Source organism: Cedecea sp. P7760, from assembly GCF_013386425.1.
In the GTDB taxonomy this organism is placed as follows: Bacteria; Pseudomonadota; Gammaproteobacteria; order Enterobacterales; family Enterobacteriaceae; genus Cedecea; species Cedecea selenatireducens.
The window spans coordinates 1-54,806 of sequence record NZ_JACARU010000019.1 but is presented as its reverse complement, the minus strand read 5'-3'; the positions used below and the strand labels follow the sequence as shown (position 1 = coordinate 54,806).

Here is a 54,806-nt window from a genome sequence, read left to right as displayed (position 1 = left end):
TGATCAAACGCAAATAATCGACAATAAAATCAAGCATCATGGCGTCCGCTAAAATACGCGGATAGCTGGCAAAAATTTCGCTTTCTTTAGGGTTTTCGATGTCTCTTTCAAGTGAAAACATCCCCTGCTGACGCGACTTAGCCATCAGACGATAAAGCAATGCCATCAAGTCCATATACATGCTTTTGGTATATTTTGAACGTCTGAAGAGCAGCGGCAGCGCTTTTAGGGTGCCCTTAATCGCTTTACCGTTATTCCCTACAATGAACGCCCCAATACCCGCCCCACCAATGATGATAAATTCAGCAGGTTGATAAAGTGCGCCAAGGTGGCCGCCGGTTAACATGTAACCGCCGAACACTGTCCCTAAAACAACCAGGTAACCTATTAAAATCAGCACGAGATCATCCTTACGCCGTTGAGTGTAGCGAGGATGCCCAGGGGGGCAGATGCAGCGTCATGTTTGGGCATAAAAAAAGCAGCGGCAATCACTCACCGCTGCTGGAATACGCAAACACAGAATCTGTTAAACAGCCTGTTCCACCTGGTCATCCAGCAGTTGTGGAATAATATCGGCAGTATTCTGGGAAAGTTTACGTCTTTTTACCGCCCTTGATGGCGGCTGGCACAGACTGCAGGCAAAGCTGCCGACCGGCTGGTGTGCGTGGGTGATAAAATTACCCCCACAGCAGTTACACTGGCTTAACTGGAGCATGCCGCTCTCGACAAAACGCACCAGTGTCCACGCGCGAGTCAGCGCCAGAAGCGGGCCGTCGGCCTGGGAAGGACATTGTTCAAGGTAAAGTCGATAGGCTTTAATGACCGCATCAACGCCGGTGCAAAGCCCACTGCGAAGTAAAAACTGCCAGGCATTACAGAACATGGAAGCGTGAATGTTTTGCTCCCAGGTCATAAACCAATCAGTAGAGAAAGGCAGCATCCCTTTTGGAGGAGGACTTCCACGGAGTTCTTTGTAGAGTTTGATCAGGCGACCACGGCTCAGCTGCGTTTCGCTTTCCAGCATTTGCAGTCGGGCACCGAGGGTTATCAGCTCCATAGCGAGCTGAATGTCGCGAGCTTCCTGGACAATACTTTTCTCGCTCATTTGTTATGCCCTTTTTTTCTTAGGTGCCTCGGCAGGCGTCGACACCTCATTCAATAAACGGGTAGATAACAAAATACCGGTATGAATTTGCTGTAAATCATCCACACGGGAGTCTTGTGTTAAGCGAGTAATCGCCTGACTTTCGTTAAAGCGGAACTGACAAACTAATTGGTTAGTTTCTGCCAATTTTACCATTTGGGGCAACGTGAGTTCCCCTAGAGTATTTGCCATATCCTCAGCGATGCCTAAACGAAACATTGCTGATGCTTTGTCCTGACTAATAAGACGCTGTGCAAGCAATAAATACGATAAATTAATGTCGTAAATATGTTTTAGCAACTCGGAAGTATGCATTTTTTCCATCCCGAATAACCAACTATTATTGTATGCGGCCTAGCCTAAATATTTCGGATGACAGTAACGTGTCAACGTCAGGAAATTCTCCAGAAACTTACAGCTGTAAGAAACCGAAGCGAGCCTTCGCGCCATTACCGTTTTCTGAACTATTAGGGGGTTGTTACCGCACCCCGCGATGTCGCCGGGTCGCCCCGGGTAAATTAAAACAATCGTTACGGCCAAAATGCACGGATAAATCTTACGCTCTGACTAGGCTCCTCCGCCTACCGCGGTAGAAGCTACTTCCCTGACAAAGCCCGAACGCCTGTTGTCGTTCATCATTTTATTACAAAAAACTAAGATTTTTCCTAATTCGGGCAAACTCTACTCGCAGCCCCTGGCACATACAATGCAGCCATCGGCGATTTTGGAATTTATGTGACGCAGATCACATAAATACATCATCCTTCGAAGTGAAAAGCATCAGAATCGCTTTTCATTTGCTTAATTTTTAATCTGATTGAGAATTTTACCGATAACATCAGACGAATAGTGACACTGAAACATCACAACTCCATGAGTTACCATTGCTTTTTATCCGATACCGGCGGTCAGGAATGCTTAGGCGATCACACTTTCCGAAAGCAGTCAGGAGTAACCTGCTGTTATTCAGAGACTTAAGCTAAATCATAGCGGCATTTTAACCGAGCGTTATGATTTCAAAAGCGCCAGTTACTGAAAGTTATCACTCGATCCAGGTTCGCAAATTAATCCATTCGCCTTATGGCAAATTTTTACAAATCGTCTACGAAATAATGTTGCAAATTCGTTTCATAAGAATAACTAAACAATTTCTATGAGTGGCTTCACATTTCGTATGGCGACAAGCGTTGCGCCTGGACAACAAGTGGTGTAAGAAAATGTTAACAATTCACACAATATGTGGAGGGTCCGTATGAGCTATCGTCATGTGCTGGTTGCCGTGGCCATCACGCCTGAGAGCCATCATCTGGTGCAAAAGGCCGTCTGTATCGTCAAACCCGTCAACGGAAAAATTACTCTCGTCACGCTAGCCTCCGATCCCGAACTGTATAACCAGCTTGCCGCCCCGATGCTGGAAAACCTGCGCGATCTGATGCTGGAAGAAACCCACCTTTTTCTCGATGAGCTGAAAGAGAAAGCGCAATATCCTATTGAAAAGGTAATTATTTCCACAGGGGAACTAAGCGAACACATCCTGGATATCTGTGAAAAGCAGGATGTGGACCTGGTGCTTTGCGGCAATCATAATCAGAGTTTCTTCGGTAAGATCACCTGCTCAGCCAAGGCTGTCGTGGCCTCAAGCCAGGTTGATGTGCTGCTGGTCCCTCTTTAGAACGACCTCAACAGGAAGCGGAGCCTGCTCCGCCTTTCCGCCCTCTGCTAAACTACTTTCCGGGTTATTCCATAGCGACTAATTATGCCAGTTTCGGAAAACTCGATTTTTTATCCTGACTTTTCTTTCCTCGCCAATAAGAACAAAAATGTTCAAATAAGCGGCACAAATTTAGAATCCTGCCCGCGTGAATGATAACCCGCTTCCCTCAGCAAATTGCCCTCTGCTTCTCAGCCGGAGCAACGCCAGCACGCCAGGGCCTCAAAATCATCACGTCAGGCCATAAGGATTTGCGATATGCACAAAAAAACAACTCATTAGCCGCGCCCGCGAATCCAGGCCCTGGGATCTCCTCTGATTTGCTCTCTTTTTATACTTTCGATCTTTTATTGCGCAATCCCAGTCCCTCCTCAGCGTCGATTAATTTTCATCTTGCCTGGGATTTTTTTGTTTGGTGCACGGATTTTAGAATCATGAAAATATGCAGCAGGAGGCACAAAGATGATCTCATCCCGTTTAAGTGAAAAATAGTAAAATTAACCAAGAGGCAAAAAATGATTAACACACAAACGCCGAACAGGCACGCCTAACATGCTCTTAACATAAAATGAGAGCGAAACCACAAAAACAAAGTTCAAATATATTCTATATCAAATACAGTGAGTTACACCTAGCCCAGAAAATGAACATCTCGGTGCACTATTATCATGAAAAAAATTAAAGAAATGATAAATAGACTTGCTTAGGACTTTTCTCGAACTTGATAGCAGCGTATGGTTATTTAATACTCCATAAAATTGTCCACGGAAATAAGGATATTAATATGCCCGCTGCCAGCATGATCCAAAAACTTAATGCGCAAATTAATCGTGAATTTTATGCCTCCCATTTGTGTCTGCACCTGAGCGCCTGGTGCACGAAGAACAGCCTGACCGGCAGCGCGAATTTTCTACGCAGCCAGGCTCAAAACAACGTTACGCACATGATGCGGGTATTTAATTTTATGAAGCACTCTGGCGGCATGCCGAGCGTAGGCGCGATGTCTCCACCTGAGTGCCACTGCCTGACGCTTGAAGAGCTGTTTCAGCAAACGCTGGATGATTACCACCTGCGCCACGAAACGCTGGCTACCCTAAAAGAAGAGGCCAAAGCGGCCAATGCCCGTAAGGTCATGAGCTTTCTGATGGCATTAAGCGAAGAACAGGATCGGGACGGTGAACGGCTACAGACGATCCTGGAAGAAGTGCGCAATGCTAAAAAAGCGGGCCTGTGCATGAGCCAGACCGACCGACATCTGCTGAATTTTGTCGAACACGAGTCTCACTGAGCACCTCCTCTATAGATAAAAAAGCACCTGCAGGACGCCGGTGCTTTTTTTATTATCTTGTGGACGCTTTGCCTTCCGGCGTCGAGGAGAAGGAAAGAAGGATTAGTGCGCCTCTTTCTGTTGGGTAAATTTCAGCTCAATCAGGGCTATCGCTTTTTGAATCGCGCGGCGAGTTACCGGGTCAACGGCAGCAGGATGGCTGGTAAAATCGATGGTTTTCAGCTGTTCTGACATCTTTTCACGGACTTCAACCGGCGCAATCACATCAATCACGTCGAGAATTTGTTTGATAACCAGCTGGCACGCCACGACGTCGGAAACCAGTTCCTGATCGGCAGAGAGTTGTTCGGCCATTTTAATCTCCTGTTTTATTTGCGCGACAGTCTACCTGCCCCGCTCCGTGCGAGGCAACAGTCCATTCGGCGTAAAATCCCTAAGGCGGGGACAAAAGCCCCCGTGGATTTACTTTTCAAACTGCCAGCAGGCAACGCGATGCCCCGGCGAGATCTCCTGCATTTGCGGAGGCTGCCGATGGCATTTCTCCATAGCTCGCGGGCAGCGGTCAGCAAATTTACAACGTGTACCTGCACCAATCTCCCCGGCGGTTTCGCCTTTTAGCCCGCCCTGCTCCAGCATTTGTACATGCGGGTCGGCGAGAGGAATAGACGCCAGCAGCGCCCGGGTGTAAGGGTGAGCCGGCTGGTTATACAGCGTTTCTGCCGGAGCCTCCTCCACCAGCGAGCCGAGGTACATCACGCCAATACGGTCAGAAATATGGCGCACCATCGACAGATCGTGAGCGATAAACAGGTAGGTCAGGCCTGATGCCTGCTGCAGATCCTGCAAAAGATTCACCACCTGCGCCTGCACTGACACATCGAGCGCGGACAGCGGTTCATCGCAAAGAATGAACTCGGGGTTCACCGACAGCGCGCGAGCAATACTGATACGCTGGCGCTGCCCGCCGCTGAACTCGTGAGGAAAACGATCGAGGTGCTCACGGCTTAACCCCACCTGCCCCAGCAGCTCCAGCGTTCGACTTTTCCGCCGTTCAGCATCGTAGCCGTGAATACGCATCGGTTCGGCAATCAGCTGCTGCACCGTCATGCCTGGATTCAGTGAGGAATAAGGATCCTGAAAAACGGCCTGCATCCGGCGGCGGACGGGTTTCAGCTGACGTTCGCTTAGCCCGGCAATGTTTTGCCCGTCAAACTCAATCTCACCTTCGGTGATGTCGAACAGCCGTAACAGGCTTCGGCCTAGCGTTGACTTGCCGCAGCCCGACTCTCCGACCAGGCCGTAAGTTTCCCCTGGATAAATATCAAAACTGACGCCGTCCACGGCCTTTACCGTCGTGCGTGGCACGAACCAGCCCCGGTCAGAGGTGAAATGTTTACTCAGGTTGCGGACGCTAATCAGTGGAATAACCTCAGGCATGAGCCACCTCATTTTCCCACAGCCAGCAGCTAACTTCGTGACCATCGGCGAAAGTGTGTTTAGGTGCCGCCTTATCACAAACGGCCATGCGTTGCGGACAGCGAGCGGCAAATGGACAGCCCGCAGGGGGATTCAGCAAGCCGGGCGGGCTCCCTTCTATCGGAGACAAGCGTTCTTCACTGCCGTCAGGACGGGGCAGCGACGCCAGCAGGCCACGCGTGTAGGGATGCGAGGGGCGATAAAAAATAGCCTCTACGCTTCCCTGTTCCATCACCAGCCCGCCGTACATCACAACCACCCGCGAGCACACCTGCGCCACCACGCCTAAATCATGAGTTATCAGCAAAATTGCGGTATCCGTCTGCTGCTGAAGCTGTTTAAGCAGCCGCAGGATCTGCGCCTGGATTGTCACGTCCAGCGCGGTAGTCGGCTCGTCGGCAATCAATAAAGACGGATGGCACGACAGCGCGATGGCAATCATTACCCGCTGGCGCATGCCGCCGCTAAATTCGTGCGGGTATTGGTCGTAGCGTTTTTCCGGCTGGTTAATGCCCACCTGCCCGAGCATAGCAATCGCCTTCTCTTTAGCCGCCTTTTTGCTCAGGCGTTGATGACGAATAAGGATTTCACTCATCTGCCGCCCAATGCTCAGCACCGGGTTCAACGCGGTCATCGGATCCTGAAAAATCATCGCTATCTCACTGCCGCGAAGATGGCGCATTTGCTCCGGCGTTTTGCGGGCCAGATCTTCGCCCTGAAAGCGAATATGGCCGCCCACTATTCTGCCGTGGCTCCCCAGCAAATTGATAACAGATTTGCAGGTGACGCTTTTCCCACAGCCAGACTCGCCGACGATGCCCACGACTTCTCCACGCCGCACGCCGAAGGAGACGCCACGCACCGCCTGAACTTCGCCATCGCGGGTAAAGAAGGATGTTTTCAGATTATCGATTTCAAGCAGGTTACTCATCGCGGTTTGCTCCTGGCTCAAAGGCGCTGCGGAACACATCGCCCAGCACGTTAAAGCTCAGCACCGTCAGCAGGATCAGCACGCCGGGGAACATGGCAAGCCAGGACGCTTCGCCGATGTATGACTGGGCGTTATTCAGCATGCTACCCCAGGAGGCATTTGGCTGCTGCACGCCAAGACCAAGAAAGCTCAATGTAGACTCCATTAAAATAGCGGAGGCGATATTCAGGGTCGCCGCCACGATAATCGTCGGCAAAATATTGGGGATAATATGGCGGGCGATAATCAGCAACGGATGCTCACCGGAGGCACGCGCGTAAACCACGTACTCACGCTCTTTTAGCGTCAAGGTTTCTGCGCGAACCAGGCGCGACATGTTCATCCAGGTCAGCGCGCTGATGATCAGGATAATGTTAGCTATGCCGGGCTTCAGGTAAGCATTGAGCACCAGCAGCAGGAAAAAGGCCGGGATCGACATGAGTATGTCCACCAGCCTCATCAGCAGGTTGTCTATTTTACCCCCGAAGTAGCCGCTGACCGTGCCCACCAGCGTGCCGATAAGCGTGGAGAACAGCATCGCCAGAAACCCAACCATCAGGGAAATCTGCCCGCCGTAAAGCGCACGCGTAAAGTAGTCCCTGCCGTACTCATCCGTGCCAAACCAGTGCCCGGTATCCGGCGGCAGCATGCGCGCCTGGAGCGACATCTGGTTTGGGTCCCAGGGGCTAAAGAATGCCGACAATGACGCCAGGGCAAAAAGCACCAACACCGCCAGCGAACACTGCGCGGGACGGCTGTGTTTCATGCCCTGTTTAACCTGTGTCCATCTTCTGCTCATCATTACCTCAGCGCCTTAATGCGCGGGTCCGCCACGCGATACAGAAGATCGGCCAGTAAATTTCCCGCAATCAGCATCAAAGAAGAAAGCAGGATAATGGCCATGATCAGCGGGTAGTCCAGGGAGGTGATGGACTGGATCCCCAGCAGCCCCATCCCCGGCCAGGAAAAGACGCTTTCCGTGACGTAAGCCCCCACGATCAGCTCGCCAAAGGAAAGACCAAACAGCGTAATCACCGGCAGCAGCACGTTCTTAAGCACGTGACGGAACAGAATGGCACTGCGGGTCGCACCGTAGGCGAGCTGGGTTTGCACGTAGTCGGCGGACAGCTGGCTAATGGTATTAGATCGGATATAGCGCACGTAGCTGGAAAGGTTGTAAAAGGTCAGTGCAATACAGGGCAGAATGCCGTGGCGCACAACATCAAGCCACGAATCTTCCATGCCAATCGTTCTCATCCCCATGCTGGGCAGCCAGTTTAGCTGCACCGAAAACACGGTAATCAGCAGGATGCCAAACCAGAAAATCGGTACCGAAATACCCACGTAGGCAAAGAGATTCAACACGTGATCCAGCCAGCGGTGTTTAAACGCGCCCGCCAGCAGCCCAAGGGGGATCGCCAGCACAATCGCCAGCAGCAGTGACGCGCCCATCAGGCCAAGCGTGGCCGGAATGCGTTCGGCAATCATCGTCAGCACCGGACGGTGATAAATCAGCGAGTAGCCCAGGTCGCCCTGCAGCAGATTTTTCAACCACAGCAAATACTGCACCGGCAGCGGTTTATCCAGGCCCATACTTTGACGAATACGTTCGATATCATCCGGGCTCATGCGCGGCGTGATATACGCCTGAACAGGGTCGCCCGGAGCAAGCTTTACCAGTAAAAAAGAGACCAGCGAGATAAAAAGCAGCATCGGGAACAGCTGCAGCAAACGCCGGAAAAGAAGGTTATTCATATTTTTACCGCCCCCGCCCTGCCGCCGCGCCGTAAGATCACGCCAGGGCGAGGGTCATTCCCTGTTATTGTTGATAAATCTTCGACAGATCCTGGAACATATAAACAGGCTTAGGCTCCGCCTCTTTTGTGCCGCCAAAACGTTTATCCACCGCCACTACCGCGTTGGTGTAGGCAACAGGATACCAGGCCATATCATTGGCTACGGTTTGCTGAATTTGTTTGTAGATGGCCGCACGCTTAACGGCATCCGTTTCGGTAGCCCCCTGCTCCCACAGCGCATCAAACGCCGGGTTCTTATAGTGTGCGTAGTTATAGGCTTCGTTGCTCATGTACAGCGACTTATAGCCGTCCGGCTCTGACCCCATGATGTATCCGCCCAGGCTTAGCTCCCAGGCCGTATTCTTCATGTCCTGGCTACGCTGCGACATCGCGTTAGCGTCCAGGGCCAGCAGCTCTACGTTGATGCCAATCGCCTTGAGCTGCTGCTGAATATAAAGCCCCATACTTTCCTGGGTTTTATTGCTGTTGATGTACGCCAGGCGCAGCTTCAGGCCGTCCGGCTGCCCGGAGGCTTTAAGCAGCGCTTTGGCTTTTTCAATATCGAACTTGTACGGCTCAACGTCGCTGGTCTGGTAGAGGGTATCCGGGGTCAGGATAGAAGCCGCAGGCCTGGCGTAGTCGAGTGAGGTAAATGCCGTTTGTACCAGATCGTCTTTATTCAGGGCGTAAGCAATGGCCTGGCGAAGATCCTTGCTTTTCATGCTGTCGACGTTCTGGTTGAAGGTCATATAGGCCAGACGGCCTTCCGGATAGATAACAAAATCAAACTTGCCGGTGGCCTTCAGGCGAGAGACGTCCTGCGGATCAACCATCTTAAGGTTGATTTCACCGTTCTGTAGCGCAAGGTTGGCCGAGTTCGCATCCTTCGCAAAGCGATAAGTGACCGAGTCCAGCTTCGGTTTACCGTTCCAGTAGTCGTCAAAACGCGTCAGGGCGTAGTACTGCCCGGCGCGGTACTCTTTAAATTTGAACGGGCCGGATCCGACAGGTGCCTCGTTGCGGGCGCTCTTTTCGAGATCGCCTTTTTCACTGTCGAAGATATGCTGCGGGATCGGGAAGATTTGCACCAGCGTACCGGCAAAGGCGGCGCTCACCTGCGGCAGGGTAAATTTCACCGTCAGCGGATCCACCTTGCTCACGCTAAGAGGCTTGTTGCCATAGACAAACATGTTGCGGAAGAAGCTGTGTTGTTTTTCATCCAGCAGCTTATTAAAGGTGAACACCACGTCATCGGCGGTAATGGCCTGGCCGTCCTGCCATTTCAGGCCGGGCTTCAGCTTCAGCGTCCAGGAGAGATTATCCGCAGACGGCGTCAGGCTTTCCGCCAGGCCCCACTCGATTTTGTCCCCGTTGTAGCTGTATAACGGCGAATAAAGCGCCTGCATAATCGTTAACGTAGTACGGTCGCTGGCGTACAGCGGGTTGATGGCCAACGGATCGCCGGACGTGATGCCGATAATCAGGCTGCCGCCCTGCTTTGCTTCTTTTGCCGGGGCAGGTGCGGCCGCGGTTTCTTTTTTGGCGTCATCACAGCCGCTTAATGCCAGGGCCAGCGCGGCGACCAGCGCCGACAATACCAGAGGTTTACGCATTGCTTCAGAAACTCCTTGCTTAATAAGAGCCCGCATAGTGCGACACTCACTATCGCTTGTAAATGTGCCTAAAAAGCATAAGCTTAGCCAAATTTTGACTATCCGCATGTCGCCTGAGCGCAACGCCTGAAGGGAATATTATTTAACCGGCACGCGTCACATAATTTTCGTCACCTCACCGCGTACAGGCGTAAAAAAAGCAGCCATCTGGCTGCTTTATCACTTCATTCGTTTCAGCTTCCGCTGCCGCTCAGGCGGAACATCGCCACCACATCGTGCAGATGGTGCGCCTGTTTCTCCAGCTCGCCGGAGGACAGCACCGACTTCTGCACCAGGTTAACGTTCTGCTGCGTTACGCTGTCCATCTCTCGCACGGCCACGCCCACCTGCCCGATCCCCTGGCTTTGCTCAACCGATGCGCTGGCAATCTCGCCCATAATATCGTTGACCTGCTTCACGGCCTTGAGGATCTCATCCATCGCTTCCCCGGCCTTTTTCACCTGCTGCGAGCCGGTGTGAATATTGCTGACCGACTCATTCAGCAGCGTTTCAATCTCTTTTGCCGCCCCGGCGCTGCGGCTCGCCAGGTTACGCACTTCGCTGGCAACGACGGCAAACCCTTTGCCCTGCTCTCCCGCCCTTGCCGCCTCGACCGCCGCGTTCAGCGCCAGGATGTTGGTCTGGAACGCAATGCTGTTAATCACCGTGGTGATATCAACGATTTTATTCGCGCTGCTGGCAATAACATCCATTGTCTTCACCACCTGCTTCACCGATGCCCCACCGTTCACCGCCGTGTTGGTGGCGTTCTGCGCGAGATGGCTGGCGTGGTTCGCGTTGTCGGCATTGAGCTTCACCGTACTGTTCAACTGCTCCATGCTGGCGCTGGTCTGCTCCAGCGCGGCGGCCTGTTGCTCGGAACGGGATGACAGGTCGGTATTTACCCCGGAAACCTCGGTGGCACTGGTGCGAATCGCATCGGCGCTGTCCCGAATGCGGCTCACCGCTTTTTCCCAGTTATCCTGCATTTGTTGAATAGGCGGCACCATCAGGCCAATGCAGTTACGACCCAAATCCGGCAGCGCCGTGGCCAGTTCGCCCCGCGCCAGGACATGCATGTGATTACGGATTGTATTGACCGGCTTCACCAGGCAAAACCACAGGTAGCGTTCGGTAAAAAGGGTAATCGCAATACTAATAGCGATTGAAAGCATCAACATCAGCTGGGCCATGTTAATCCATGCCAGCTGGTCCGGGCTCAGCGCGAGCTGCTGCTTGAGGTTGTGTAAAAGCCAAAGCGTCGCGCCCGCGACGCTTATCCAGGCTAACGTCGAAAAGACTTGTATCAGCACCACCATCGCGCGGATTTTTATATTGCGAATCACATTCATCTGTCTGGTTCCCCGGTCAAAAATAAAATGCACCTCCTGTGCGGCTTTAGCGGCGCGCGTCCTGATTTATTCCCTCGTATACCTGCATAAGTGAAATTAAATCGCGCCGTAGCGCTATTGTCGGCACGTTTCAGCAAAACTTGACGCGTATTTGATCAAAAAATCGCCGCGCATTTTGTGGGGAATTTACGTTAGGTGAAATGTTTTTATGCCGTAATTTGAATTAAGGATTATTTAAAATTCGAAATTTATAGAATCCGTTACCCACAGCAGTGAACCGACTTTTCTGACCGCCCCGCGTGCTACCATAAAAGCGGTTAAGCATGAGGTATTAATAAAGATGAAGCGCATTTATCTGGCCGTTGCCGCCCTGTTCCTGGGTGGATGCACCGTAAGCAAAACGCCCGTCCCGCTCAACGCTAACGAGCCAGCCGGCGTTGTTCGCCTCGCCTATAACCTGCCGCCGCTTCAGACGGCCAAAGTGGACAAGTTCCTCGCACAGTCAACCGCCTCGCGCCAGTGCCAGCAGTGGGGCTATGCCAGCGCGCTCCCTTACGGCAGCGACGTCAAAACCTGTACGACCTACAGCGGCACTCTTTGCCTGAATACCCAGGTTGTGCTGGAGTACCAGTGCCGTGGCGTGAGCGGGCCACAGTATGCGGGCGTCACCAGTAACTGGTAATTCCTGAAAATTTCTCTATTTTTAGTGACATCCAGCCAAAGAGAATCCTGACGCCAATGTAACCCTTCCTGACGATAACTTTCTCGCGCTGCCGTTTTCAAAAACGGCGGCTTGACGCTGTTTATTCATCAGGAACTTACCATGATTCTTTTGCTGCTACGCGCCCTGCGCCAGCACCGCTGGTTCACGCTACTCGGGCTTGCGCTGCTGTTTTCATCGATTGGCAACGGCCTGACCTACGTTCTGGTCTTCAGCCAACTTTTAAACAGCCATGCCACGCCCGCCTGGCTTTCTCTCGCCTACGTGCTCGCCCTCGCTCCCGGCTTACCCGCCAGCTTCTTTGGCGTGTGGTTATTAAAACGTTGGCCGGCGTTTTCCGTACTTATTCTCGGCGAGGTACTGGGCCTCGCAGGCCTGATCCTGCCGGGCATTGCGCTACTGGTTGACCACCCGGCGATGCTGCTGTTAAGCCAGGCCGCGGCGGCGTTTAGCACAGGTATGACGGTGCCGGTGCTCAGCCAGCTCTTCAAACAAGGATTATCCAAAACACTGATGCCCGCTGCCGCCGGAATTGAAACGCTGGTATTCGCCGCCAACGTGATTTTCGGCGTTGGCATAGGCACGCTGCTGTACGGCCATATCAGCCTTTGGCTTATGCTATTGATGGATGCGCTCAGCTTCACCCTCGCGACCGGTTTGCTATGGCGAGCTGCCGTCTCGTTTACCACGCAGAGTGACGAGGAACAGGAGTCCGCTCAAGACGAAAGGTTTAGCTGGCGCGGACTGCCGCCGGGGCAAAAACGCAGCCTGCTGTTGCTGCCCAGCCTGGCGCTCGTTGGGGCTCCGGTGATGGCGTTGCTCCCGGCACTTGCGCCCGCATTGCCTGGCGATAACACCGACAACGGGCTCATTCTGCTGTTTGCCCGCAGCGTTGGGCAGCTCTTAGCGCCGCTGGTTCTCAGCGAGAAACAGGTGCGTTACCGCGCCAGCGCCACGTTACCCCTGATGCTGGCGCTCTTACTTTTCACGCTTTGTTATTTCACCGTCGCTGTGTCAGGCAGCCTGTGGATTGCCGTGCCGCTTATCGTTATCGCCCACCTGTTCAGCAACTGGTTCTATCTGGTGGCAACGCTTAACGTGATGGACAGCTTTCCCCCCGGCCAGGTTGGCGCGGCAATGGCCTCCAGCTGGCGCCTGCAGCTGGGTCTTACGCTCGTCGTCCCGCTAGTCACCGGGATGATTGCAGATCGCTTCCCCGCGCAGTGGGTGCTGCTCGGGAGCGGCATCACCGGGATTATTCTTGCCCTGTTGATGCTCGGTGACTTGCGAAAAACACCAAATTGTAATTTGATAGCGCGGCGGAATCATTCCGCACTTAATTTTAATAATGATGATGACAGTAAGACAGGTGGATAATGGCATTTTATAAAGCAACACTTGCAGGGGCATTAGCCCTGGTGCTGGCGGGCTGTGTGGCCCCGGCAAAAACGACCACGGCGGTTACGGCCCCGGCTAAGCAGTGCCAGGTCGGCGACGCAATGACGCAAACCACGCTCTATTTCGGCATTAGCCGCCCATCCGGCGCGATAATTACCGCGAACGAGTGGCGTAGCTTTGTGGATAAAGACGTCACCCCACGCTTCCGCGAAGGGCTGACTGAGTATGACGCCAAAGGCCAGTGGCTGAATGCGAAAGGCGAAGTGACGCACGAACCGAGCAAGGCGATTATGCTGATCCGCGGCAGCGATGCTGAGAGCAGTAAGAAGGTTGACGAGCTGCGTGCTATCTATAAAACCCGCTTTGCGCAGGAATCTGTGATGCGCGTTGACCAGCCGGTCTGTGCCGCATTCTGATCGTTCTTCGTTAAACAAACGGCGGTTTCCCCGCCGTTTTATTTTACAGTACCAGGCCGGCAAACGCCGCCGACAGCAGGCTGACCAGCGTCGCGCCGTAAACCAGGCGAAGGCCAAAGCGAGAAACCACGTTCCCCTGCTTTTCATTCAGCCCTTTAATGGCGCCGGCCACAATCCCGATTGAAGCAAAGTTAGCAAACGACACCAGGAAGACGGACAGGATCCCGAGGCCACGCGGCGACAGCGTTGCCATGATCTTTTGCAGCTCAATCATCGCCACAAATTCGTTAGCCACAAGCTTGGTTGCCATAATTCCGGCCGCCTTCAGCGCATCCGCCTGAGGAATACCCACCAGCCAGGCAAACGGATAGAACACGTAGCCAAGAATTTGCTGGAAGCTCATGCCAAAGACCGTGGCAAACAGCGCGTTAACGGCGCTGATAAGCGCAATAAAACCAATCAGCATCGCCAGAATAATCATCGCTACCTTGAAACCCGCGAGGATGTACTCCCCCAGCATCTCGAAGAAGCTCTGCGACTCGTGCATCTTCTCAAGCTTAATTTCTGGCTCAGCGCCCGGACGAGTCGGGTTGATGATAGACAGGATAATAAAGGCGCTGAACATATTCAGAATCAGCGCAGCCACCACGTACTTCGGCTCCAGCATCGTCATGTAGGCCCCGACGATCGACAGCGAAACGGTGGACATTGCCGTGGCGGCCATAGTGAACAGGCGGCGAGAACTCAGGTCGCCCAGCACGCCCTTGTAGGCAATGAAGTTTTCTGACTGGCCCAGAATCAACGAGCTGACGGCGTTAAACGACTCCAGCTTGCCCATGCCGTTCACTTTTGAAAGCAGCGTGCCGACGATGCGAATAATAATAGGCAGAATGCGGAAGTGCTGAAGAATCCCGATCAGCGCAGAGATAAAGATTATCGGGCACAGCACGCCGAGGAAGATAAAGGCCAGCCCGGCTTTGCTCATTCCGCCGAAGACGAAATCACTGCCCTGTCCGGCAAAGGTCAGAAGGTGGCCAAAGAAACCGGACACGCCGTTAATCACCCACAGCCCGCTGTCGGAGTGCAGGAAGAAGAAAGCCAGCAGGCCTTCAATAACGATAAGTTGTAACAAATAGCGGACACGGATGGTTTTACGATCGAAGCTCACCAGCCACGCCAGCCCCATGATGACAACAAGTGCGAGAAGAAAATGAAGAATATTCATGTGCAGTCTAGTTTTGAAAGAAACGTATTTAGCCACACCTCCTGCGCCAGGTAAATGGCGGGCTTAAGAATATTTAGCCATAAGTTTTTCCAATGACAACATACGCTTACTCTTAGCATGGTTATCATTTCAACCGCAGAATATGACGAGTTTATTACCCATTACATTGGCGTATAATAAAGAAACGGAACAAGATTAATTCTCATTATTAATTCGCAACGTCACAAATAAAATAATAGTAACAACCATTCTCATTACACTAATATAATTAACATTTTCTTTGCATTCGGGAAAATAAATAATTAAAGTAGCGCCATATTAACGCCCCCCACAAATTATGGAGCCTGTGATGCTGAAGACGGAAATGATTGAAAAACTGAACGAGCAGATGAACCTTGAACTCTACTCCTCCCTGCTCTATCAGCAGATGAGCGCCTGGTGCAGCTATCACAGCTTTGAAGGGGCCGCCGCCTTCCTGCGCCGCCATGCTCAGGAAGAGATGGAACATATGCAGCGTCTGTTTGCTTATTTAAATGATACCGGGAGCATGCCGCGTATTAACGCCATTCAGTCCCCGTATTTAGAATATGCTTCGCTGGATGAATTATTTAAAGCCACCTACGAGCACGAGCAGTTAATTACTCGTCAGATAAATGAGCTGGCCCACTCCGCAATGATTTCTCAGGATTATCCAACCTTTAATTTCCTGCAGTGGTATGTTGCCGAGCAGCATGAAGAAGAAAAACTGTTTAAATCCGTGCTGGATAAACTCAGCCTGGTAGGTAAAAGCGGCGAAGGCCTGTACTTCGTTGATAAAGAGCTGGCAACCCTGGACACCCAGGCTTAATTGCTCCTAGTCAGCAGGCCTTACGGCCTGCTGATTCTATTTTAGTGCAGCGAAGCCCCATCGCGCTGGCTGTGCCAGTAGCCATAAAGCGCAAGCGCTGCAGGTTTAATTGCCTCGATGCTTGCCAGAAACGCTTCCGGCGTCAGGTTCTCAAACTGCTCTTCATTCTCTATAAGCCCGTGCAGCGCAATGGCATCCAGCTCAGGCTGAAGCTCAGCGGGCAGCGCAGGCCAGCTTTCCAGTGAAACACCGCGCATATAGCCGTAGCACCACTCTTCAACAATCGTAATTTCACGGTTGTCTACTTCGCTGGTGCCAAACAGCGGCTCAAACTGCCCAGGATATTCTGCCAGACGCTCCGCAATGTCATTCATGTGCTGGAACACGAGGACGTTAAAGCGGGTAAGTTCTTCTTTGGACTCCCACTCAGGCTCAACATCACCGCCCCATACGGCCCGCAGCACGGTGGCAGGCTCGATCGTTTTAGGGCCAGAAAGGACTGCCGTGAGCAACCCATCCAGTTCGGCCACGTCAATCACCGAATGCGCGGTGCCGTACTTCAGCAGCACATCATCAAGCCAAATAATTTCGTCTTCGTTCAGCGGTCCCTGGGTCATCTGTGGGCTCCTCATTTCGCGGTTTTAAAAAATGTAGCGCATTGTACCCGTTCCTTGCCCGAAAGGTTATGTTCCATTACGTCGGCGTCAGGCATTCCATCAGTAAACAGCGGGTTTTATCACAGAGTTGAGGGCTGTGCTGTAGCGCCGGCCACACGCTGCTATGGTCTGAATCAGGCACCGTCAACAAGGCATGTTTCCCCTGGCGCGAGGCTGAGTCATAAAGCCGCGGCGGGATCTCTGCCGGAATCACCCGATCTTCAGCGGCGGCAATCACCAGGACATTACCGCTAAATTCAGACACAAGCTGCCACGCATCGCTTTCTTCCCAGCTGCGCGGCTGACGAATGATGGTGGAAAATTCAGGCCCAAAATTTACTCGATACGCCGCAGGATGATACACGCCGGGCACCATCAAGATCAGCGCATGCAGAGGAACAAACTTGCTGAGATGCAGCGCGTTGTAAGCGCCCATACTCACGCCCATGCAAGCGGTGAGCTGAGAACCCAAACGATCGGCTATTGCTCTGGCCTGCTCTGTACGGCTAATCAGTGAGGAATGAGACAGCTCGCCGCCGGTTTCCCCATGACCGATGCAGTCAAACGCCGTGCTGCCAAAGCCCAGCTCCGCCATCAGATGCCGGTATTTCAAGCCGGCCTCACGGTCTTTTGAGCCACCGTGGATCATCAACACGTGGCCTTTACTGCCGTATATGCTGTCGGCCTGGAGCCTGTGGCCCTGAAAATCAACGTCAAAAGCGTGGCGGGAGGTGGTGTTCATGGCTGCCTGATGGAGTGCTAATGAATGGCTTAGCATGGCATTTTTTAAGGGAAACGGACAAAAAACAAAGGGATTAATTTCAGGCAGGCAAATCGCAGGCAATAAAAAACCACCCGAAGGTGGTTTACACGACACTGCTTATCATTGATTTTATTCTTTTTATTCCCATGGTACCCGGAGCGGGACTTGAACCCGCACAGCCATAAGCCGAGGGATTTTAAAAACTATCAATGAACCTTGTAAATCATAACGTTATGACTTACAAGGCATTTACTAATGATGATATACGGTGATATCGGGTGATAGTTGGTATTCTGCTGCCACTATTTAAAGAGCCAAATTTAACTGATCTCTACCGTAGTGGGATGCAGGAAAAGCATCGCGAGGGATAAAATCAGGCGGCAACTTGTCAGCGCCAGTGCGTTTTGATACTTCTCTTTCAACGCTGTTTAGTGTGGTGAATGACCGACTGCACTCCATGTTATTACACTGGTGATATTGCCGGATTGTCATATCGGTAATTTTACGGCTGGTACGGGTGCGGGCCATGGCACCGCAAAAAGGACATCTGAACATAATGGTGGCTCCCCTGTGGGAGTTGAACTCCATTACATTTTATTCACTTTCTGCAATCCAGTCAGGTATTTTTGCTTCAAGCTCCAGTCGGGTGGTAAAGCCGTTATCGTCTATCACGTGTTCAACGCGTGAAATAACCCAGTCCTGATTATCTATTTCATCCTTAAAACCGCTCACCGTGACGTGCATTTCCGGGTAAAGCTCGGCGCGGCCACGCGCCAGAGTGATAGAAAATTCAGCCGCACCGCGTTGAAGTTGTTGCCATTTAGCCGCAGCGGCGCGCCTGGCGGCGCCTTCGTTCTGATATGTCTTGCGCATAACATAAACGTTACCGTCCGCGCCCTCCATGTAGTCGCCCTCACGGCTGCTGCTCTTCTCTTTTTTTGGCTTGGCTGGTTTACGCCGCCTGACGCTGACTTTCTTCTTTTTGCCAAAATTCAGATCCAGCCAGTACGCACGAACGCCGGTATAAGCATCCCTGTCGGCAATGCGGAAACGGTGCCGGTCGCCGCTCATTCTGGTCACGCTGGCAGAGGGCAATGCTTTACCGCTGGCCGTCACACCTCCACCTGGCAGGATAAACAGTAGGCTGTTGTTCTTCACCGTGGCAATGGCACCCAGCATTTCCGCCATGCGGGTAAGGAATGACATATCGCTTTCCTGCGTCTGGTCAGCATGGTCAATCTCAATATTCATGAGCATTTCACTGATCTGCGCTTTCAGGCCGTAACGATGGGCAATAGCAGAGATAACACGTTCAACGGTCACGTCATGCCAGGAGACTTCACGCTTGACGTTGAACTCTTCCCGGAAATCAGCGCTACGGGCCGTAACGCCAATAGTGTCTGCCGGGCCTTCGTGTGAAACCTCATCAACCGTGTATAACCCCTTATAAATCAGAGGTTCTCCCATCCAGCCAATTGACACCGCAAGCTCAGCCCCGCGCGGCGGCAGGGCAGCCATCCCGTCAGTATCATCAATGGAAATCGACAGCTGATCGGCATCAAAGCCCCGGTTGTCCGTCAGTGACAGCGACAAAATCCTCTCGTCAAGCTGCGTCAGCGCCTTGCCTCCCATCGTGATGCTAAAACCCGGACTCTTTACCGCGTCGGTCAACGACTCGTTGTAGCTGCTGGCGGCGTCTTTGATTGATTCGGTCAGGTCTGTAAATGCCATGCTTCCCCCTTATTTCGACGGAGGATCCCACGCGCGCGGGAGAGTCCAAACCGGTTTTTGTTGTCACCGTCCGGCCAGACCCTGAATGACGTGAGCGGGCGGTAAACATGAGGGATTATCACTGCGAACTCAATAACGTAATGGTGGCAAACATGCCTGAACAACGTTTCCACGGCGTACGCGTCCGGGAGAATACCGACCTGGTGACGGCTATCAATGACATTGATTCCAGTGTCATTGGGGTTGTTGCCGTGGCGGATGATGCCGACGCGGAAACCTTTCCCCTGAATACCCCCGTGTTACTGACGCGGGTGAGCAGCGTGCTGGGCAAGACGGGTAAGACCGGCTCCCTGTACAAGACGCTCAAAGCCATCTCAGACCAGACAAGCCCGAAAGTGATTGTTGTGCGCGTGGCAGCTGCAAAGAGTGAAGAAAACAGCAAATCACAAGCACAGCTCATCATGGGCGGCACGGAAGAAGACGGCAGTTATACCGGTATGTACGCCTTCCTGACGGCTGAACAGAAGGTCGGCTACCGCCCACGCATTCTGGCTGTGCCGGACTACGACACGGAAGAAGTAACTTCTGCTCTGTGTGTGATTGCGCAGAATCTGCGGGCGTTCGTCTACGCCGGGTGCCATGAGTGTAAAACGATGGCTGAAGCTATTGCCTATCGCGCGACCTTCGCCTATCGCGAACTTATGCTTATCTGGCCTGACTTTATCGCTTACAACCCGGTGTCCGGGGAAAACGAAGTGTTCCCCGCGCCGGCCTACGCGTGCGGCCTGCGCTCGCTGATTGACAACAATCAGGGCTGGCATAAGTCACTTTCAAACGTGGCAGTTAATAACGTGTTGGGGATTTCGCGTGATGTTTTCTGGTCACTTCAGGCCGAAGACAGCGACGCCAACGAACTGAATAACAAGGAGATCACCACGCTTATTAAGCGTAATGGTTTCCGCTTCTGGGGCAACCGCACCACGGACACCAAAGACTATATCTTTGAAGTGTTCACCCGTACTGCGCAGATTCTGGCTGACAGCATTGCTGAAGCCCAATTCGAGGATGTTGATGCCCCGCTAACCCCGACCAACGTCAAAGACGTTGTCAGTGGTATCAACGGCAAGCTCAGCTCGCTTGTCACGCTGGGGCGATTAATTGGTGGTGAATGCTGGTTTGATATTGTCGACAACCCGACAACCGGCCTTAGTCAGGGCCAGGTGCGCATTCGCTACAAATACACGTCTGTCCCGCCGATGGAAGATCTGACGATGTATCAGACCTTCACCGATGAATACTTTGAACCCGCGTTCTCTTCGCTGGGAGGTGCATAAATGGCTGTCCCTCATAAACTGCGCCTGTTCACCTGCTTTGTGAACGGCAGCAACTGCATCGGCAAGGTGACGTCAGTGACGCTACCAAAGCTGACGCGCAAGACTGAGGATTTTCAGGGGGGCGGGATGATTGGCGCCGCCGCCGTGGATCTCGGTCTGGACGGTGGCGCACTGGATACCACGATGGTGGTTGGTGGCCTGGTGCAATCCCTGCTGCTCAACTACTGCGGCGACATTGACGAAACCCGCTTCCGTTTTGCCGGTGAGTATTACACCGATGGCGAAAGCCTGCTCGTTGAGGTTGAGCTACGCGGCCGCATTACCGAAATGGACGGCGGCGAGAGCAAGCAGGGTGAAGACACCTCAGTCAGCTACACCATGAAGAATACTTATTACAAGCTCTCTATTGACGATAAGCCAATGTTTGAGTTTGACCTGCTGAACTTCATCTACAAGAAAGACGGCAAAAACATCTACCCTGACCGCATCATGTCTGCGCTGGGCATGGGCAACTGATTAACCTGATAAACGGTGGCACGTCAGTGCCGCCAGGAGCACGCCACAATGAGCAAGAAAACTGATAACGCCATCCCGCTAACAAAACCTGTTGTCCGTGGCGAGGAAAAAATTACTCAGATTACGATCACCGACGAAATCAAACAGGCCGGATCTCTGCGTGGCCTGAAGCTGGTCAACGTGATGAATATGGATGTGGATTCGGTTGCGATACTGCTGACCCGCGTCACGTCACCACGTCTGAAGCTGACGGAAGTTAACGAAATGGACACCCGCGATTTTGTGAGCCTGTCTGAAGCCTTAGTCCCTTTTTTGACGCCTGCGGGGTCTGGAGCACCGAACGAGGCGGAGACGGAGAATCAGTAACGCTGTTGCGATTTGACCTGATTGACGATCTGGTTGCAGATATCGCCGTTGTTTTTAACTGGCCGCCCTCTGAAGTCTTCACGATGGAGCTGGGCGAAGTCATAGCCTGGCGTGAGCGGGCGGCTGTCCGAAGTGGAGCCAGTGACAGTGAAAAGCCTTAATATCCGCGTCGCGTTCAGCGCGATCGATAAACTTACCCGCCCGGTCAATGCCGCCCGCCAGAGTGCGGGCGGTTTATCTGAATCCCTCAAAAAAACGCAGTCCAGCATTAAAGATTTGGACAGCCAGTCCCGCACGTTCAACCGTCTGCGTGACAGTGTGCAAAAGACCTCCCGCAAAATCGACGACGCCAGCCGGGCCTATGAAGGGCTGAATAAAGCACAGCGGGAAGGCACGCAGCTCACAGACAGGCAACGGGAACATATGGCCGCGCTGGCGGCAAAGCTGGAGCGTCTTAACTCGGCACGTACCCAGGAAATGGTCAAGCTACGTGCTGCCTCGCAGGCACTGCGCAGCCATGGTGTCTCACTGGTCGGCAGTGACCGGACGATTCAGAGCGCAATCCGCCGCACCGAACAGTACAACCAGACACTTGAGCGGGAACGGCGACAGCTGGCCGCTGTCACGCAGGCACGGGCGCGCTATGACCGAATGCAGCAAACGGCGGGCAAGCTTCGCGGCGGTGGCACGATGGCGCTGGCCGGGGCCACTGCGGGCGGCTATGTTGCCGGACGTTTTTTATCTCCCGCCGTGAATTTTGACCGTGAAATGTCCCGCGTGCAGGCGCTCACCCGTATAGATAAAAAATCTACCGACTTCTCTGCACTGCGAGATCAGGCTAAAAAGCTGGGGGCTGAAACGCAGTTCACCACAACTGACGCCGCCAGCGGGCAGGCTTTTCTGGCGATGGCCGGCTTCACACCGCAGGCTATTCAGGCAGCGTTACCTGGCGTGCTGAATATGGCGCTGGCCGGTGGTATGGAGCTGGGCGAAAGTGCCGATATCAGCTCAAACATCCTGTCTCAGTTCCGGCTTGATCCAAAAGAGATGGATCGCATCAGTGACGTTCTGACCGGCGCTTTCACGCGAACCAACACCGACCTGCAAAATATTGGCGAGGCAATGAAGTACGCGGGGACGGGGCTCTCTAACCTTGGCGTCAGTGTCGAGCAGACAACCGCCATGATCGGCGTGATGGCAAACGTGGGCCTACGCGGCAGTATCGCCGGGACAGGATTGCAGGCCACATTTTCCCGCCTTGCCGCGCCTACAGGTAAAGCAAAGTCCGCCCTGAAAGAGCTGGGCGTAGAGGTTGCTGACGCCACGGGGAAAATGCGCCCTGCTGAAGTGGTTCTCACCGATCTCTATAAAAAAATCAGCAAGTACGGCGATACCGACAAGCTCTCGTTCTTCAAGGACATTGCCGGGGAAGAGGCAGCTAAATCATTCCAGGCGCTGGTTATGTCTGCCGGGAGCGGTGAACTTCAGAAGCTGCTGGGTGAACTGAAAAACGCCAAAGGGGAGGCGCAAAAAGCCGCCAAAATAATGGCGGATAACCTTGATGGTGACCTGAAAAACCTTGATAGCGTCTGGGAAGGTTTCCGCATCCAGATCAACGATTTGGTTAACAACCAGCTGCGCGGCCTGACCCAGGGGTTGAGTGACGTGGTGGGGAACATGACGCAGTGGGCGAAAGAAAATCCAAAGCTCGCCCAATCCCTGCTGGTTGTCGGCGGCAGCGTTCTGGCACTGACCGCCGCCATTGGCGGCACGTCGCTGGCGGTTGGTCTGCTCATGGGCCCACTGGCTAAGCTTCAGTTGGGCTTTACCCTGCTGACGGGAGGGCGTGGCATTGGCGGAACGGTTGCCATGCTTCGCAGCCTTGGGACTGCCTCCGGCCCTGCGATGGCAAGCGTGCGCGGATGGGGGCCGCTCCTGACGTCATTAACCGGGAATCTCCGGGGAATATCACTTATCACCCCAGGCATTCGCGCCGGGCTATTGGGGGCATTTATGGCACCCGGTGCGGCAATAGGCTCGGTGGCTAAAGGCATTGGGATGTTTGCCCTGCGCCTGACTGGCCTGCCAGCGTTATGGGGGCTGGTAACGTCTGCTGTTTCAATGCTGGGCGGGGCACTGTCCCTGCTGTTTAGCCCGATTGGTTTAGTGGTCGCGGCATTTGTCGCGGCGGGCCTGCTTATCTGGAAATACTGGGATCCTATTAAGGCATTTTTCATTGGGGTCTTTACCGGAATTATGGAAAAGCTTGCCCCGCTGCGTGAAACCTTTGAGAGTTTCAGCCCTGTCTTTGATGCCATCGGGAACGGTATTAGCCAGGTGTTTAACTGGTTCAGGTCGCTCCTTACGCCGATGGAGGCCAGCAAGGAAACGCTGGATAAATGCGCCAGTGCCGGTGAAATCTTCGGTAACGTCCTGGGTGGTGCTCTACAGCTTGTCCTGGCACCCGCGAAAATGTTGCTGGACACACTGGCATGGATACTTGAGAAGCTTGGTGTACTGCCTGACGAAGCGGAGAAAGCACGGAAGAAGATAGAAGATGCTCAGCGAATGGCAGTGCTTCAGGACAAGGTAGCGCTTCTTCAGGGTGATATTACGAAGGTGGCCCCCAAAAAGGTTGAGGTGAAAACGCCTCCTCCTGGGGCAGCGCAACCGGCATCACCGCTGACCGGTGATAACGGCACCATGCGCCGGTTGCAGAGCATTGATAACAACACCAAAACGACAGCCGACAATACGAAGAAAATCGGCCCCGGCGATATCGTCTTTAAGAACCTGCCTCGCGCCCTGGCCGTCCGTGGAGAGTGGCAGGAATCGCGCCTTGCCAGCACGACTACGGCAGGCGGATTAAGTGCCCGTCCTGCCGTGGTCGCGGCTTCCTTGCCCGTGAGGCAGGCTGAACTTCAGCCTGTCAGCCGTGGTGCCAGCAGCGCGCCAGCTGTCAGTGGCGGTTTTACGGGTGAAATTCATGTTCACCTGCACGGTGTTGACCGGCAGGACGCGCGCGAAATCGGGCGGATAGCCGCCGATGCGGTAAATGCAGAGCTGGCCCGCCGTGAACGGCTCAGCCGGGGCAGTTTCAAAGACAGAGATTAAGAGAGGACAGCACCATGATGATGGTATACGGAATGTTTGTATTTGAGTTGAGGACGCTGCCTTATCAGCAACTTCAACATTCACTGAACTGGCGCCACGTCAAAAATGATCGCATCAACCGATCGGCTAAATGGCAGTACATTGGCGCTGGTGAAACGCAGGTGAATTTGAACGGTGTACTTTACCCTGAAATTACGGGCGGCGATGTATCTCTCACGCTGCTGGCGACGCAGGCTTACACCGGGCGACCCTGGCCGCTCATCAGTGGTGCTGGGCAGATTTACGGGATGTATGTGCTGACCGGGCTACAGGCGACACACACAGAGTTTGACCGTTACGGAAAGGCGAAAAAAATAGAGTTTTCGATAAGTTTCCAGCGCTGTGATGAAGACCTGCGCGAGCGTCTCCAAGCGTCGTCGGTTGGCGACCTGCTTTCAGGCCTGAAAGATAAAGCCACGTCTGCCTTTAACGCTGCCAGCAGTAAGCTTTCTGGCCTGTTCTGACATCACCCACATAAAACTAAAGCGGGCAATCGCCCGCTTCTTTTTTATCTAACACTGTTATAGCTGGCATTGCTGCGGCACTGTCAGAAATAGCTGTACTCGATACGCACGGCCAACACCGTTAGAAATGGCAGTGCGTGCCGGAATCAGGCTTTATTCAGGCTTCGCCGGCCAGTTGATATCAGGTGATTTGGACGTATCCACCGCCTGCACTGCCTTGATGTATTTCATCCAAGCTATCAGCCTGGCATTATCTTCATTGCTGATAATGTCTAATTGTAGCTCCGTCTGCCAAAGACTGATCGTTGCCTGCGCCTCAATCAGTAAGGCGGCTTTCTGTTGCTTTGCTGCTTCCACATTTGCCGCGTGCTGCGCTTCAGCATCAGTCACCCACTCAGTACCGTTCCACTTATCATAAGGTGTGTATGGTGCCTGTGTGGTCGTGCCTTCCGGGTAATTGCCTGGTAAAGCAACGATTACCGCCTCACCTGATTCAGTGCTGTATACCTTTTCACCACGGTGATCGGCGACGTATTCCCAGCTGGTAAAATCCGCTGTCCGGCAAATAGCTAAACCCACTTTGTTTTCACCGGGTGCGTCAACGCATGAGTTAGCAGGAATACCTACGCCAACGGGCAGATATTCAAAGGACGAAGAAAGATATTCGCGTGTATCGCCATCGTAATTAAATACGGCAATTTCCCCGGCCACCGTAGCAATAAGTTCGTCGTTTAATTTTGCTTTCGTCATTATACAGCCCTCACGATGTAGTTAAATGCAATGTTGCGGGGCCTTGTTTCGCTTCCCCCTGTAGGGGTTGCGTATAGCGTATCGACATCGCCGCCAGGAATTACAGTCTTCGAATGAACAATAGACAAATGATCAGCTCCGGGGCTGTCGGCGTTGGGCGACTGGTTAACAAACGCATCATCCTGACGACGATGAACTTTATGCTCGTGGCGTTCTATCATCCCCGCCTGAGCAGACAAAAGAGCACGACCGGCATCAATGCCGCGACCATCATCCCAGCCACGAATAAACTCACCGCGTAAATCAGGAAGTGCCCCCGAGGGATAAACCATGCCCAGGAGAGGATATTTAGCTTTATCGAACGTTGCACCATTGCATTTAAGCCAGCCGTCTGGCGGCGTTACCTTCGGCCACGGAAGCGGAAAACCTGCCGGAAAATATTTATCAAAATCCGATTCAAGCAAATACTGCGTATGTGGATCATCCGCGGCAATATGCACCGCCAGCTGCCGATCAATATATGACTTAACTTCTATGACAGCATCATCAACATATTTACGGGTTGCCAGTACCACGGACGGGTCGATTTTCAGCGTCACCGCCTCGGTGCTGCTGACAATCAGGATCACACGGATGACCTGCACGCGCCCGCTACCTTCCTGTAACTGCGGCTTATAGGTTTCAGCACAGTTAGCGACCGCAATCATATCGCCGTCTTTATCAAACAACCCTATTTCGCGAACCCACCACCCGCCGACATTCTCAGGGATCACCAGCTCGGCAATAATCTGGCTGATGTTTACCGGGTCAATGGTCAGCATATTCAGTGGTGCCCGGCGTTGTTCATGCACAAGCGCAGTTTGCGCCGGGTTTGGCGTGGGTAACACGCCATTGCCATCACCCACAGCCATCTGGGTGATCTCAACTTGTGCACCCAATGCCGTGGCGTTTGCCAGCTTTGCCGCCCCTATGTTGGTTAACAGGGCAAAATATTTAGTCGCCACTTGCGATCTCCACAGTATCAATTAAATGGACTGCCGCGCCGGTGTAGTCGCCACCGCCCACGGATAGGGTTTCAGGGAAATAGGGATAAACGGTCAGCGTATCGCCGATATAACAACCGGCGCCTACCGTTGCGTACCCCTGGGCCTGCAATGAAAGAGACAGGCCGGTAAGGTGACGGCTTCTCGGTTTGGCATCGTCAATAAGGCGTTCAAGCTCCCGATAGGTTTCCTCTGTTATCCCCTGGTCCTGAATGCCGATTTCTAATTTGAAGGTTCCCGGCTCTTCGCCGCTTTGCCACCATTCGATCACACGCAGAAGAAAGCCGAACGGTTCGACGACGCGGCGCAAAGCGGAAATCGTGCCTTTCTGGCGGTGAACCAACCAGGCCGCCTTTATCACCTGCCGTTTAGTTTGCTCCGACCAGTTTTTATCCCAGCGATCAACGGACAGCGCCCAGGCAAGGTAGGGAAGCAGGTCGACAGGGCATTCATCCGCGTTCCACAGCTTACGAAGGTTAACGGGGGTGCCGGTGATCCGTTCCGTCACTTTCTCTGTGTTACGCATAAAGCCACTGGCTGAAGGCGGCAGCATATTGTTATTCATCCGTTCCCCCGCTACCGATAGCAAAGGATTCGCACCGCGCCGCCTGCGTATCATCAGTAGCGATATCGCTGGCAGGCTCAAGCACTTCAACCCGCTGGACACCCTGAACATGTAGCGCCGCCATAATGGCGGAACGCGCAACATCACGGCCAATTTTTCCCTGTGCCTTCAGCCAGGACTGAAGCGAGAGCTGCGCAGCGTTATGAATGGGCTCAGACTCCGGACCAGGGTAGAAATAGAGCAGAGCGTTAATCTTATAATTCACGATTTCCGCCGCCTGCACGGTAAGACGGTCAGCGACCGGCCGCTTATCATCGGCAGAAAGCGCCTTGTCGACGGTAGCCAGCAATTCCGCACTGGCGGAGCCGTCACCTTCGGTGGACAGCACCGAAACCACCACCACGGCTGGCGATGGGCTGATCGCTTTGGCGTCCGCCACTTTGCCGCTGGCACTTTTGGCAAAATATTCATATGCACCTGTTGGCCCCGCCACGCTCAGCCCTTCAAATGCGGCCTGCGCACGTAGTCGCAATGACGTATCACTTTCCGTTACCGCGTCAGTGGTTGCCGTCTCCGGGGTGATGATCAGACGTTCGGTGTTCAGGTTTGCTGCGAGATTATCAAGATCGGACGATACGGCATGGCTCAACATGCACGCCGCTGCACCGTCATTAATCCGCTGCCTGAGCATCATTTCACGGTAGGCAACCACCTGGGCGATCACGTTCAGCGGTTCCGACTCCAGCTCCAGCGCGGCGGCAACGGATGCCTGCTGTTCCTGCGGGAATGCCGCAAGCATGACGGTTTTGACCTCGCTGAGAGTGACTTCAAAGTCCAGAACTTCGATAATCTGAGGCTGCGGTAGCTGCGATAAATCAACGGTTGCCATTGCTGCCACTCCTGATCGTTAGCGTTGTGCCTGCCGTCTGCATGGTTTCGGTGATAATGCCGACCAGCTCAGCGTTAACAGCACCATCCTTTGAATAACTGATATTGATGCCATTCAGGGCGATACGCGGTTCCCACATCGCCAGGGCAATCACCGCCGCGCTCATGCATTGCAGGCGGGTTGTTTCGTTCTGCGGCGAATCAAGCAGGTCCGGCAGCAGGCTACCGTAATCCCTGCGCATTACCCGGCTTGCCAGCGGCGTGGTCAGCACGTCGCGTACTGAATTCCACAGCTGATCGGTATCGGTAAGCTGGCCGGTGCTGTTCGGGTTCATCCCTGTATAACGCACTGTCATTGCGGCCCCTGGGTGTTGCTATTGCCACCCTGCACACCGCCATGTACGTGTGAGTGAAGCGTCACGCCATTAGACGAAAGCGAGCCATCAGAATGGGAAATATCACCCTTCATCGTGCCGCCTTTCACCGCTTCAAATGTCTGCGTTTTCAAATGGCCCGCACACTCCACCAGGGGGGTATCAAGCGTAACTTTGACGGATGCGCTTATATGCGCGCTCTTAACGCCCTTGACTTCCAGCTCGCCCGCATTGGCGTCATAGCGAAACGACGCACCGTCTGGCGCGGTCAGCACGACTTCTTGCAGGCTCCCGCCAGGGGCAGGGTTATCGCTGCTGTACAAGCTGCCGATAATGACCGCCGTTTCTGGGTTGCCACCAATACAGCCCAGCCAGACCTGTTCACCGACTGAAGGCGGTATCCAGATACTGAAGGCTCCGGCACGCGTTGTATTCCAACGTAACCAGTCGGTCTGAAGCTCGCCGCTTTGCACCCGCACAAGCCAGCGTTCCTCATCGACCGCGATAATGACGCCTACACGAAGAATATTCTCCAGCAGGCGGAGCAGTTCGGCACTCATCGGGTGGCACTCCCCAGGCTGTTAACCACCTGTTCCGTAATCGTACGTTCATCAGCGCCGGTAAAGCCCAACAGCTCACGCACCGGATATTTAGCAAACGCCCCTGTCCCGACCTGATCGCGCTGCCCGTACTGGTGCACGCGGGCAATCCGTGCGGCCACGCCGTCATAACCCACGGATGCCCCGGTTGCATCAGCGCGCATCTTGAGGAAACGGTAGTTACGCAGACGCTGGAACATCGGTACTTTCTTCGTGGTATTGCGGCGTAATGAGCGCGTATTAATTTCGATATAGCGTTCAATGTCGCTGCGATAAAACGTGCGAATATCGCCGCGCTCTTCGTCAAAGCCGGTAATGGTGCGACCGTATTTTCCACGCCCACCGTGCCAGTTCTTGAGGCGACGAACTTCTCCCTGCCAGACGAAAACAATGCCCTGCTGTGAACGCAGTACCCTGCGGCGACGTGTCGCATAGGGTGAGCCTTCCGGGTTTTGCTGGGCTTTGATGCGTTGCTGCTGGCTGCGGCGGAGCGCCTGCCCAACGGCACGGGCTGTCTGCATACGCCCGGACGGCGAAGCGCCCGCCAGTATGTCGCTGAATACCTGATCCAGTTCGCGGAACAAATCACTGCTCACTGTCCACCTCCCACGTCACAGCATCAAAGATGCCCCGCCAGTCATCCCCGTCAGAAACAATGCGGGGTTTAGGTTCCGGCAAATGCTCAGCGCGGGGGATCCCGTTTTCATCCAGCGTGACCCTGACGCGCTCACGTATTGGCATTTCGAACAGAATGTCGGCGGTGTCGTCGTTGTTGATGACTGTCGTGAATTTAATGTCCCGGTTCTTCTCCGGGTTTAACAACAGGTCTGGCTGGTTGTGCCAGAGCCAGGCCATAAGCGGCAGCGTGAAATCATCAATATCACCGGCAAAATTCATCACAAACAGCACGAGGGTATAGCGGTACATAAACGAAGGCGTCTCGCCGGTCGTCTCAATGTTCCCCTCTTCCACAAAAACAGTGAAAGCTTCAGGATTGGCTCTGCACCATTTGTTTGCCCTGGTCAGGGTTTCACGCAGGGAGTCGGCTTTAAGCATGACGTTACCTCTGTGACGGCGTCGCTATTGAATCGAAAGCGGCCTCGCAGGCTCGCCCTCTGGCTCTTGCTTCATCAGCCTCTCTTGCCAGATATCCCGCTCGCTCATCAGCGCGACGGAACAGGTCGGCGAGCAATACGGCTCCGCTGGTTTCTGCCTTGCCTCTGCCGGGAGTGCCGGCACTACAGGCGCGTTCACGTTCTGCCAGCTTACGGGCGAGCTGGTCGGCCTTGTCATGCAGCCCACGAGAAGCAGCACGGGCACGATCTGCATCAGCCTGCACGCCAGCCAACTGCTGGCTGACTTGTTTTCTAATCGCATCAATTTCACCCTGTCGGCGTTGTTCTTCTGCCCTGGCTTCTGCCTGTCGCTTAGCCAGCGACGCAGCATCATTTGTATTACGTTGCTCCCACTTCAGCGCCCAGCCTGCATTCGCCTGACGGGCACCGAACCATGAGCCGGAAAAGAAAGTCGCGGCCAGCACGAACGCCACCAGGAGGCCGCGCCAGTGCCGGACTAACCAGGCCGGGATCATGCAGGGTAAACCGCGTAAGGTAGCTGGAAGTGCGGGCCGTCTTTCAGGGTTTTCCAGTCACCGCCCCACTCAACGGGAATATTCAGTTCCTTGCCCGCTTGTTTAAAGGCGTCGGAAATTTGCTGGTAATACTTCCACTCCCATGAGCCTGACGGCGTGGGGTACGCAAACACGTCAACCGCATGGCCTGAAAGATGCCTGCTGTTCATCGTCTGGCTTTTGCCCTCAGCAACGAGCTGCTTTTGCCGAGCTGCGGAGCGAAGCCCTTCGGTGATACCAAAATCAACGGTGGATAATTGAAGGGCGCGACGGACGACTTTCACAAGGTCAGCGTTGACACCTTTCAGGTTATTTTCACTTCTCTGGCTGAAGGTAAATTCACTCATTCTCTTTCGCTCCCCCGAATCGGGCTTCAATAAAACCGGTCACTTTGTTGCGTACCTTGTCAGCCCCCATAAAACCAATTGACGCCCCGACAAAGGTCACGGCATTGGACGGCAGGCCCAGATATTCAAGCGATCCGGCCACCGCCAGCGTAACAATCCCGCAGACCAGTGAACCGGTGGCGGTTTTTAGCATTGACTGGCCGTCATACAGACTCATCAGCGCCGATATGCTTAATGCCGCACCTGCGGCGTATAGAGTCGGCAGATATGTAGCAATCCATTTCATTGTTTGTTCCAGCATCCCCGTAGGTACGTCGCTCATGGCAACCTCTTAATCCCAAAGTTGCACGGTTTTCCGCTGGCCTGGCGGGGGCAGCTCCGGCAGTTCAACAGCCTGACCGGCATTCAAAAAAAGAAGCTTGCTCAGCCCTGGGTTAGCGGCTAATACCTTTTCAGTGATGCCCTGCGTGGTGCCGTAATGGCGCCAGCAAAGCAAATCCACGGTATCCCCCTGCAACGCCTGGACTTTCATCAGCACAGCTCCGCATAGAGGCGAGTCTCATCGCGAATATCGGCAATACTCCACCGCGCATCCCGCCAGAGATCATCCCGTTGTTGGTCAAGGCTGGCGGCGTCTTTATCACCTTTTGGGGTGGTATCCACATCGCGATAACCTTCCAGTACCAGCGCGCGGGCGATGGAATAGACCGCACGGCGGAAGCGATACACCTTCACGTTTTCACCGTTGATGATCAGCTTTTCAGCATCACCAGACGGAGAGACCGAAGGCACATCTTCCAGGGTTTCAAACCCTGCCTTGACCTGCACTGCCCGCCAGTCCCGTAACTGGTCGGTTGCGTGAGCCACGGCCTCCGTGGTGGCGTGCATCAGCCTGGATGTGGTGATGCCTCCCGTGATGCGTGCCGCAAGGCGAAGCTCTCCCAGCTTAATCACCGGCCAGAAATCCCCGGCGCTAACCGAGGTGTCACCGTCATCAACATCCGGGGTATCACTCCCTGCTGGCAGCACGCGCTTATTTGCCACAAGGCTACTCATGCACTCATCTCCCAAAAATCAGGCGGTGGGCGAGCGGTTAAAAGACCGTAAAAGGGCAGATATCCGCTCGCGCCGCCTGTCGGACGGGGCCGAAGTCGTTAATTCTTGCTTCCGCGTGTTGTTTTACGGGTTGATGCTTTACCCGCTGGCGTCTTGCGCGTGGATTTACGGGGCGCTGCGGTCTTAGCAGAAGTACCGGCAGTTTTTTCAGCTTCTTCGGATGTCGCTGCAGCAGTGTCAGTTGTAACGGTGTCATCCTGATCTTCGCCCCCCGAGCCGCTTTCCATATGCAGTTTTTTGAGTTCACGGGCGAGCGTGGCAATCTCTTTTTTCACCCCGGCGTTAGGGTTTCGCAACAGCGCTTCCCGGAACAGCTTCAGCGCTTCCGCTTTGGTCGTGATATCAGTCGCACCACGGCGGGAAAGCGCGCGGGCCTTGCACAACTTGGCGCGCACCACATCCGGCATATCACTGTCGGCGACAATCTCCGCCACTTCGTCAAGCACAGCGATACCGGACGATAAATCAGCGTCAGCATCAGCAGCCGCGAGCGTCAACAGTGGTTTGCTCATTTCTTCGGTCAGGAATGTTGCTGCCGTGCGGTTGAAGTTATCCGGCAGTGTCAGCCCGTGGCGCACCACATAGCGCCCCAGCTTCATCACAAGCACATAATCACGGCAGTCAATCGCCCAGACCATCAGCCGGGTAATGACTTCATCCTGCCGCCCGCTATCGCCGTCAAGCGTGCCTTCAATCCATCCCTCGTATTCAGGCAGCATGGATTTCTTCATTTCGGCTTTGGTTTCTTCGGACTGCACGCCGCTCAGGCGGGACAAGTCCATACGCAGGCGATGCAGAATTTGCTCATGCGCGGTGCGCTGGATATCGGATTCTTCATCCGCCTGGCCCCGGCGTTCTGCCATGACCTTCTGAAAATGTCGTTGTGCCGGTGTTAACATCGTCACTTCTCCCCGTTATGGCGGGGCAATGCCCCGCCGCTTCTGTCACTCACCTGCCTGTTCGGCCTGGGCGAACTGAATGCCGTCAATGAACGCAACATTGCCGTAGTCTTCAATGACGAAGTCATCATTTGAGGACTGGTACGTTGCAACACGGTTGTACTCCGGCTCTTCTTTAATCGTCCGACGCAGACCGCCGCGCTGGTAGTAAATCGACAGGTTTTTGAATGGTGTGATCAGCACGCCATTTACCGGGAAGTAGGGCGCGATAAAGGTCGGCATGTTGCCTACGCGCTCCTGCGCGACAATCAGCTGACCGGCCAGCATTTCGGTATTCGGGTTGGTCTGGCTCATGGCGTTAATTGCCGGGAAATTACTGGTTGTCAGCAAATCGCCCGCCAGGATCACGACGTTATCCGGGTTGCGTTTGTGCCATTCATCCATGAGGCTATTTTTGGCGTCATACACGGCAGCTCCCAGGTTGCCATAAGTGCCTTTTGCAATAACTTTGTTATCTTCGTCACGGGCCGTCACCGTTACGCCGGAAATAACGCGGTGCGGCGCTTCCTTACGGATTTTTTCCAGCCAGCCAATACCGCAGTCCTGCAATAGTGGGTTAGCGGCACGGTCTGACGGGTCGCTGTACTTCACACCGTTAAAGCCAATCATGATGCGATCCAGCGACATCTGGCGAGCCATTGCCTTGCTAATCAGCGGCTGGAAATCCGGCATATGCGCCCAGGCATCAAGCTGTTCATAGCCAATGCCGTAGTCATAGTTGACCTTGCGGCACATGTAGTCGAATGGCTCCATTGAATGGTTAGAGCCTGGGTTGCGTCGGCTGTTGACACCGTTGTTTACGCCAGCCATTGGGCCTTTACTGCCGATCAGCACTTTCTGTCCGATCTGCTGGTTGACGGGGAACACATTAATTTTGCTCAGGAAAGAATCATCCTGTTGCGCAGCCTGTTCCAGTCGCTGTTGACGGGATGGATCTACAGCAAATTTTGCAGCAACAGCGGCTGTTGATACGCCGTTGAGCTGTGCCTGCCGGGCGATGTACTGATCAAACAGCTGGCGGGTATTGTTTTCCATGTTCTCTGCTCTCTTTGTGAATATCAGTAATCAGCCAGCTGTGCGTTATTGCCGCCGCTGGCTGGCGCCCGGCTGCTGAAGTCAGCATCGGCGTTGCTCAGCTTGCTTGTCAGCGCGGCAAGCTCGGTTGTCAGCTTCTGAATGGCCTGGCTGTCCTGCTGTCGGGCGCGACTCAAATCATTGAAGCTGTCCAGCAGATCAGCATGTGACTGCGCCACGTTCTCCACGGCATCACGCACCTGGCTGAACTGTTCACCGTCAGATTTACGGCCTTTACCGATAATCCCCATGACGCGGCTGAACCACTGCTTACCCTCATCGCTGCGCTGCTCGGCCAGTTCGATAATTTCCGCTTCAATAGCATCGGTGAACAGCGGGGCCTCACCCTGCTGATTGTTGAAGGACATAACCTGCTGGCGCTGCTGCGCGGCAAACTTCAGGCGCTCGGTGCCCAAGCTCGCCGGGGTATCGGTCATAGCCAGCCCCATGACATAGGCCTTACCGTTAAGGGCAAACTGCGGGTGCAGCTCAATGCTGGAGTAAATTTTCTTACCTTCTTCCGTCAGCTTCTTCATGCGCTCGGAAGGTTCAATCTCGGCATAAAGAGCAGTTCGGCCAGCGAGTGGGCCTTCGCTGATATCTTCAGCACTCAGGGCCGTCACATCCCCCATCGCACCGAAATCACTGCCGGGGAACGGTGAAAGATAGTGCTCCACGTTGACGCGGGCGCCATACACTTCAGGGCTGTAGTTTGCTGCCGCGTCGCGGAGGTGCTCCGGTCTAATCTCACGCCCGTCAACGGTTGCCCCGGAGACAGCAACGCGGAATTTTTTGCGGGCTGGTTTAGCTGCGCTAGCCATGTCGTTAATCCTGTTGAGTGGTTTCTGTCCGGCCATGATGGCAGAGCGTAACTTGCTGTCTCAACGAGGTTTTGTTGTCAGAGAAAGGCCAGACCATAAAGGGGGCGATAGCGGGATCGCGCGCGGGGTAATCTTCCCCCCATGAACGGTGGAGGGAAGATGATACAGGACGCTTTTGTACGTCAGAGGGCAAGACAACTTTACTGGCAGGGCTACCCGCCAGCGGAGATTTCACGCCTGATGGGTATTAATCAAAACACAATTTATGCCTGGAAGAAACGCGACGAATGGGACGAAACGCCCCCAATGCAGCGCGTCAGCCAGTCCATGGATGCGCGCCTGATCCAGCTCACGGACAAGAAAGAAAAGACAGGGGGAGACTTCAAAGAGATTGATCTGCTAACCCGTCAACTGAAAAAACTGTCAGACGGGCAATCGGCAGGTGCTGTAGCAGGTAAAAAGCCCCGCAAGCGCAAACTGAAAAACCACTTCAGCGAAGAACAGATTGTCGCACTGCGGGAAAAAATAATGGACTCCCTGTCCAGCCATCAGCGCGAATGGTACGAGAACCGCCACCACCGAAACCGCATGATACTGAAATCACGCCAGATTGGCGCAACCTGGTATTTTGCCCGCGAAGCGCTGCTTGATGCGCTGCGTGACGATGTGAAATATCCCTACCAGCGTAATCAAATCTTTCTGTCAGCATCCCGCCGCCAGGCGCACCAGTTCAGGGGATTTATTCAGAAGGTGGCGGAAGAGGTAGACGTCGAGCTGAAAGGCGGTGACAAAATCGTACTCAGTAACGGCGCAGAGCTGCATTTCCTCGGCACGTCTGCGGCAACAGCACAGTCATACACGGGTAACCTGAAATTTGACGAGTTCTTTTGGGTCAGTAACTTCACCAACCTGCGTAAAGTCGCGGGGGCGATGGCAACACTGAAGGGGCTGACCCGTACTTACTTCTCCACGCCGTCAGGTGAAACCCATGAGGCTTACCCGTTCTGGACGGGAGACAGGTGGAATGAAAAGCGCCCCAAAGCACAGCGTAAAGCGTTTGATGTGACCTGGAAAACACTCAACAGCGGGCTGCTATGCCCGGACAAAACCTGGCGCCAAATTGTCACGCTGAAAGATGTTATCGCGCGTGGCTGGGAATACACAGACCTTGAAGAGATTCAGGATGAAAACAGCGAGGATGAATTCCTTAACCTCTACATGTGCGAGTTCGTCCGGGATGGTGAATCAGCCTTCAGCCTGAACGCTCTGATCGGTTGCGGCGCTGACGGGTATGACGAATGGCCGGACTGGAAACCCTTTGCCGCCAGACCAATGGGTAATCGTCCGGTATGGCTCGGTTACGATGCCAACGGCAGCAGTGGCAACGGTGACAGCGGCGGGGTTGCCGTTGTGGTGCCACCGCTGGTTCCTGGCGGTAAATTCCGCACGATTGAAACCCTTCAGGTGCAGGGGCTGGAGTTTGAAGAGCAGGCGAAAGTTATCGAAAACTTCACATTCAAATACAACGTGCAGCATATCGGCATTGATGTGACGGGTGGCAACGGTGAGGCCGTCTATCAGATAGTGAAGAAGTTCTTCCCTATGGCGGTGCCGTACACCTTTAACCTGACCTCAAAGCGTGCCCTGGTGCTGAAAATGCTCCAGGCCATCCGCGCCGGTCGCTGGGAGTATGACCGCGGCGAACGTGACCTGATCAATGCATTCAACGCCGTCAGAAAAGTGAAAACCCCTGGCGGTTTTATTACCTATGACACTGACCGTTCACGCGGTGTCAGCCATGGCGATCTGGCCTGGGCAAATATGCTCGCAATTATTAACGAACCGTTGGGCCAGGAGAGTGGCACCGGTGGTTTTGCGATGGAGTTCTGATGACGAAGCGCCGATACAACAACAAGCATACTGTCAGTAATGGCAGTTCCGGCCAGACTGATATTGCCGACACCCTGAAAGGGGATCCGTCTCTCAGCGCCTTTACTTTTGATGGCCCGTATTCGGTCACTGACGCCTATGATCTGCTTGATAGCATGTGCTGCGTCGATAATGGCCGGTACTACGAGACGCCAGTCGACTGGAAAGGCTTCACGCGGGCATTCTCACAGTCGCCACTTCACCAGTCTGCACTCTACTTTAAACGTAATGTGCTGACCGGGTGCTTTATCCCTCATCCGTTGCTCTCCCGGCAAGCCTTCTCTGCGTTTGCGCTGGACTGGTTTGTCTTCGGGAACGCCTATCTTGAACGCCGGACTAACCGCCTGGGTGGGCCGCTCAAACTTCAGCATGTGCCTGCATTAAATACGCGGCGTGGCAGTGACCTTGATACCTACTGGTTTATCCGACAGTGGAAAGATGAGCACGAGTTTAAAGCGGGCGAGGTCTGCCACGTGATGAACCCTGACATTCATCAGGAAATCTACGGGATGCCGGAATATATGGCGGCGCTGCTCTCGGCCAGCCTGTCCCACTCTGCCGACAAATTCCGCAAGCTCTACTATGACAACGGCTCACATGCCGGGTGCATTCTCTATGTGGGTGCCTCACAGGTTGACCCGGAAAGCATCAAGGTTGTGCAAAAAACGCTATCGGAGGCCAGAGGAAAAGGCGCATTTAAGAACGTATTGATCCACGCACCTGGCGGCGGTAAAGACGGCGTGCAGCTGCTGCCGTTCAGCCAGATATCTGCGAAGGATGAGTTTTTGAATATCAAATCAGCAACACGAAGCGATCTCCGTGATGCGCACCGCATCCCGCCGCAGCTGATGGGCTCAATGCCGGAGGGAACCGGCTCGCTCGGTGACATTGAGAAGGCTGCACGCGTCTTTGCGATTAACGAAATGCTGCCGGTAATGGAAGCAATGAAGAGTGTAAATGACTGGCTGGGTATGGACGTGATCCGCTTTAACTCTTACGCCCTACTCGAAGATAAGTAACCCACATCGACCGTCGCACGGCCTGCGGCGGTATTCCTTCAGTATTTTTCAACGCCCGACACATCCGATCACCCGTCACACCCTCTTTGAAGATCACCTTTTATCTCTGTCACTCAGACCGCCTGAGCGCCCTTCTGGCGGGTGCTGAGCCGTATCCAACCCCGTGCGCCACTGGAAAGCCGAACAACGTGCGCTGAGGGCGAAAGAGGCCGGATTGTGGCAATGCCGGGCACCCCCTCCCCTGGGGTCGGCGCGTGGGCTGTTCCCCCGTCACCTGCGCGCGACATTCGCTTCGTTTTTCGTGCATTTGCCGATCCGGGGCCAGGCCGCGCGGGCATAGGGCTGAAAGGGGGTAAAGTGCATCCAAAAAATTGTGCAAATTTGTGCAGTATTTTGCAGTTTCAAAAGCCCCATCAATTTAACTACTAATTGCCTTAGGATAATTTTCTCGTATTACTTCACTAATTAGTGAATCTTTACCAATCAGTGAACTACGAAATGCTTTCAAGGGGGATTATTATGAGAAAGTTTTTGGATAAGTTCGCCAGCCTCTATGCGGAACCTAACCCCTACGAGACGGTAGGCTTACCCCGACAGGCCCTCCTTTTTGAACAAATGTGCACTCATTCCACGGCAGGTAGCACTCCGCTTAGAGGTGGAATTGTGACACACAATTTGTTGTACATACTTGTGCACTTTTTCGCATTGATTACAATAGCATTTCAGTCGTCAATAACAGATATGATGCTCAATTGCGACTTTGCCACAATCGTACACACCGAAAGAACTAGTAATGGAATAGGATAGGATGAACAACAAAATACCTAAAGTCTCTTTATTCAATGTTGATGAGGATGTTATCAATACTCTTTCAAGGGCGGGATTTAGTACTGACCATCATAAGCTAAATGGGAAATACCATTTCAAGAGAGACACTGGTTTACTTAAACAAGAATGTAGTTTTTCCCACGATATACCGCCCGATTTACATGAATCAGATATAGTCATCATCGACACTCAAGATGCACCAACACTAAAACATGATGAGGGCTTCCCTTTCTCTCTTTACTTCCAAAGACTCCCTCCGCATGTTGATTTAATGCCATTTGATATAATGCAAATTAGTCAGCATGTTAATTCAGGCAGTAAGAAAAGATGTATAATTGTATTTTGTAATCAATCGAATGCCGAATCATATTATTTAATCAACGAAAAACTGAACAATTATGCTGAGTTCAGATCAACAACATTTAATTTTGGCCTTTATATTAGGCCAGTTGCAAAACACGGCTCAAGATACAATAAACCTTCAGACATCAGATTAAGCCCGTTGCACCAAAGCATTATTAAGCATTCTGACGGACTTACCTACAATGTAATATTCGAGGCGACAAACCAAAAAAATGTAGTACTTCTAACAAACGAAAGTGAAGAAACAATCTCATTGTGTAGGGTTGAAGATAATGCTTTCTACATATTTCTTCCAGACATAAAAACAAAGAGCGAGCTTTTACTTGATCTACTAACCAACATATTGCCAGATATACCTTTCCTTTCCGAAATATTCCCTGACCATGGTAGCTTTAATTGGGAGAATGATTTCTCATATATATCAAAAGAAGAAAAAGATATTATTATTCGTTCTAATGAAATTGACACTCAATACGAAAACGATAAAAAAACAATCGCGCAAGAACTTAATAAAACAAGAGAAAAAACGGAAAACCAGCTTCTTAAAAACCTTTTAAAAGAAACCGATGATGCATTAGTCTATGCTGTTCAATGGTTCTTATCATATATAGAATTCGATAATGTACAAAATCCAGATGAACATGTAAAAGATGGCGAGATTTTTGAAGAAGACCTTAGAATTGACGGAAAAGACACGACACTCCTTTTTGAAGTAAAAGGAATAGGAGGAACATCTACAGATGCGCAATGCTCACAAATATCAAAAATCGTCCTAAGAAATAGAAAAGCCAACCCCGAACATAATTTTCATGGGGTATATATAGTCAATAACCAGCGTTACAAAGCACCGCTCCTACGATCATTACCGCCATTCAACGAGAAACAAATAGAAGATGCTGAAATTGCACTTCGCGGCATGACTTATACTTATGAACTTTTCCAAGTCTACCATATGATAGAGCTTGGGATTTTAAAAAAAGAACAGGTCAAAGAAGCCTTTTTAAAAGATGGCCTTTTAGATTTTAAACACAGTTTAATAAAATTACCAAAACCACATGAATACACGAATCACAGTGTATATTCATTCGATCTAGGTGACACTGAATCTATCTTAATTAAAGATGCAGACTATATTATTATCTGTGACAACGAATGTCATTGGCATAAGCTAGACATACTTAGCATGCAAGTAGACAAAAAAAATGTAACGTCTATTAACAAAGGTAAAGTTGGAATTAAAGTCAATACTTTAATAGATAAAGCAACAGGATATTACCTTTTGCAACATTAGAAACTATACAGGTATGCGCCCTACTTTCGTCCCGAAAACGCAGCCTTCATCCTGAACACGAGGTCATTTGTCTTTTTCTTCGCTGCCATCACCTGCGACGGCAGCTTATTCAGCCCAGACGCGGCGCGGTTGTGTGATACCAGCCGCCCCTCCTGCACGGTCATAACAAGCTCACCGCACGCCACTGACGCCCCGGCCATCACCGATCTGATCATTCCAATGCTGGCATCAAACCCACGCAGAGCAAGCAGTTCACTGACCTACTGCTCTTTTACTGATAGCACGGCACCCTCTTCTCGTTCTTGTGGCCGCATTTTACGTTTACTTCGTACATCGTCACTAAGCCGCTGCGCCAGTTTCCTCTTTTCCTGCCGGGAAAGCGCACCAAAATTTTCTGTCGCCCCCACTAAATATCAGCATATTAAACACCATCAGCGCTTGAATTGGTTTCCCGTGTACATATGTTGACAGAACGCTTAGTCTGCCATTCAATGGAGTATACCTAGTACAAATGAACAAACGGAGATTAGCAATGCGAGTCAGGTATTTATACGGCAAGTCAATTTACCTAGAACCACTTATCAAAGGAGAAAATGGCATTCGCCTTAGCGATTTAAGTCATTACTCAAGGCTAGAGAATGAAAAAATGCGAGATGATGAAATGAAGAAAATATTCATTCCTCGTAAAGATGAAATGACCCTTGAAATCAACGGATATAAATTAAATCCAAACGATTTGGTAGGCGACCCCATTTTTAGCATTACCCCCCGGCATTGCTATTGTCTTTGCATGAGCAATCGCGGAAATGACGATGAACTATATAGAACTTTCCAAGCGGATGTATGTATAGCCTTTGATGTAGATGAATTAGAAAGACGCTTGAGCATCTGTTTTGAGTTTTTAAAAGGATCTCATATCATAGGAAAAGATGTCATCTATTACGACACATCAACATTACATGGGCTAGACAAATCACCAGACGAGCTTGTTTTCTATAAGCCGAATCAGTTTTCCCACGAGTCTGAATATAGAATTGCTTGGTTTTATCCTTTAGACAAAAAACACTTCCTATCTAAAGAGAAAAATATCCCAATTAGACTTAAGGATGAGTCATCACATATGACTGTGTTCCATAAAGAAAAAAACATTATTACCGATTGCATTGTGGATGTATACAGATGCAACATTTGCTAGTTTATCCTCGGATAGAAAATAAAATATCACCTAGCGGCTATAAATCCGTGTATCTTCGTACACAGCATATAGCCGCCTGTTGATAACCATCTCGCCACCTGCCGCCAAACGAGATACCTAAGGCTCTACACGAACCCGATCTGGATCCCTTCCAGCACACCGACTAGTGCTGAAATGGAGATTACCGCGTGATAATTCGCCAGAGGCACATGAGCTATTTTCCGTACGGAGGTTAACCTGATTCAAAAGACTGAAGTGATTTTGCGATGATAGAGCACTTCCCACAGCAGCGATATCAATTCCTCCTGCCTGATATCCACAGCCTCGCTGGCATCGTACTTAGCCATCAACTCATTGATCCGCTCAACAGATAATGGTCCTGCCGTATTTATAACTTTTCGGAACGATGGGGAGTGTTTTTCTTGAGGCGGGTGCTCTTCACGCCATTTCTTTTCCGCCCTCTCATTCATCAACTGCCATTCAGCGTATCGACTCAATAACCCACTCTCGGCGCTGGTTCGTACGCCATTGCCTTGCTCAACTTGGCGTGGAGGTTTTTGCTGTGGGTTTTCCGATGAAGTAATAACATCTGGAGCATCAAAGGGTTCCAGTCCCTTGCAAGCACAGCAAATGCGGTCTGTAAAATAATACTTTTCCTTGTAATCCAGTTCATTACTACATTTTCGACATCGCTTTATCTTGTTACTGATAAAATCTGCTGCTTCTTGGTCTCGCCGTTCCTCGTCAAACATACGCATTCCTCCTAATTTCTGTTACCAAACAGCCTGCCCCATGCAACCGGATCCGCCCTTTTCAACATTTCTGCATAGCTTCCAACGGGATCGTGTCTGAAATTTTTACTGTCAATATTATGGCTTAGCTTCATGTTCTGCCACAAATCGGAGGTCCGTCTGTCGAAGCCGGTATCTTCTCGCTTCCTCAGCTCACCTGCGCTGGTTGCGGATATAATATAGCCGTCAATGCGCAAATGCTTACCGCCTAGTAATGACACTAACTGACCTCTACTCGGTTCCATACCTATAGATCTGGCAAAATCATCCAGCTGCGCAACCTTAGCAGCTGGCACCTGGACCGGCCGGAGAACGGCAGGCATATTTCTTTCCTGTTCACGCAACTCCTGAGCAACTTTCAGGTAGCTTTCCGCCCTGGCCTGGTCAATATCATCGCAATCTGTGGCCGTAATAGCGTAAGCCAATGCCTCAAACTTATCAGCCGGCGATTTTTGCCGTTCTGGTTTGTAGTTTCTGAGGCTTTCGTTGAGTCGTTTTTTCTGCTCACGGGTCATTTGACCAATTTCATACTGTTCAGGCCCATCTGGAGGTGAGTCATCACACTTTGAATTTGTATGTTTTTTGACCTCAGTACAGTTATTGACACGAGTCCTAGAGGGCGCAGACGCGCCCCGAAGGTCAAAATCAAAATCAACGGCCTGCCCGGAGTCGTCCAAAATCTCCGGCTTCTTACGCACGATGCGATAGGAATGCAGGCGGGTTTCAATGGGTGGGATGTGAGCGCTTGGCATCACCAGACCTTTAATAAGATCCAGATACTCGCCGTAATTATTCGGCTCGTCTTTCTGCTGGTACCAGATGCGTAACGGCAAATCTCGGCGGGCAACGAGTGCCCCGCCCTGCAATTGAGTGTATTGCTGCCAGTCGCCAGCATCCGCAGCGCGGTGCAACTCGGCAAAAAGCGGGTTTATCTTGTCGGCCTGTTCCTGATTGCGGAACCGGCGTAACTCACGCCAGACAGATACCGGCGCCCCACCCAAAAACTGAAACTGACGGATGCCCCAGCAAGACGCCCAAGCGGTTGCATGTTTTGAAGTTTCTTTCAGCGGCCTGCCGCTCTCGTCGTCGGTTTCGCCGTCGAGCGCGTAGCCATCAATATTCTTACTGATGTACTTCACCACGTAGCCGGTGGCGCTGCCGATTTCATGATCGATCGGCTTCATATCAAAGCGCGGTTGGTTACCGTGCTTACCCTGCAACTCTTCCGCATCCTCGCGGGTGGCGTAGTCTTCCATCACTTCCAGCAGTTCGGCGGAATGTTCCGGCAAAGAAAACAGCAGACCATGCCAGTGCGGCGTACCATCGTGGTGAGACTCAGCCACCCGCAGACCAAAGACAGGAATTTCACGGCGGGCCAGCTCTGCACGAATCTGTTGCCATACCCGATTAAGGTAGCGCTGCGTTGCTCTGGGACTGGCACCGTTCCATTTGGCATTACGATGACCGAATACGGTATATGCGTGGTATTTGGATGGCGCAGTCAGTGTAAAAAACTGGCCTGTATAGCCGCTTTCAGTGGCAACTTTCTCAAAACCACCAATACGGGTCATGAGTTCAACGCGGCGCAGTGCCGGGTTAGATATGCTCTTATCGATCTGCTCAATAAGTGAAATGCGCTCTTTGGTGTCCTGGTCTTCCAGCTCAAGGCGAGCCATGATCGCGCGGCTACGTTTGCGTCTGGCATCCCATTCATCAACGTGGTGCTTACTGCAATACGGTGCAGCGCCCCGCTTCACATCACCAAAGGCAATATGCAGGTGCTCACGCCAGCGCGTGGCGTACTTTTTCAGGTTACGGTGCCAGTAGCGATCATCCAGCATCTTGCTGATACCGGTCGTCGCTTCATCAATGAACAGCGCCCCCCGGCAATACTTTTCCCAGCTTGGAGGCATCAGGAAGAAAAGCCGCGCGAGGATAGCCGCTTCGGTGTAAAGGTATTCGGCATATTTGCGATCACTCTGCGTCTCTACCGTTTCGTGAACTTCGCTCAGCACAGACCGCATATAGATAGCAATATCCTGCGCCAGCAGCTCAACATCTTCCGGCGTGAAGTCCGGCAGGCGGTTCAAGCGCTCAACCAATCCGTGAAGAGTGTTAAACGTGTGGTAAAGCGGGTTTACCCCTTTGAATGCTGTATCAGCCTGAGATTTAGCCTCATCGGTCATCGCAATAGCGTATTGCTCATTAACCATGTTGATGGGTGGCAGATCCCTGCGGATGATATCGCGCAGTGCCAGACGGGCGATGTGCCTGCCCTTCATGGTGTGAATGCTGTCAATGCGGGAAGCCAGACGCAGACGAATAAAGCGAGGTAGCGGCGCAAGGGTAACTTTCACCCACGCCAAAAACTCCTGTTCTTGACCCAGCTCGACTAGATCAACAACGGGAGTCTTATCAACATGAATGGCAGGTTTTGGTTTCTGCCATTCATATTTATATTGGGTAGTGTCTGGTGCACTACCCGGAAACTCTGGCGGTAGCGTTGGGGCGCGACGCCCGCTGGCAGTGGTGGACATTATCCCACCGCTCCCCCATCTTTTTCTTTGCTTCCCCCAATCCGGTCATAAAAAACTTGCTTGGTAACAGGGACCGGGCGAATTGTTTTTTCCAGTTCACGAAGCAGGCGCATTGTTCTAAAGCGTGGTCGAACTCGTAGGTTCTCATCCACATATTCGCCATTCAACTGAAACAAATACGCATAGGAATACCAGCCATTAGCAACCCATACCGCTAATACATCACCGTCACTGGCAAATGTAATAGTATGTTTGTCCACATGTATTATCTCCCCCGTTTCTAATGCCCGGAGAAGTTTTAGATCCCATACTTGATTGAATGGGCACATATAGGAGCGGAATACCGTGTTAGCAATATGGCAAAGATAATCTTTCGCTAGACTTATCATTGGAAACTATCCTGCTCATCAAAAACGCCTGCTTTAACCATCGCGCCATAAGTCGAATCACCACAACATGGCCCACAATCAGGGCAACACCCACCGCCAGCTATTCCGCACCCTTCGCAAACCTTGAGAACGCCGATCACCTCTTTGGCCTTTTGACGGTTTTCTTTGTCAGTGCTGACAGAACGTTGCACGCTGATTTCATGCAGTTTGAAAGGTTTGTAGATCTTGCGAGTGGCTTCTGTGTCGCTGTTAGAAATGATGACCGGCACGCCGTATTTACGGTTTACTTCCAGCAGCGCAACAACTAGCTGGCGGTGATGCCTCTCGGTGAATGGGTCTGTATGGTATTGGGTGAAATTCGCTGTATCGCTAGCAGGCAGGTATGGTGGGTCGCAGTAAATAACCTCATCGGCACCCACCATCACCCGTAACGTGTTTTGGAATGAAGAGCAGAGAAAAATAGCTTTGGTATCGTTGGCTTTCTCAGCAAACTGGCGGATCTCCTCTTCCGGGAAGTAAGGCGCGGTTTTGTGCTGACCAAACGGCACGTTATAACCGCCGCTCTGATTGTAACGCACCACGCCGTTATAGCCGTGGCGGTTGAGATAAAGAAACAGCGCAGCGCGTGCCGCATCAAGCAATCCTTTCGTACCGTTAAAAATTCGACGGTTTTGCAAATACTCTTCTTTTGAATTGCCTGTCGCAAATAGCGGCCACGCAAGATCAATCACCAGCTCGGGATTGCTCTTCACTTCTCGATAGAGGTTAATCAGATCCGGGTTGATATCCGCAAGGATATAGCGCCGATAATCGGTATTGAGAAATACAGATGCGCCACCAACAAAAGGCTCAATAAGACAGTCAGCCTTTGGTAAATGTGGACGCAGTTCAGGAATAACGCGGCTTTTACCGCCAGGCCATTTTAGTAGTGATCGAATCATTTTGCTTTCTCCCGGGTGTAGGAATCCCGACGCGTTAGAGCGTCTGACTATTGGTGAATCATTCAGTGGTTAATTGACTGCGCTATCCGGCGTGGGGGGTGATTCGCGTAACACCTGAACCTCAAGGCGAGGCGCGGCATGGTCAGGGAATTCCCATGGCAACGATGCAGCCAGCTCAGCAAGGCGCTTAATACCCAGCATCAGAGATCTACGCTCCATTTCGCCAAGGTCATTAAAATCAGCCTTCAAATGCTCACGGGTCAGTAGCGGTAACCCCTGAAACTTTGCCGTAGCTTCGTTAGCCAGAATGAAAATCACCTTGCGCTGGTCTTCTCCTAAAAGGTCATAACGACTAGCTGTTTTGCAGGTGCGAGAGACTTTAAGCCCTGACTGTAAACGGGCGTATTGCTCAAGGAACATCTGACGTCCCGATGCAGGTCTATTCTGTCCAGTATTCATCATGCCATTTCTCACATTTTGGGTGAGCGAATACGTCATCACTTAATTAAGTGAAAACTGGTAAGAAGAGATTGATTTATTACTTAACTTTCAAATCAGTTTTTTAAACATTCCAGCCAAGGCATTAAATAAACCTTTATTTATTTTTTTCGTATAAACATAAGGTTTACTCATTCCTTTAATAAACTGCACTTTGTTTGGTTCTGGCTTAAAAAAACGCCCATCAGGACATTCAATCCAGCCCCGCGAATTGCGGTAGTGTGTAACCTGACAGCCTTGCTTTAGCAAGCTAGCAAGGGATGGCCCCTGGTCTGCGTTCATTGATGTGATACCCCTTCACGAATAGCATCTATGGTTTTCATCGCTTCTGACAAAGCAAAGTCTCTGCCGAAATAATTACCATCACTTAAAACGCTGTATGCCGTTTTCATGGTAATAGAATTGCGCGGGCATTTATGAATAGTAAAACCACGATAAATATAACTATGTCGGCTTAGTTGTATTAACTGGCCCATAATATCCCCGTTAACTATTGGCTATCGCATCCTTGAGCATGGCGACCATATTTACTTCTACCTTACTTCCGGCAAGCTCTTTGGGCCTGATGATAATCCGCCCATCCTTGACCATATCCCGGCAAGTTTCGAAGGGTATTCCGGTAACTCTGGCATACTCTTTAAGCGATAAATAAGGTGCCGCAACATTTAAATTGATAGTTACGCCTGACATCTTTCACCTCTTAACACAGGATCATCAACGTGTATTTCCCAGCTTAAAACTGGTGATTTTTTCTGGAGCTAATAAACCCTTGAGCTTTTCCATAAGCTCAGGCGGCACCTCAACTGCCCCACCGTAAATGGCAACAACACTCACCGAAATCAGTACCTGGCCTAAGCGCCCTGTATCAGGTGAATAAAGCGCCACAGCCAAAGTGGAACCATCAATAGCTCTTGGGCGCCCTAAACAAAGCTTCTGCGTTTTCTTGCTCATCATTAATTCCCTGCTTGATTGGGATGCATTTCCTGAAGCCCGCGTAAAAAAACGATACGAACCATATTTGATGCAGATCGGCATTCTGCCTCTGCCATTGCTTCAATGGTGGCGCGCTCTTCTGGTGAAAGACGTAACGGGAGTGGGCCTCCTGCCACGGTATTTTTCGGGGTACGTGACCGCTGAATATGCTCTACTTGCGTCATAGTGGTATATTGTGATCTGCTAAGAATCTGTGAAAAACATCATTGATCACTATAGGTATCAATGTCAACGTTGAAAACGAATAAATGACAACTTTAGGTTTCAGATTGCGTGAAGAAAGGGACCGTAGAGGGCTTAATCAGACTGATTTTGCTGCTTTAGCTAATGGTTCTCGTGGTGCTCAAGCAGCTTATGAACGTGATGAAAAAATACCTGGTGGCGGCTACCTCATGGCATTAGCAGCTTCAGGTATAGATGTGCTGTACGTTCTTACAGGTCAAAGGATACCTAAAACGGGAGCACTATCTGATGATGAACAAGAGCTTATCGAAATTTACCGTAATGCCCCATTAGCAATCAAAGCTGCGGCCCTTGCTGCCCTCACGGCTGGTAGTTCGGCATCAAATTCAATTCAGGTATCTGGCAACAGTAACCGTGTAGCGGGCAGGGATTTCAACGAAAAAAATAAGTAAGGAAGCTTTATGACAGTAAATTCTACTGGAGAGCAAAACCGCCTGGCGGGTCGTGATTTTAATGAAAATAATATTCAGATAGATCAGTTTGACGGACGCCATACCGTCAATATAGCAATCCCATCTGAAAAAGAAGAAAAGCGTCCTCTCGTCAAAGCTCAGCGTAAGGAACTTAACTGCCTTGTAACTGCAATAGCCGAGGCCGGGGATAATGAGGCGTTCGTTATCTGGCAAAAGGTTCATGCCGAGATTGGTGTTACCAGTATTGAAGATATGACCGTAAACCAATACCAGGCGGCTCTTAGTTTCCTGCAGGCCATGCTTGAACGGCTTAAAGAAAAAGATGCCAGTAAAGCCCTTGTCAGCCTTCTTCTTCGCAACAGTGAAGATAGCGAATTGAGGCAAAAGCTGATTCGTTATTGCCATGTTAACTTCGGAACTGGTCGATTGAATGACCTAACACGCAACCAGCTTCAAATGTGTTTATCGTGGCTGGACCAGCAAACACAAGATATTCCGCTCTCTCCTCCGAAAGACAATCACTCTCCTGCGAATGTCACTACATTGCTGCGAAATCACCCGAAAGAATTCATTGTCATTTTCTTAATTGGCTTCCTGTTAGGTTCATTATTCTTCTGACTTCGTGGGGTTTTATATGAATACTATTTGTTTTACAGGTTTTGGGAAAAAAGATAAAAATGAGCTGATTGAAATTGCTAAAGCTCGTGGATATGTCGTTAGAAGTGATGTCACCAAGGATCTTAACTATCTCTGTTGTGGAGAAAATGCTGGCCCAAGCAAAATAAACAAGGCATCTCAACAAGGTTCCGAAGTGCTGTCGGCTGAGCAATTTCTAAACCAGTCGACTTTGTCTAATGTGCAAAATGTTGAACGTGAAGAGGCCAAGGCACCAACACTCACAATCCATGATGAACACCCTCTTCTGGACCTGATCTGGTCGTCAATTGATACAAAAAAAAATTTATCAATCATTTATCACGGAGGTGAACGATCCGGATCTGCAAGAGATATTCTTCCTCTGACATTGCTTGATAACTTTACTCTGCGGGCAGCAGACCTATCATCTCCGACTCACCCGGTAAAAACATTCAGCTTGGAAAAAATTGAAATACTTGGTGTAGAAAGGCTCTCAGTCCTGCCAGGCGAACTTAACAAGAGCAAGAAAAAACAATACTCCGTTGGCTTGTATAAAAATATCGAAGAAGTACATTTAGCATTTGCCGAAACACTTCAAGGTATGGGGTGGCATGTTGCTACTTATCAAGATGATGCAGGCCTTTGCAATCGTTTGGATGTCTGTGATTTTTTCAAAAATGGCAAACCACGTAAAACTCCCGTTGTAAGTTTATCCTTCCAACCAGAAAATCAAACGCGCCCTTTCGTCTGTAGATGTCGAGATACCGAATCTACACCTACCTATGCACATCTTGATAACGCTGCAGAAATGTTTATATCGCTGGCCTATGCTGGCTCAAGTGAGGCTTTAGAGGGGGAAGAGTGACCGTTCGTAAGCTTACTTCAGGTAAATGGCTCTGTCAGTGCTTCCCATACGGACGCGATGGGAAGCGCATACGCAAGCAGTTTGCCACCAAAGGCGAGGCGCTCTCATTTGAGCGCCGCGCCATGAATAACGCTTCAGGCCAGACAGTTAACGATAGTGCGGTAACGCTCTCCGCATTCGTTGACCGTTGGTTTGAAATGCACGGTAAAACCCTGACTTCCGGCGAAGAGAGAAAAACAAAGCTGCTCGCTATCTGCGAACGCCTGGGAGATCCTCTCGCTGCTCACTTTGATAAAAACACTTTTGCTGTTTATCGGGAAAGACGTTTAAGCGGTGAATGGAATCAGAAAGGAAAGAAGAAACTTAGCGAGGCGACGGTAAACCGCGAGCAATCTTATCTGCATGCAGTCTTTGCGGAAATGAAACGCTTAGGGGAATGGGAAGGTGATAACCCACTTTCAGGGATCAGGCAGTTCAAAGAGGGTGATCAGGAGCTGGCTTTCCTCTACGAGGAAGAGATTGACCGCCTGCTTGCAGCTTGCGACCAGTCTGCCAATAAAGATCTCGGTATCATCGTTAGAATTTGCCTGGCGACTGGTGCGCGCTGGAGTGAAGCCCAGGACTTGAAGCAATCTCAAATATTGCCAGGCCGTCTGACCTTCACTCAGACCAAAAGCAAAAAGAACCGCACAGTGCCAATATCTGCCCAACTACAAGAGTTGCTGCCGAAGAAACGTGGAGTGCTGTTCTCCCCCGCTTATGAAGCCTTCAAATCTGCACTTAGCAGAGCCAGCATTGAGTTGCCTAAAGGTCAGCGTACCCACGTCCTGCGGCATACCTTTGCAAGCCATTTTATGATGCGTGGTGGCAATATTCTGGTGCTACAGCAGATACTTGGTCATAGCACTATCATGATGACCATGCGGTATGCGCATTTCGCACCAAATCACCTTGATGCAGCGATAGCACTTAATCCGTTTGATAACCGTGAAGAGACGAAATAGATAGTCAGCCAAAAGGCAGCGCTGCCACCCTGCTGCCATTTTGCTGCCACTGTCCCAAATCGCAGGCAATAAAAAACCACCCGAAGGTGGTTTACACGACACTGCTTATCATTGATTTTATTCTTTTTATTCCCATGGTACCCGGAGCGGGACTTGAACCCGCACAGCCATAAGCCGAGGGATTTTAAATCCCTTGTGTCTACCGATTTCACCATCCGGGCTCGGGAAGAAATTGGAGGCGCGTTCCGGAGTCGAACCGGACTAGACGGATTTGCAATCCGCTACATAACCGCTTTGCTAACGCGCCAAAATCTTTTGCCTTTTCAGGCGGTAACAGAAAACTCTATTACCTGAATCTGGAGCGGGAAACGAGACTCGAACTCGCGACCCCGACCTTGGCAAGGTCGTGCTCTACCAACTGAGCTATTCCCGCATTTTGTACAAGTGACCGTTGGTGGCCGTTAAGCTAATCACTTGATTTTATTATCTTCCGGCTAGCCATGCTGCCTTTCGATGCGTTGCATTCTACTTACCTGACGCAATGAGTCAATGAAATTTTCTAACACCACGAATCGTTTGCTGAATTTTGCGCCGGATAGATCACGGTTCGAGCAAATCGCCGCGTGCCGCAGCAAGATACTGGAACATTGACCAGAAGGTCAGAACCGCAGCCACGAAGAAAAGCGCGATGCCGGTGTATTCGATCCACATGTTCGGCCGCCACAGCATCCCGATCAACGCCAGCATCTGTGCCATGGTTTTGGTTTTGCCAATCCAGGACACCGCCACGCGGCTGCGCTTGCCAATTTCCGCCATCCATTCGCGCAGTGCGGAAATAATAATTTCACGAGCGATCATCGTTGCCGCAGGCAGGGTCACCCACCAGGCATGGTAGTGTTCCGCCACCAGTACTAAAGCCACGACCACCATCACCTTATCAGCAACCGGGTCAAGGAATGCGCCAAAGCGCGTGCTCTGGTTCCAGCGACGCGCCAGGAAACCGTCAAACCAGTCGGTGATAGCCGCCAGCCAGAAGATGAACGCGCAAAGGAACGGGCCCCAATTGAACGGCAGATAAAACGCCAGCACAAAGAACGGGATAAGGATGACACGAAACAGCGTGAGCAGTGTTGGGATATTGAATCGCATAGTGCCAGTTAACTATCTGTCATAAGTGGAAATTGTCTCTATGTTGCTACAGAGCCCTTAATGTTTCAACGAGTAGTAGATCTTTTCTGCCAATGCCTGCGAGATGCCCGGCACTTTTGCGATCTCCTCGATAGAGGCATTGATTAACGGTTGCAATCCGCCCATATACTTCAGCAACATCTGGCGGCGTTTAGGTCCGATCCCTTCGATGGTTTCCAACGAGCTGGTACTTTTCACCTTAGCGCGTTTTTTACGGTGCCCGGAAATCGCATGATCGTGTGAATCATCACGGATGTGCTGGATCACATGCAGTGCCGGAGAATCCGGCGGCAAAGAGAACCCCTCACCTTCCGGTTCGAAGAACAGCGTTTCCAGCCCTGCTTTACGGTCGCTGCCTTTTGCCACGCCAAGCAATAAAGGATGGTGTTTGTCCCAGGGCACGTCCAGCCCGGCAAATACGGACTTCGCCTGCCCCAGCTGCCCCTTCCCGCCGTCTATCAGGATAACGTCGGGTATTTTGCTTTCTTCTATGGCCTTGCCGTAGCGACGACGCAGCACCTGGTTCATGGCGGCATAATCATCGCCCGGCGTAATGCCGGTAATATTATAGCGGCGATATTCAGACCGCAGCGGACCGTTGCTGTCAAAAACAACGCAGGAAGCGACGGTTTGCTCCCCCATCGTATGGCTGATATCAAAACACTCCATCCGCTTCACTTCCGGAAGTTTTAGCACCTCAGCCAGCGCTTTCAGGCGCTGATGGATAGTGGACTGTTGGGAAAGCCTGGTTACCAGTGCCGTTGCCGCGTTGGTACGCGCAAGCTTCAGGTAACGCGCCCGGTCACCGCGAGGTTTGGTTTGCACGTTCACCTTGCGGCCCGCCAGCTCGCTCAACGACTCCGCCAGCAGGGATTTATCCGCCAGCGCAAAATCAAGCAGAATTTCAGAAGGCAGCGTGCGCATCTGGCTGCCCTGCAGATAAAACTGGCCGACAAACGTCTCGACAACTTCGCTCAGCTCGGTACCGGCTGGCACCTTAGGGAAGTAGCTACGGCTGCCAAGCACTTTGCCCTGGCGAATAAACAGCACGTGAACGCAGGCCAGCCCAGCATCAAACGATACGCCAATAACGTCGAGATCGTCGCCGGTATTGGAAACAAACTGTTTCTCGGTAATGCGCCTTACCGCCTGAATCTGATCGCGGATCCTGGCGGCCTCTTCAAACTCAAGGTTTTTGCTCGCCTCTTCCATACGGCCGATAAGCTGCGTCAGCACCTGATCGTCCTTCCCGGCTAAAAACAGACGGACATAATCCACCTGACGGGCATAGTCCTCTTCCGTTACCAGACCTGCAACGCAGGGGCCGAGACAGCGCCCAATTTGATACTGGAGACAAGGCCGGGAGCGGTTGCGATAAACGCTGTTCTCGCACTGACGAATCGGGAAAACCTTTTGCAGCAGCGCCAGCGTTTCGCGCACGGCATAGCCGTTAGGAAACGGGCCGAAGTATTCACCCTTCGCATGCTTGGCGCCGCGGTGCATGGCCAGCCGCGGGTGGCTGTCCGCGCTCAGGAAGATAAAAGGATAGGATTTATCGTCACGCAGCAGCACGTTGTAGCGAGGCTGATAGAGCTTGATGTAGTTGTGCTCTAACAGCAGGGCTTCGGTTTCGGTGTGGGTCACCGTGACGTCGATGTGGTGAATCAACGCCACCAGCGCCTCGGTTTTGCGGCTCGCGAGGTTTGTACGGAAGTAGCTGGAAAGGCGTTTTTTCAGGTCTTTGGCTTTGCCGACGTAGATAACGGTGCTGCCGGCATCGTACATGCGATAGACGCCGGGCTTGCTGGTTACCGTCTTGAGAAAAGCCCGGGAATCGAAAGTGTCACTCACTACTGATTAACGTCTCCGCGTTGAATAACCCATGGCGGATAGCCAGGTGTGTCAGCTCAACGTCGCCGCTGATATTCAGTTTACTAAACATCCGATAGCGGTAGCTGTTCACCGTTTTAGGGCTGAGATTAAGCTGCTCAGAGATCTCATTGACCTTCTGGCCTTTGGTGATCATCAGCATAATCTGTAATTCACGCTCAGACAAACTGGCGAAGGGGGATTCCGCCTCGGGCTCTATCTGGCTTAAGGCCATCTGCTGGGCAATGTCGGAGGCGATGTAACGCTGGCCCGCATTGACGGAGCGAATCGCGTTAACCACGTCCTGAGGCGCCGCGCCTTTGCTCAGGTAACCTGCCGCGCCGGCCTGCATCACTTTCGCAGGCAGCGGATTCTCGGTATGGATAGTCAACATGATAACTTTGATATCTGAAGAGTAACGGGCAATCTTACGGGTGGCTTCCAGGCCGCCGATCCCCGGCATATTCATATCCATTAACACGACATCGACCGGGTTGCTGCGGCACCATTTAATGGCATCCTCACCGCAGTTAGCTTCACCCGAGACTTTGATGCCTTTAATCTCTTCCAGAATGCGTCGTATCCCTGCGCGCACCAGTTCGTGGTCATCAACAAGAAGAACGTTGATCAAAGGGCTATTCTCCAGAAAGGGGTAATGACTCCAACTTA

63 protein-coding genes and 3 tRNA genes (1 of these 66 running past the window's edge) are annotated in these 54,806 nt (G+C 51.9%); 20 read left to right on the top strand and 46 right to left on the bottom strand.

Features of this window, described 5'->3' with window-relative positions; genetic code table 11:
* The 3 genes from motA to flhD all read right to left on the bottom strand — a co-directional run.
* Positions 1 to 400, bottom strand: partial view of a flagellar motor stator protein MotA gene (gene motA, locus HX778_RS08190; protein ID WP_176981750.1) — the beginning only. It extends 491 nt beyond the left edge of the window; 400 of the gene's 891 nt are visible here — the first part of the coding sequence; it begins with the start codon at positions 398 to 400; its stop codon lies beyond the left edge, outside the window.
* A gap of 126 nt (positions 401 to 526) precedes the next feature.
* Positions 527 to 1,105, bottom strand: a complete 579-nt coding sequence (flhC, locus tag HX778_RS08185; protein WP_038481735.1) for a flagellar transcriptional regulator FlhC — start codon at positions 1,103 to 1,105, stop codon at positions 527 to 529.
* 3 nt (positions 1,106 to 1,108) lie between these two features.
* A complete protein-coding gene (flhD, locus tag HX778_RS08180; protein WP_038481732.1) occupies positions 1,109 to 1,459 on the bottom strand; it encodes a flagellar transcriptional regulator FlhD in 351 nt (116 codons plus the stop codon).
* 937 nt (positions 1,460 to 2,396) lie between these two features.
* Between flhD and uspC the strand changes: the two genes are divergently transcribed.
* Both uspC and HX778_RS08170 read left to right on the top strand, forming a co-directional pair.
* Positions 2,397 to 2,816: a universal stress protein UspC gene (gene uspC / locus HX778_RS08175; RefSeq protein ID WP_176981749.1), complete on the top strand. Its 420-nt coding sequence runs from the start codon at positions 2,397 to 2,399 to the stop codon at positions 2,814 to 2,816.
* Positions 2,817 to 3,639: 823 nt separating this feature from the next.
* On the top strand, positions 3,640 to 4,143 hold the full coding sequence (locus tag HX778_RS08170) for a non-heme ferritin-like protein (RefSeq protein ID WP_176981748.1): 504 nt from the start codon (positions 3,640 to 3,642) through the stop codon (positions 4,141 to 4,143).
* A gap of 102 nt (positions 4,144 to 4,245) precedes the next feature.
* Here HX778_RS08170 and HX778_RS08165 read toward each other — a convergent pair whose 3' ends face one another.
* From HX778_RS08165 to HX778_RS08135, 7 genes are all read right to left on the bottom strand, one after another.
* On the bottom strand, positions 4,246 to 4,497 hold the full coding sequence (locus HX778_RS08165) for a DUF2766 family protein (RefSeq protein WP_038481723.1): 252 nt from the start codon (positions 4,495 to 4,497) through the stop codon (positions 4,246 to 4,248).
* A gap of 108 nt (positions 4,498 to 4,605) precedes the next feature.
* Positions 4,606 to 5,580, bottom strand: coding sequence for an ABC transporter ATP-binding protein (locus tag HX778_RS08160; RefSeq protein WP_176981747.1), 975 nt, complete (start codon positions 5,578 to 5,580; stop codon positions 4,606 to 4,608).
* Entirely contained in the window at positions 5,573 to 6,550 is a 978-nt protein-coding gene (locus tag HX778_RS08155) for an ABC transporter ATP-binding protein (RefSeq protein ID WP_176981746.1), read from the bottom strand. Before HX778_RS08155 ends, HX778_RS08160 begins: the two co-directional genes overlap by 8 nt.
* Positions 6,543 to 7,355: an ABC transporter permease gene (locus HX778_RS08150; protein ID WP_255483366.1), complete on the bottom strand. Its 813-nt coding sequence runs from the start codon at positions 7,353 to 7,355 to the stop codon at positions 6,543 to 6,545. Before HX778_RS08150 ends, HX778_RS08155 begins: the two co-directional genes overlap by 8 nt.
* Positions 7,356 to 7,390: 35 nt before the next feature.
* Entirely contained in the window at positions 7,391 to 8,344 is a 954-nt protein-coding gene (locus HX778_RS08145) for an ABC transporter permease (protein WP_038481711.1), read from the bottom strand.
* Between the two features lie 64 nt (positions 8,345 to 8,408).
* On the bottom strand, positions 8,409 to 9,998 hold the full coding sequence (locus HX778_RS08140; RefSeq protein WP_176981745.1) for an ABC transporter substrate-binding protein: 1,590 nt from the start codon (positions 9,996 to 9,998) through the stop codon (positions 8,409 to 8,411).
* A gap of 233 nt (positions 9,999 to 10,231) precedes the next feature.
* Positions 10,232 to 11,389 carry a methyl-accepting chemotaxis protein gene (locus tag HX778_RS08135; RefSeq protein WP_038481705.1) on the bottom strand — a complete coding sequence of 386 codons (1,158 nt, stop codon included), beginning with the start codon at positions 11,387 to 11,389 and terminating at the stop codon, positions 10,232 to 10,234.
* A 340-nt stretch (positions 11,390 to 11,729) separates the two neighbouring features.
* Here HX778_RS08135 and yecR point away from each other — a divergent pair, with 340 nt between their 5' ends.
* The 3 genes from yecR (at position 11,730) to HX778_RS08120 (ending at position 13,924) form a co-directional block, all read left to right on the top strand.
* A complete protein-coding gene (gene yecR, locus HX778_RS08130; RefSeq protein WP_038481702.1) occupies positions 11,730 to 12,071 on the top strand; it encodes a YecR family lipoprotein in 342 nt (113 codons plus the stop codon).
* A 141-nt stretch (positions 12,072 to 12,212) separates the two neighbouring features.
* Positions 12,213 to 13,487 (top strand): hypothetical protein, encoded by a 1,275-nt coding sequence (locus HX778_RS08125; protein WP_176981744.1) that lies wholly within the window; start codon positions 12,213 to 12,215, stop codon positions 13,485 to 13,487.
* Positions 13,487 to 13,924, top strand: a complete 438-nt coding sequence (locus tag HX778_RS08120) for a DUF3574 domain-containing protein (protein WP_038481697.1) — start codon at positions 13,487 to 13,489, stop codon at positions 13,922 to 13,924. Before HX778_RS08125 ends, HX778_RS08120 begins: the two co-directional genes overlap by 1 nt.
* Before the next feature lie 43 nt (positions 13,925 to 13,967).
* On the opposite strand, the gene HX778_RS08115 is transcribed toward HX778_RS08120, so the two are convergent.
* Complete coding sequence (locus HX778_RS08115; protein ID WP_176981743.1) at positions 13,968 to 15,149, bottom strand: NupC/NupG family nucleoside CNT transporter; 1,182 nt, start codon at positions 15,147 to 15,149, stop codon at positions 13,968 to 13,970.
* 349 nt (positions 15,150 to 15,498) lie between these two features.
* Between HX778_RS08115 and ftnA the strand changes: the two genes are divergently transcribed.
* Positions 15,499 to 15,996 carry a non-heme ferritin gene (gene ftnA, locus HX778_RS08110; RefSeq protein WP_038481694.1) on the top strand — a complete coding sequence of 166 codons (498 nt, stop codon included), beginning with the start codon at positions 15,499 to 15,501 and terminating at the stop codon, positions 15,994 to 15,996.
* A 41-nt stretch (positions 15,997 to 16,037) separates the two neighbouring features.
* Here the strand turns inward: ftnA and HX778_RS08105 are convergent, their stop codons facing one another.
* The 4 genes from HX778_RS08105 to HX778_RS08090 form a co-directional block, all read right to left on the bottom strand.
* Positions 16,038 to 16,613: a UPF0149 family protein gene (locus HX778_RS08105; protein WP_052049034.1), complete on the bottom strand. Its 576-nt coding sequence runs from the start codon at positions 16,611 to 16,613 to the stop codon at positions 16,038 to 16,040.
* Positions 16,614 to 16,689: 76 nt separating this feature from the next.
* Positions 16,690 to 17,394 carry an alpha/beta hydrolase gene (locus HX778_RS08100; protein ID WP_176981742.1) on the bottom strand — a complete coding sequence of 235 codons (705 nt, stop codon included), beginning with the start codon at positions 17,392 to 17,394 and terminating at the stop codon, positions 16,690 to 16,692.
* Between the two features lie 327 nt (positions 17,395 to 17,721).
* Positions 17,722 to 17,970, bottom strand: coding sequence for an ogr/Delta-like zinc finger family protein (locus tag HX778_RS08095; RefSeq protein ID WP_176981741.1), 249 nt, complete (start codon positions 17,968 to 17,970; stop codon positions 17,722 to 17,724).
* Between the two features lie 39 nt (positions 17,971 to 18,009).
* Positions 18,010 to 19,146 (bottom strand): phage late control D family protein, encoded by a 1,137-nt coding sequence (locus HX778_RS08090; protein WP_370527373.1) that lies wholly within the window; start codon positions 19,144 to 19,146, stop codon positions 18,010 to 18,012.
* A 152-nt stretch (positions 19,147 to 19,298) separates the two neighbouring features.
* Between HX778_RS08090 and HX778_RS08085 the strand changes: the two genes are divergently transcribed.
* The 6 genes from HX778_RS08085 to HX778_RS08060 are packed head-to-tail and all read left to right on the top strand — an operon-like array spanning position 19,299 to position 24,979.
* Positions 19,299 to 20,480 carry a phage tail sheath family protein gene (locus HX778_RS08085; protein ID WP_176981740.1) on the top strand — a complete coding sequence of 394 codons (1,182 nt, stop codon included), beginning with the start codon at positions 19,299 to 19,301 and terminating at the stop codon, positions 20,478 to 20,480.
* On the top strand, positions 20,481 to 20,996 hold the full coding sequence (locus HX778_RS08080; RefSeq protein WP_176981739.1) for a phage major tail tube protein: 516 nt from the start codon (positions 20,481 to 20,483) through the stop codon (positions 20,994 to 20,996).
* 48 nt (positions 20,997 to 21,044) lie between these two features.
* The gene (locus HX778_RS08075) at positions 21,045 to 21,362 is read left to right on the top strand and encodes a phage tail assembly protein (RefSeq protein WP_176981738.1); all 318 of its coding nucleotides are present in this window, start codon (positions 21,045 to 21,047) and stop codon (positions 21,360 to 21,362) included.
* Between the two features lie 5 nt (positions 21,363 to 21,367).
* The gene (locus HX778_RS08070) at positions 21,368 to 21,523 is read left to right on the top strand and encodes a GpE family phage tail protein (RefSeq protein ID WP_032424037.1); all 156 of its coding nucleotides are present in this window, start codon (positions 21,368 to 21,370) and stop codon (positions 21,521 to 21,523) included.
* Positions 21,510 to 24,476 (top strand): phage tail tape measure protein, encoded by a 2,967-nt coding sequence (locus HX778_RS08065; RefSeq protein ID WP_176981737.1) that lies wholly within the window; start codon positions 21,510 to 21,512, stop codon positions 24,474 to 24,476. Before HX778_RS08070 ends, HX778_RS08065 begins: the two co-directional genes overlap by 14 nt.
* A 14-nt stretch (positions 24,477 to 24,490) precedes the next feature.
* Positions 24,491 to 24,979, top strand: a complete 489-nt coding sequence (locus HX778_RS08060) for a phage tail protein (protein WP_176981736.1) — start codon at positions 24,491 to 24,493, stop codon at positions 24,977 to 24,979.
* A 153-nt stretch (positions 24,980 to 25,132) separates the two neighbouring features.
* On the opposite strand, the gene HX778_RS08055 is transcribed toward HX778_RS08060, so the two are convergent.
* From HX778_RS08055 to HX778_RS07980, 16 genes are all read right to left on the bottom strand, one after another.
* Complete coding sequence (locus tag HX778_RS08055) at positions 25,133 to 25,729, bottom strand: tail fiber assembly protein (protein WP_176981735.1); 597 nt, start codon at positions 25,727 to 25,729, stop codon at positions 25,133 to 25,135.
* Entirely contained in the window at positions 25,729 to 26,733 is a 1,005-nt protein-coding gene (locus HX778_RS08050) for a phage tail protein (protein WP_176981734.1), read from the bottom strand. Before HX778_RS08050 ends, HX778_RS08055 begins: the two co-directional genes overlap by 1 nt.
* A complete protein-coding gene (locus HX778_RS08045; RefSeq protein ID WP_176981733.1) occupies positions 26,723 to 27,337 on the bottom strand; it encodes a phage tail protein I in 615 nt (204 codons plus the stop codon). The genes HX778_RS08050 and HX778_RS08045 overlap by 11 nt, the downstream gene beginning before the upstream one ends.
* A complete protein-coding gene (locus HX778_RS08040; protein WP_176981732.1) occupies positions 27,330 to 28,226 on the bottom strand; it encodes a baseplate J/gp47 family protein in 897 nt (298 codons plus the stop codon). Before HX778_RS08040 ends, HX778_RS08045 begins: the two co-directional genes overlap by 8 nt.
* Positions 28,213 to 28,581 (bottom strand): GPW/gp25 family protein, encoded by a 369-nt coding sequence (locus tag HX778_RS08035; protein WP_176981731.1) that lies wholly within the window; start codon positions 28,579 to 28,581, stop codon positions 28,213 to 28,215. Before HX778_RS08035 ends, HX778_RS08040 begins: the two co-directional genes overlap by 14 nt.
* Positions 28,578 to 29,159, bottom strand: a complete 582-nt coding sequence (locus HX778_RS08030) for a phage baseplate assembly protein V (protein ID WP_176981730.1) — start codon at positions 29,157 to 29,159, stop codon at positions 28,578 to 28,580. Before HX778_RS08030 ends, HX778_RS08035 begins: the two co-directional genes overlap by 4 nt.
* Positions 29,156 to 29,794 carry a phage virion morphogenesis protein gene (locus tag HX778_RS08025; RefSeq protein ID WP_176981729.1) on the bottom strand — a complete coding sequence of 213 codons (639 nt, stop codon included), beginning with the start codon at positions 29,792 to 29,794 and terminating at the stop codon, positions 29,156 to 29,158. The genes HX778_RS08030 and HX778_RS08025 overlap by 4 nt, the downstream gene beginning before the upstream one ends.
* Entirely contained in the window at positions 29,784 to 30,254 is a 471-nt protein-coding gene (locus HX778_RS08020; RefSeq protein ID WP_176981728.1) for a phage tail protein, read from the bottom strand. Before HX778_RS08020 ends, HX778_RS08025 begins: the two co-directional genes overlap by 11 nt.
* A 4-nt stretch (positions 30,255 to 30,258) precedes the next feature.
* On the bottom strand, positions 30,259 to 30,789 hold the full coding sequence (locus HX778_RS08015; RefSeq protein ID WP_176981727.1) for a DUF2514 family protein: 531 nt from the start codon (positions 30,787 to 30,789) through the stop codon (positions 30,259 to 30,261).
* Positions 30,786 to 31,175, bottom strand: a complete 390-nt coding sequence (locus HX778_RS08010) for a M15 family metallopeptidase (protein WP_176981726.1) — start codon at positions 31,173 to 31,175, stop codon at positions 30,786 to 30,788. Before HX778_RS08010 ends, HX778_RS08015 begins: the two co-directional genes overlap by 4 nt.
* Complete coding sequence (locus HX778_RS08005; protein ID WP_176981725.1) at positions 31,168 to 31,497, bottom strand: phage holin, lambda family; 330 nt, start codon at positions 31,495 to 31,497, stop codon at positions 31,168 to 31,170. The genes HX778_RS08010 and HX778_RS08005 overlap by 8 nt, the downstream gene beginning before the upstream one ends.
* 9 nt (positions 31,498 to 31,506) lie before the next feature.
* The gene (locus HX778_RS08000; protein WP_176981724.1) at positions 31,507 to 31,707 is read right to left on the bottom strand and encodes a tail protein X; all 201 of its coding nucleotides are present in this window, start codon (positions 31,705 to 31,707) and stop codon (positions 31,507 to 31,509) included.
* A complete protein-coding gene (locus HX778_RS07995) occupies positions 31,707 to 32,231 on the bottom strand; it encodes a head completion/stabilization protein (RefSeq protein WP_176981723.1) in 525 nt (174 codons plus the stop codon). Before HX778_RS07995 ends, HX778_RS08000 begins: the two co-directional genes overlap by 1 nt.
* 98 nt (positions 32,232 to 32,329) lie before the next feature.
* The gene (gene gpM / locus HX778_RS07990) at positions 32,330 to 33,190 is read right to left on the bottom strand and encodes a phage terminase small subunit (RefSeq protein ID WP_176981722.1); all 861 of its coding nucleotides are present in this window, start codon (positions 33,188 to 33,190) and stop codon (positions 32,330 to 32,332) included.
* Positions 33,191 to 33,235: 45 nt separating this feature from the next.
* Positions 33,236 to 34,285: a phage major capsid protein, P2 family gene (locus HX778_RS07985; protein ID WP_176981721.1), complete on the bottom strand. Its 1,050-nt coding sequence runs from the start codon at positions 34,283 to 34,285 to the stop codon at positions 33,236 to 33,238.
* 23 nt (positions 34,286 to 34,308) lie between these two features.
* The gene (locus HX778_RS07980; protein WP_176981720.1) at positions 34,309 to 35,145 is read right to left on the bottom strand and encodes a GPO family capsid scaffolding protein; all 837 of its coding nucleotides are present in this window, start codon (positions 35,143 to 35,145) and stop codon (positions 34,309 to 34,311) included.
* 159 nt (positions 35,146 to 35,304) lie between these two features.
* Here HX778_RS07980 and HX778_RS07975 point away from each other — a divergent pair, with 159 nt between their 5' ends.
* From HX778_RS07975 to HX778_RS07960, 4 genes are all read left to right on the top strand, one after another.
* The gene (locus tag HX778_RS07975; RefSeq protein ID WP_176981719.1) at positions 35,305 to 37,035 is read left to right on the top strand and encodes a terminase large subunit domain-containing protein; all 1,731 of its coding nucleotides are present in this window, start codon (positions 35,305 to 35,307) and stop codon (positions 37,033 to 37,035) included.
* Positions 37,035 to 38,093 (top strand): phage portal protein, encoded by a 1,059-nt coding sequence (locus tag HX778_RS07970; protein ID WP_176981718.1) that lies wholly within the window; start codon positions 37,035 to 37,037, stop codon positions 38,091 to 38,093. The genes HX778_RS07975 and HX778_RS07970 overlap by 1 nt, the downstream gene beginning before the upstream one ends.
* An 808-nt stretch (positions 38,094 to 38,901) precedes the next feature.
* On the top strand, positions 38,902 to 40,575 hold the full coding sequence (locus HX778_RS07965; protein WP_176981717.1) for a hypothetical protein: 1,674 nt from the start codon (positions 38,902 to 38,904) through the stop codon (positions 40,573 to 40,575).
* A gap of 532 nt (positions 40,576 to 41,107) precedes the next feature.
* On the top strand, positions 41,108 to 41,770 hold the full coding sequence (locus HX778_RS07960; protein WP_176981716.1) for a hypothetical protein: 663 nt from the start codon (positions 41,108 to 41,110) through the stop codon (positions 41,768 to 41,770).
* 242 nt (positions 41,771 to 42,012) lie between these two features.
* On the opposite strand, the gene HX778_RS07955 is transcribed toward HX778_RS07960, so the two are convergent.
* The 9 genes from HX778_RS07955 to HX778_RS07915 form a co-directional block, all read right to left on the bottom strand.
* Entirely contained in the window at positions 42,013 to 42,522 is a 510-nt protein-coding gene (locus HX778_RS07955) for a hypothetical protein (protein WP_176981715.1), read from the bottom strand.
* Positions 42,523 to 42,533: 11 nt separating this feature from the next.
* Complete coding sequence (locus HX778_RS07950; protein WP_176981714.1) at positions 42,534 to 45,098, bottom strand: replication endonuclease; 2,565 nt, start codon at positions 45,096 to 45,098, stop codon at positions 42,534 to 42,536.
* Positions 45,098 to 45,487, bottom strand: a complete 390-nt coding sequence (locus HX778_RS07945; RefSeq protein WP_176981713.1) for a hypothetical protein — start codon at positions 45,485 to 45,487, stop codon at positions 45,098 to 45,100. Before HX778_RS07945 ends, HX778_RS07950 begins: the two co-directional genes overlap by 1 nt.
* Positions 45,484 to 46,428 carry a Dam family site-specific DNA-(adenine-N6)-methyltransferase gene (locus HX778_RS07940; RefSeq protein WP_176981712.1) on the bottom strand — a complete coding sequence of 315 codons (945 nt, stop codon included), beginning with the start codon at positions 46,426 to 46,428 and terminating at the stop codon, positions 45,484 to 45,486. Before HX778_RS07940 ends, HX778_RS07945 begins: the two co-directional genes overlap by 4 nt.
* 69 nt (positions 46,429 to 46,497) lie before the next feature.
* Entirely contained in the window at positions 46,498 to 46,848 is a 351-nt protein-coding gene (locus HX778_RS07935; RefSeq protein ID WP_255483365.1) for a hypothetical protein, read from the bottom strand.
* 129 nt (positions 46,849 to 46,977) lie between these two features.
* Positions 46,978 to 47,208: a phage filamentation protein Fil family protein gene (locus HX778_RS07930; RefSeq protein WP_176981711.1), complete on the bottom strand. Its 231-nt coding sequence runs from the start codon at positions 47,206 to 47,208 to the stop codon at positions 46,978 to 46,980.
* Positions 47,205 to 47,402, bottom strand: a complete 198-nt coding sequence (locus tag HX778_RS07925) for a DUF4761 family protein (RefSeq protein WP_176981710.1) — start codon at positions 47,400 to 47,402, stop codon at positions 47,205 to 47,207. The genes HX778_RS07930 and HX778_RS07925 overlap by 4 nt, the downstream gene beginning before the upstream one ends.
* Positions 47,403 to 47,412: 10 nt before the next feature.
* Positions 47,413 to 47,616: a DNA-binding protein gene (locus HX778_RS07920; protein WP_176981709.1), complete on the bottom strand. Its 204-nt coding sequence runs from the start codon at positions 47,614 to 47,616 to the stop codon at positions 47,413 to 47,415.
* 24 nt (positions 47,617 to 47,640) lie between these two features.
* On the bottom strand, positions 47,641 to 47,880 hold the full coding sequence (locus HX778_RS07915) for a hypothetical protein (RefSeq protein ID WP_218167051.1): 240 nt from the start codon (positions 47,878 to 47,880) through the stop codon (positions 47,641 to 47,643).
* 287 nt (positions 47,881 to 48,167) lie between these two features.
* Here HX778_RS07915 and HX778_RS07910 point away from each other — a divergent pair, with 287 nt between their 5' ends.
* Genes HX778_RS07910 through HX778_RS07895 form a run of 4 tightly spaced genes read left to right on the top strand, consistent with a single transcriptional unit; the run spans position 48,168 to position 51,080 of the window.
* Positions 48,168 to 48,554, top strand: a complete 387-nt coding sequence (locus HX778_RS07910) for a helix-turn-helix domain-containing protein (RefSeq protein ID WP_176981707.1) — start codon at positions 48,168 to 48,170, stop codon at positions 48,552 to 48,554.
* Positions 48,555 to 48,563: 9 nt separating this feature from the next.
* On the top strand, positions 48,564 to 49,193 hold the full coding sequence (locus tag HX778_RS07905; RefSeq protein ID WP_176981706.1) for a hypothetical protein: 630 nt from the start codon (positions 48,564 to 48,566) through the stop codon (positions 49,191 to 49,193).
* Positions 49,194 to 49,209: 16 nt separating this feature from the next.
* Positions 49,210 to 50,076: a BRCT domain-containing protein gene (locus HX778_RS07900; RefSeq protein ID WP_176981705.1), complete on the top strand. Its 867-nt coding sequence runs from the start codon at positions 49,210 to 49,212 to the stop codon at positions 50,074 to 50,076.
* On the top strand, positions 50,073 to 51,080 hold the full coding sequence (locus tag HX778_RS07895) for a tyrosine-type recombinase/integrase (RefSeq protein ID WP_176981704.1): 1,008 nt from the start codon (positions 50,073 to 50,075) through the stop codon (positions 51,078 to 51,080). The genes HX778_RS07900 and HX778_RS07895 overlap by 4 nt, the downstream gene beginning before the upstream one ends.
* A gap of 135 nt (positions 51,081 to 51,215) precedes the next feature.
* Here the strand turns inward: HX778_RS07895 and HX778_RS07890 are convergent.
* The 6 genes from HX778_RS07890 to uvrY all read right to left on the bottom strand — a co-directional run bounded on the left by HX778_RS07890 (position 51,216) and on the right by uvrY (position 54,768).
* Positions 51,216 to 51,301: transfer RNA gene (locus HX778_RS07890), tRNA-Leu, on the bottom strand.
* 12 nt (positions 51,302 to 51,313) lie between these two features.
* Positions 51,314 to 51,387, bottom strand: a tRNA-Cys gene (locus tag HX778_RS07885).
* Between the two features lie 50 nt (positions 51,388 to 51,437).
* Positions 51,438 to 51,513 (bottom strand) — tRNA-Gly (locus tag HX778_RS07880).
* 167 nt (positions 51,514 to 51,680) lie between these two features.
* Complete coding sequence (gene pgsA / locus HX778_RS07875; RefSeq protein ID WP_038481692.1) at positions 51,681 to 52,229, bottom strand: CDP-diacylglycerol--glycerol-3-phosphate 3-phosphatidyltransferase; 549 nt, start codon at positions 52,227 to 52,229, stop codon at positions 51,681 to 51,683.
* A 57-nt stretch (positions 52,230 to 52,286) separates the two neighbouring features.
* Positions 52,287 to 54,119, bottom strand: coding sequence for an excinuclease ABC subunit UvrC (uvrC, locus tag HX778_RS07870; protein ID WP_176981703.1), 1,833 nt, complete (start codon positions 54,117 to 54,119; stop codon positions 52,287 to 52,289).
* Positions 54,112 to 54,768 carry a UvrY/SirA/GacA family response regulator transcription factor gene (gene uvrY, locus HX778_RS07865; RefSeq protein WP_038481686.1) on the bottom strand — a complete coding sequence of 219 codons (657 nt, stop codon included), beginning with the start codon at positions 54,766 to 54,768 and terminating at the stop codon, positions 54,112 to 54,114. Before uvrY ends, uvrC begins: the two co-directional genes overlap by 8 nt.
* Positions 54,769 to 54,806 lie beyond the last annotated feature (38 nt).

What these genes read in the sequence shown, in the direction of transcription:
- HX778_RS08005 (WP_176981725.1), bottom strand. Translation starts at nt 31,497, where the DNA reads ATGAGCGACGTACCTACGGGGATGCTGGAACAAACAATGAAATGGATT.
- HX778_RS07905 (WP_176981706.1), top strand. Translation starts at nt 48,564, where the DNA reads ATGACAGTAAATTCTACTGGAGAGCAAAACCGCCTGGCGGGTCGTGAT.
- HX778_RS07960 (WP_176981716.1), top strand. Translation starts at nt 41,108, where the DNA reads ATGCGAGTCAGGTATTTATACGGCAAGTCAATTTACCTAGAACCACTT.
- pgsA (WP_038481692.1), bottom strand. Translation starts at nt 52,229, where the DNA reads ATGCGATTCAATATCCCAACACTGCTCACGCTGTTTCGTGTCATCCTT.
- HX778_RS07915 (WP_218167051.1), bottom strand. Translation starts at nt 47,880, where the DNA reads ATGATGAGCAAGAAAACGCAGAAGCTTTGTTTAGGGCGCCCAAGAGCT.
- HX778_RS08020 (WP_176981728.1), bottom strand. Translation starts at nt 30,254, where the DNA reads ATGCTTAAAGCCGACTCCCTGCGTGAAACCCTGACCAGGGCAAACAAA.
- HX778_RS08125 (WP_176981744.1), top strand. Translation starts at nt 12,213, where the DNA reads ATGATTCTTTTGCTGCTACGCGCCCTGCGCCAGCACCGCTGGTTCACG.
- HX778_RS07945 (WP_176981713.1), bottom strand. Translation starts at nt 45,487, where the DNA reads ATGATAAGTCTAGCGAAAGATTATCTTTGCCATATTGCTAACACGGTA.
- ftnA (WP_038481694.1), top strand. Translation starts at nt 15,499, where the DNA reads ATGCTGAAGACGGAAATGATTGAAAAACTGAACGAGCAGATGAACCTT.
- HX778_RS07935 (WP_255483365.1), bottom strand. Translation starts at nt 46,848, where the DNA reads ATGTTCCTTGAGCAATACGCCCGTTTACAGTCAGGGCTTAAAGTCTCT.
- HX778_RS08105 (WP_052049034.1), bottom strand. Translation starts at nt 16,613, where the DNA reads ATGACCCAGGGACCGCTGAACGAAGACGAAATTATTTGGCTTGATGAT.
- HX778_RS08045 (WP_176981733.1), bottom strand. Translation starts at nt 27,337, where the DNA reads ATGAATAACAATATGCTGCCGCCTTCAGCCAGTGGCTTTATGCGTAAC.
- HX778_RS07965 (WP_176981717.1), top strand. Translation starts at nt 38,902, where the DNA reads ATGAACAACAAAATACCTAAAGTCTCTTTATTCAATGTTGATGAGGAT.
- HX778_RS07940 (WP_176981712.1), bottom strand. Translation starts at nt 46,428, where the DNA reads ATGATTCGATCACTACTAAAATGGCCTGGCGGTAAAAGCCGCGTTATT.
- HX778_RS08135 (WP_038481705.1), bottom strand. Translation starts at nt 11,389, where the DNA reads ATGAATGTGATTCGCAATATAAAAATCCGCGCGATGGTGGTGCTGATA.
- flhD (WP_038481732.1), bottom strand. Translation starts at nt 1,459, where the DNA reads ATGCATACTTCCGAGTTGCTAAAACATATTTACGACATTAATTTATCG.
- HX778_RS07970 (WP_176981718.1), top strand. Translation starts at nt 37,035, where the DNA reads ATGACGAAGCGCCGATACAACAACAAGCATACTGTCAGTAATGGCAGT.
- HX778_RS07920 (WP_176981709.1), bottom strand. Translation starts at nt 47,616, where the DNA reads ATGTCAGGCGTAACTATCAATTTAAATGTTGCGGCACCTTATTTATCG.
- HX778_RS07985 (WP_176981721.1), bottom strand. Translation starts at nt 34,285, where the DNA reads ATGGAAAACAATACCCGCCAGCTGTTTGATCAGTACATCGCCCGGCAG.
- HX778_RS08115 (WP_176981743.1), bottom strand. Translation starts at nt 15,149, where the DNA reads ATGAATATTCTTCATTTTCTTCTCGCACTTGTTGTCATCATGGGGCTG.
- HX778_RS08100 (WP_176981742.1), bottom strand. Translation starts at nt 17,394, where the DNA reads ATGAACACCACCTCCCGCCACGCTTTTGACGTTGATTTTCAGGGCCAC.
- HX778_RS08145 (WP_038481711.1), bottom strand. Translation starts at nt 8,344, where the DNA reads ATGAATAACCTTCTTTTCCGGCGTTTGCTGCAGCTGTTCCCGATGCTG.
- HX778_RS08060 (WP_176981736.1), top strand. Translation starts at nt 24,491, where the DNA reads ATGATGATGGTATACGGAATGTTTGTATTTGAGTTGAGGACGCTGCCT.
- HX778_RS08035 (WP_176981731.1), bottom strand. Translation starts at nt 28,581, where the DNA reads ATGACAGTGCGTTATACAGGGATGAACCCGAACAGCACCGGCCAGCTT.
- HX778_RS07955 (WP_176981715.1), bottom strand. Translation starts at nt 42,522, where the DNA reads ATGTTTGACGAGGAACGGCGAGACCAAGAAGCAGCAGATTTTATCAGT.
- HX778_RS07930 (WP_176981711.1), bottom strand. Translation starts at nt 47,208, where the DNA reads ATGAACGCAGACCAGGGGCCATCCCTTGCTAGCTTGCTAAAGCAAGGC.
- HX778_RS08015 (WP_176981727.1), bottom strand. Translation starts at nt 30,789, where the DNA reads ATGATCCCGGCCTGGTTAGTCCGGCACTGGCGCGGCCTCCTGGTGGCG.
- HX778_RS07900 (WP_176981705.1), top strand. Translation starts at nt 49,210, where the DNA reads ATGAATACTATTTGTTTTACAGGTTTTGGGAAAAAAGATAAAAATGAG.
- HX778_RS07910 (WP_176981707.1), top strand. Translation starts at nt 48,168, where the DNA reads ATGACAACTTTAGGTTTCAGATTGCGTGAAGAAAGGGACCGTAGAGGG.
- HX778_RS07975 (WP_176981719.1), top strand. Translation starts at nt 35,305, where the DNA reads ATGATACAGGACGCTTTTGTACGTCAGAGGGCAAGACAACTTTACTGG.
- HX778_RS08000 (WP_176981724.1), bottom strand. Translation starts at nt 31,707, where the DNA reads ATGAAAGTCCAGGCGTTGCAGGGGGATACCGTGGATTTGCTTTGCTGG.
- HX778_RS08030 (WP_176981730.1), bottom strand. Translation starts at nt 29,159, where the DNA reads ATGAGTGCCGAACTGCTCCGCCTGCTGGAGAATATTCTTCGTGTAGGC.
- HX778_RS08165 (WP_038481723.1), bottom strand. Translation starts at nt 4,497, where the DNA reads ATGGCCGAACAACTCTCTGCCGATCAGGAACTGGTTTCCGACGTCGTG.
- HX778_RS08010 (WP_176981726.1), bottom strand. Translation starts at nt 31,175, where the DNA reads ATGAGTGAATTTACCTTCAGCCAGAGAAGTGAAAATAACCTGAAAGGT.
- HX778_RS08055 (WP_176981735.1), bottom strand. Translation starts at nt 25,729, where the DNA reads ATGACGAAAGCAAAATTAAACGACGAACTTATTGCTACGGTGGCCGGG.
- HX778_RS08155 (WP_176981746.1), bottom strand. Translation starts at nt 6,550, where the DNA reads ATGAGTAACCTGCTTGAAATCGATAATCTGAAAACATCCTTCTTTACC.
- uspC (WP_176981749.1), top strand. Translation starts at nt 2,397, where the DNA reads ATGAGCTATCGTCATGTGCTGGTTGCCGTGGCCATCACGCCTGAGAGC.
- HX778_RS07925 (WP_176981710.1), bottom strand. Translation starts at nt 47,402, where the DNA reads ATGGGCCAGTTAATACAACTAAGCCGACATAGTTATATTTATCGTGGT.
- HX778_RS08160 (WP_176981747.1), bottom strand. Translation starts at nt 5,580, where the DNA reads ATGCCTGAGGTTATTCCACTGATTAGCGTCCGCAACCTGAGTAAACAT.
- HX778_RS08075 (WP_176981738.1), top strand. Translation starts at nt 21,045, where the DNA reads ATGAGCAAGAAAACTGATAACGCCATCCCGCTAACAAAACCTGTTGTC.
- HX778_RS08085 (WP_176981740.1), top strand. Translation starts at nt 19,299, where the DNA reads ATGCCTGAACAACGTTTCCACGGCGTACGCGTCCGGGAGAATACCGAC.
- HX778_RS08095 (WP_176981741.1), bottom strand. Translation starts at nt 17,970, where the DNA reads ATGTTCAGATGTCCTTTTTGCGGTGCCATGGCCCGCACCCGTACCAGC.
- HX778_RS08120 (WP_038481697.1), top strand. Translation starts at nt 13,487, where the DNA reads ATGGCATTTTATAAAGCAACACTTGCAGGGGCATTAGCCCTGGTGCTG.
- HX778_RS08140 (WP_176981745.1), bottom strand. Translation starts at nt 9,998, where the DNA reads ATGCGTAAACCTCTGGTATTGTCGGCGCTGGTCGCCGCGCTGGCCCTG.
- HX778_RS07950 (WP_176981714.1), bottom strand. Translation starts at nt 45,098, where the DNA reads ATGTCCACCACTGCCAGCGGGCGTCGCGCCCCAACGCTACCGCCAGAG.
- HX778_RS07980 (WP_176981720.1), bottom strand. Translation starts at nt 35,145, where the DNA reads ATGGCTAGCGCAGCTAAACCAGCCCGCAAAAAATTCCGCGTTGCTGTC.
- HX778_RS08090 (WP_370527373.1), bottom strand. Translation starts at nt 19,146, where the DNA reads ATGGCATTTACAGACCTGACCGAATCAATCAAAGACGCCGCCAGCAGC.
- yecR (WP_038481702.1), top strand. Translation starts at nt 11,730, where the DNA reads ATGAAGCGCATTTATCTGGCCGTTGCCGCCCTGTTCCTGGGTGGATGC.
- HX778_RS08040 (WP_176981732.1), bottom strand. Translation starts at nt 28,226, where the DNA reads ATGGCAACCGTTGATTTATCGCAGCTACCGCAGCCTCAGATTATCGAA.
- HX778_RS08170 (WP_176981748.1), top strand. Translation starts at nt 3,640, where the DNA reads ATGCCCGCTGCCAGCATGATCCAAAAACTTAATGCGCAAATTAATCGT.
- HX778_RS08150 (WP_255483366.1), bottom strand. Translation starts at nt 7,355, where the DNA reads ATGAAACACAGCCGTCCCGCGCAGTGTTCGCTGGCGGTGTTGGTGCTT.
- HX778_RS07995 (WP_176981723.1), bottom strand. Translation starts at nt 32,231, where the DNA reads ATGAGTAGCCTTGTGGCAAATAAGCGCGTGCTGCCAGCAGGGAGTGAT.
- flhC (WP_038481735.1), bottom strand. Translation starts at nt 1,105, where the DNA reads ATGAGCGAGAAAAGTATTGTCCAGGAAGCTCGCGACATTCAGCTCGCT.
- gpM (WP_176981722.1), bottom strand. Translation starts at nt 33,190, where the DNA reads ATGTTAACACCGGCACAACGACATTTTCAGAAGGTCATGGCAGAACGC.
- HX778_RS08080 (WP_176981739.1), top strand. Translation starts at nt 20,481, where the DNA reads ATGGCTGTCCCTCATAAACTGCGCCTGTTCACCTGCTTTGTGAACGGC.